This window comes from Flavobacterium sp. FG139 (assembly GCF_057809695.1).
In genome coordinates this window covers 57,672-115,342 of sequence record NZ_JBMDKL010000004.1, presented here as the reverse complement: position 1 = coordinate 115,342, position 57,671 = coordinate 57,672, and the positions used below count along the sequence as shown (strand labels likewise).

Sequence of the window (57,671 nt, the reverse complement as noted above, 5' to 3'; positions counted from 1 at the left end):
AGTAGAGCTGTTTGCCGAAGTAGGAATGGAAAAATTAATTGCCAAAAGAAACCAAATTACCGCTTATTTGGAATTTATTTTACACCAAATTGATAAAGAAGTTAACAGTACTTTCGAAGTAATTACACCTTCTAATCAAGAAGAAAGAGCGTGTCAATTGTCTGTTTTTCTTCATGGTGAAGGCAGAAGTTTATTTGATTATTTGATGAAAAACGGTGTAATCACTGACTGGCGCGAGCCTAATGTAATTCGTTTGGCTCCGGTACCATTATATACTTCATATGAAGACATGTTTGATTTTGGTCAAATATTAAAACAAGGAATTTTAGCACATCGTTAATAAATAAATTTTTGAGATTTCATAAAATTGGTTTTATTTGTAACCTATTGAAATCTAAAAAACTAACCAATACACCTTATGAAGTTAAAATCTAGCCTTGTTTTACTGCTTTTAGTTGCAACGGTCTTTACATCTCATGGGCAAGTTTCTGATAAAGAAAACGATGCGAGAGCATGGATAACGTCGCACGCTAAAGATTTAAACATTAAATCTTTTCATACCTTTAAATTAAATTTTGTTCGAAAAAGTCTGTCTGGAGAAACCTTGCGTTTTCAACAAATGGTGAATAATGTTCCTGTTTTTGATTCGGAAATAGTGATTCATTTTTCTCCAAATAATGAAATTACATACACCTCAAATACCTATGATGCTACGGTGCTAAACATAGCAACGGTTCCTGCAATTACCAAAGAAGCAGCTATTCAGGCATCTAACACAGCTTTAAAAGTAACTGCCGCTATTTCATACCAAGACTGTAAATTGTATGTGTATAATAAATCGGGTGAAACAAATTTAGTGTACCGAGTATTAACTGATACCGAAAATATCAACGGTAGTTGGGAAGCTATTGTAGATGCTCAGTCGGGTGAAGTGCTGAGCTTGAACGATATTGCACGATATCATATCGAAAAGCCAAAAAAGAAATCGAAAGAGAAAGAAGCACCAAAGCCAACTCAAAAAGAAACGGCTGTGGCTTCACCTAATTTTGTTTCTGGAACCGGAATGATTTTTAATCCAGATCCTCTTTCAGTAGCGCAAGTTGCTTATGGTGGAACGTATGTTGATAATAGTGATGCTTCCAATGCACAACTTACAGCGGCTAGAAGTTCGGTTGTAATTCCTGAGTTAGAATTGGCAGCAGGCGTTTATAAACTTAAAGGAACCTATGCTGAAATTAAAAATTTAGCCAATCCAAACAAAGGACTTTTTACACAAGCTACAACAGATTTTAGTTTTACTCGTGATAATGATGCTTTTGAAGCTGTTAATGCTTACTATCATATTGATAAAAGCATTCGTTATGTAAATGAGACATTAGGGATTGTATGTCGTCCATCGACTAATAATGGTGTGCTTTGGTTCGATCCTAGCGCAGAAAGTGGTGCCGACAATTCACATTATTCTAACGGGCAATTGCATTTTGGTGAAGGTGGAGTAGATGATGCCGAAGATGCCGACGTAATTTTACACGAATTAGGACACGGTTTACACGATTGGATTACCAACGGTTCGCTTTCTCAAGTTAACGGTTTGAGTGAAGGTTGCGGTGATTATTGGGCACTGTCATACAGCAGAAGCTTGAATCAATGGCCATCAACCAGTGCAGCTTATAATTATGTGTTTAGTTGGGATGGACATAATCCATTTTGGGCTGGAAGAATTACCAATTATACGGCTAATTATCAAACAGGTTTAACAGGAACCATTCATACCGATGGTCAAATTTGGGCAACAGCATTAATGAAAATCTATGATGTTATCGGAAGAACCAAAACCGATAAAGCATTTTTAGAAGGATTATCAAATACCAATAGTTCTACTAATCAACAAGATGCAGCAATCGCGGTACGTCAAGCCGGTATTGATATGAATTTTCCGTGTGCCGACATTCAAACGATGACCGATAAATTTACAGAAGCGGGTTATGTGATGCCAGCTGTAGCATTGCGCATTAATTGTCCTGCCGATCAAACGGTGGCTGCCGACGGTACCAATTCCTATACTGTGCCTAGTTATGCGAGTTTATCAAATCCCATCAGTCAAAATTGTAATGCTGTAGTGACACAATCGCCAGCTGTAGGTTCAGTGGTAGCTCCAGGAACCTATACCGTTACCATGACTGCCACTAGCGGAACTACAGCTACATGTAATTTTACCCTAACGGTAACTCCAAATTTAGCCGTAGCTCAGAATGCGAAAGAAAACATTGTAATTTTTCCTAATCCAGCCAAAAATCAAATCACTATTAAAGGCGAGTTTGATACCAAAGAAAGTATCACAATTTACAACTTGTTAGGGCAAAAAGTGATTGAAAAAACAATTACCTCTAACGAAGAAAAAATAGATGTGTCTAAACTGGAAAGTGGTGTATATACTATTTATTTTAATACTTCAAAAGCTTCCTATAAGTTTGTAAAAGAATAAATTTCACACTTAATTTTTAAACCACAACTAATGCATATTTGTTGTGGTTTTTTTATTTCAAAAGCTTCTAAACATCTTTTGCAAAAACCTCATATCCTTAGTACCTTTGCACCTTATTACTTATAAAATGACAAAAGAACAAATTATACAAAATTTTGATCCAAGCCAACCCGGACTTGCAGATGCGACCGTTTTTGGATTACCATTTTCAGCTGAACAATCCGAAATTATTATCATTCCTGTGCCTTGGGAAGTAACGGTAAGTTATGGTGCCGGAGCATCGGAAGGTCCAGAAGCCATATTGGATGCCTCTTTTCAAGTCGATTTGAATCATCAAGATTTTCCTGAATTATGGAAACTCGGAATGTATTTAGCCGAAATTCCAGAATCATGGAAAACCAATTCAGATAAGTATAAAGCATTGGCACAACCCATTATTGAAGCTTTGGAAGAAGGGAAAAATGTAGATGAAATTCCGAATTTGAAAGCCGATTTAGATAGAATTAATGCTGTGTGTCGCGATTTGCATACTGAGGTCAAAGAGACCGTATTGCATTGGATGAATCAAGGTAAAAAAGTAGTGTTACTGGGCGGCGACCATTCTACGCCACTTGGGTATTATGAGGCTTTAGCAACCCAACACGATAACTTTGGAATTCTGCATTTGGATGCTCATATGGATTTGAGAATTGCTTACGAAGGTTTCACGTATTCACACGCGTCTATTATGTATAATGCGCTACAAATCCCACAAATTTCTAAAATTGTGCAAGTCGGAATTCGTGATTTTTGCGAACAAGAAGTTGAAGTAGTACAATCGCAAAATGGAAGAGTTGTAGTGCATACCGATTCTGACTTGAAAAAGGAAACTTTTGAAGGTAAAACTTGGCAGCAACAATGTGATGCAATTATTAGCTCGTTGCCACAAAAAGTGTGCATTTCATTCGATATCGACGGAATGTATCCATGGTACTGCCCAAATACTGGCACACCTGTTCCTGGTGGATTTTCATTTGAACAAGCTACCTATTTATTCAATAAATTAGCCGAAAGAGGTAAAGAAATTGTAGGCTTTGATTTGGTAGAGGTAGCTCCTGGTGAAAACGACGATTGGGACGGAAATGTTGGGGCCCGAATGTTGTTTCATATGTGTGGCGTTTTGGCGAAAAATAATGGGTTGAACACAGGAGTAAAAATCGAGTTCCCAAGAAAATAAAACGCATTTTTAGGTATTCAGAATCTTAGCTTCAATAATTCTATAAACAATTTTAAAAATTGTGTAATACGTTATTGGGTAGACCGCTATAAATTTGTCTCATAATTTAAAACTAAAACTATTATGAAAGCAATTTATTTAATCGCGGTGTCAATGTTAATAGCATCTTGTAAGAACATGAATGATGAAGCACGTACGACAAAAGATACGAAGCAGGAAGTTATCGATTCAATGAATCAAGTAGCGGAGAAACAACGTATCATTGACTCTATGAAAACAGAGGAAGCCAATCGCAATTCCAAAAAAGAAGTAGTTGTAGTGAATCAATCTTCAGGTGCTCAAACTACAGCTGCTCCAGCTAGAAAAAAATGGAGTGGTGCTGCTAAAGGAGCTGTAATTGGCGCTGGAGTAGGTGCTATTACAGGAGCTGTAATCAGTAAGAAAAAAGGTGAAGGAGCCATTATTGGTGGTTTGGCGGGTGCTGGCGTAGGCGCTGGAACCGGTGCTATTATTGATGGAAAGAAAAAATAATTCCAACACAGACATAAAATAACAAACGGTTTATTATCGCAATGGTAATAAACCGTTTTTTATTGATTAAAATTATTGTAGTTTTGATAAGTTAAAACATTTATATGAAAAATTTCAAAAGAGTTTTAGGGGGTTTACTACTGATAATTGTATTGATTGTAGTTTCACTTGTTATCTATCTTCAAACGACAAAACCTAAATATGAAGGTGAAATTTCTATAAAAAACATCAGCAAAGAAACTACAGTTTATTTTGACGATTACGGCGTACCTCACATATATGCCAATTCTCAAAAGGATGCCTTGACAGTTTTAGGGTATGTTCATGCGCAAGATCGTTTGTGGCAAATGGAACTCATGAAACGCATTGCACCAGGTAGATTGTCAGAACTTTTTGGTACTAGAGCGCTGGCAAATGACAAATTCTTTGCTGGAATTGGGATTGAAGAAAACTCCGAAAAAGCGATTGCCCAATTGGATAAAAACTCGGAAACCTATAAACTCGCAATGGCGTATGTAGACGGAATCAATCAATACATTGAAAATGGGAAAACACCTATCGAATTTCAATTGGTGGGTGTGAAGAAAGAGAAATACACGCTCAAAGATGTGTATAATATCTTCGGATTCATGTCGTTTAGTTTTGCAATGGCTCAAAAAACAGATCCATTACTGACGGATATTCGAGACCAATACGGAATGGATTATTTGAAAGATTTCGGAATTGATGGTTCGCTTGGAACAGTCCAATTGAAAAGTTATAAAGGAAGTTCTAATGATTACGCCGAAATATCCAAATCGGTGGCAAGTTTGTTAAACAATTCACCCATTCCACCTTTTATAGGAAGCAACAGTTGGGTAATTGGTGCGCCAAAAACCAAAAACGGCAAAGTGATTTTTGCGAACGATCCACACATTGGTTTTTCGCAACCGTGTACGTGGTATGAAGCCCACATTGTGACACCCGATTATGAAATGTATGGCTATTATCTTGCCGGAACTCCATTTCCATTATTGGGACACAATCGAAATTATGCCTACGGGTTAACGATGTTTGAAAACGATGATTTAGATCTGTTTCAAGAAGAAGAAAATCCGAATAATCCCAGCGAATATAAAACTGGTGATGGGTATAAAAAGTATACCATCCGCCAAAAAATAATTAGAGTAAAAGACAGTGCTTCGGTAACGTTACATGTTAAAGAAACGATCCATGGTCCAATTATGAATGGTTTGCTTACGACTTTAACTTCTAAAAAATCAATAGCAATGTCGTGGATTTATACCCAACAAAAAAATCAAATTTTAGAAGCGGTACACGCACTTTCACATTCCAAAAGTGTTAGCGATTTTTACAATGGAGTTTCGCTAATTGCGGCACCAGGATTGAATGTAATGTATGGTGATGCTCAAAATAATATTGCTTGGATTACTTCAGGTAAACTATATAAACTAGACCAATCGGTCAATGGAAATTTCATCAGAAATGGAGCTAATGGCATCGATGATAAAAAAGAATTCCTCGATTTTTCTAAAAACCCATCGGCTATAAATCCACCGTGGAATTACGTTTATTCCTCCAATAACCAGCCCGAAGCCATTGACGGCTATCTATATCCAGGGTATTATTTGCCAAAAGATCGAGCCCAAAGAATAAATGGCTTACTGCAATCCAAAAGCAAATGGACAAGTAACGATGTTCAAACAATGATTAACGATAATACATCTGCCACAGCTAGTGATTTGATGGGAAGTTGGACGACAGTTTTGAATAAAAATGGCTCTGCAACCGAACAAAAAGCGTTACAAATACTTCAAAATTGGAAAGGAACCAATAACTTAACCGATGTAGCGCCAACCATTTTTAATAAGTGGCTGTATTTTTATTTGCAAGATACTTTTAAAGACGAATTGGGTGAAGATAATTTTAATGCCTTTCTAGGAACGCACATCATGAAGCAAACCATTGGAGCACAAAGTCAGAATGCTACTTCACCCTGGTGGGATGATGTTACAACCAAAAACCGAAAAGAAACACGAACAGAAATCTTAAATAAATCGTTTCAACAAGCGGTTGCTTCGCTTCAAAAACAACTTGGAACTAATGTACACGATTGGACGTGGAATAAAGTGCATACACTAGAACACCAACATCCCATTGGAAAAATAAAAGCACTATGCGGCTTTTTTAATGTAGGTCCGTTTGAAGTGCCTGGCTCCAATGAAGTAATCAATAATTTGTTGTTTACGTACAGTGATAATTCCAAAAATGAGGTTAAAGGCGGTCCGTCAACCCGACGAATCATTGATTTTTCTGATGTTGAAAATAGTGTCAGCATTTTGCCAACCGGCCAATCGGGTAATCCCATGAGCAAACACTACAGCGATCAAGCCGAGATGTATGCCCAAGGCAAGTTCAGAAAGATGAAAATGAATAAAACTGAGATTGAAAAAACATCCACTAAGTTGGTGTTTAAACCCGCATCATAGAAATAAACCTGCAAATTTTGAATTCGGACTTTAAAAATCAATAAATTTGCCAAACCGCTTATAAGATTTAAATGCAAACCCCACAAAAAATAGCCGTTGTAGGTTCTGGATTAGTCGGAACTTTATTGGCAATATACCTCAAACGATTAGGGCATGCCGTTCATGTTTATGACAGAAGTCCGGATATTAGAACTGTAGAATTTTCGGGACGATCTATCAATTTAGTAATGTCAAATAGAGGTTGGAAAGCCATGCAAGATGTTGGGTTGGATGACGAAATCCGAAAAATTGGAATTCCGGTCGACAAACGTGGCATTCACATGCAAGATGGAAGTTTTACTACACAATTTTACGGAAAAGAAGGCGAAGCTATTTTTTCATTGTCACGCGGAGTCTTAAACAGAAGAATGATCGACCTAGCAGAAGATGCTGGAGTGGAATTCTTTTTCAATCGCAAAATTTGGGATGTGTCGTTGGCAACCGCAACCTTGTTTGAAGGCGAATCGGAACAAGGTCAATGGGACGAATTGAACTATGATATTGTTTTTGGTGCCGATGGTGCTTTTTCTAGAATTCGCCACAGAATGCAACGCCAAAGTATGTTCGATTACTCGCAAGAGTTTATGAAAATTGGGTATAAAGAATTACATATTCCGGCTAATGCTGACGGAACACACAAAATCGATAAAAATTCGTTACACATTTGGCCCAGAGGTAATTTTATGTTGATGGGATTGTCCAATTTAGATGGGTCGTTTACTTGTACGCTGTTTATGCCGTTTGAGGGCGAAAATTCCTTTGAACAATTAAAAGACGAGAAAACACTAGTCGATTTTTTTGCAAAATACTTTCCAGATACTAAAGATGTAATTCCCGATTTAGTGAAAGATTTCTTCAAAAATCCCACCAGTTATTTGGCGATTATGAAATGTTATCCATGGACTTATGAAGATAAAGTGGCGTTAATTGGCGATTCGGCTCATGCTATCGTGCCTTTTTATGGTCACGGAATGAATGCCGGCTTTGAAGATATTACCATTTTAAACGAATTGATTGTACAATATGGCGACGATTGGAAAACGATTTTTTCTGAATATGAAAAGTCACGCAAACCCAACGCTGATGCTATTGCCGAACTTTCTAGAAGAAATTTTATCGAAATGAGTACCAAAACTGCCGATGAAAATTTCTTGTTGCAAAAGAAAATTGAAAAATGGTTTTCCGACAAACATCCCGATAAATGGATGCCGTTGTACAGTCGAGTAACCTTCAGTTTACAGCCCTATTCGGAAGCATTAGCCATTGGCGATTTCCAAAATAAAATTATGGAAGAAGTCATGCAAATGAAAGACATCGCCGCCAAATGGAATTCCGAAGAGGTCGAGCAAAAAATTATATCGCTTTTGCAATAATGTAAGAAGCTATTCCAGCTATTCGCTCCAAGCTTTTTCATTCCAAACCCATTTTGTAAGCTTTTAAAAGAGCTTCCTTTGGTCGCTTTTTACAAGCAACAAAAATGTGCTTTTCCATAAAAAAAGGCTTTCCGCTACTATCTGGGCTAGGGTTATTCGTCTTCTCGATGTACTTTGTTAAAATCAAAAGCCGGTTTGCAAATGGCAATATACTCACAAGGTTCGTCAAACGGATTGGAATATTGTACTCGTGTATTGGCTTCAATTTTAATCGATTGTCCTGCTTCTAAAACGATGGTTTCGCCTTCAATAATAAATTGCTTTTTACCCGAAAAAATATAAGTGTACTCCTCAAATTCGGGTGTTTGAAACGGCTCGCTCCATTTGGGTGGTGCAATCATGTGTGCAATAGAAATGTCGTGATTTCCTGTAGTCGGAATGCCGTGGTGTTCTTCAATTAATTTTCCGTCTGTTGTTGGAACTACAAAAGGAGCTTTTTGGATGAAATATTTTTTCATAAATCTATTTTTTATTCATTTAGTTATTTCTTAAAAATAAAATACACCGCCAACACCAAAAACCCCATGCCTATTAAGTGATTCCATTTTAAAGTTTCGTTTTTAAAAAATAATAAGGAGAAAATCACAAAAATGATTAAGGTAATCACTTCTTGAATTACTTTGAGTTGCATTAGTGTAAAAGGACCACCATTGCCTTCATAACCTATTTTGTTGGCTGGTACTTGAAAAAAATATTCAAACAAGGCCAATCCCCAACTAATTAAAACAATGGTAATCAATCCAGCGTTTTCAAACCATTTTAACTCTTTAAATTTTAAGTGTCCATACCATGCTAATGTCATAAAAATATTAGACAGAATCAGCAAACCAATAGTAATGTAACCTTTCATTATTTTTTAAATAATTTCATTAATACCCCAAAAGCACCACGAATAAAGCTCGCACTGGTCACCACTTTTAAAACCGATTTTCCTACAACACTGGCAGTGCTTGGTTCGTTGCTTTCTTGTTTTTCTTCTTCTTGAACGGTTGTTTGTTCTTGAGACTGTGTGTTGGCGTCTTCAATTTTTTTATTCAAAATTTCATAGGCGCTTTCACGGTCAATAGCTTCAGTATATTTTCTAACCAATTTCGATTTTGTATTAATTTCGGCTATTTCATCTTCTGCCAAAATATCCATTCTGCTTTGAGGCGCACGAAGCATTGTGGCTGCTAACGGTGTTGGAATTCCTTTTTCATTTAGAGCGGTTACCAAAGCTTCTCCAATTCCTAAAGCCGTAATTAATTCGTCCGTTTGATAATATTCAGAAGTAGGGTAGTTGTCGGCAGTTTCCTTGATTGATTGCCTGTCGTTGGCTGTAAAAGCACGTAAAGCATGTTGAATTTTCAATCCCAACTGCGCTAAAACGCCTTTCGGAATATCCATTGGGTTTTGCGTGACAAAGTACACCCCAATTCCTTTGGAACGAATCAATTTAATGATGGTTTCAATTTGATCTAAAAGTGCTTTACTGGCTTCATCAAACAGTAAATGTGCTTCGTCAATAAAAATAACCAATTCGGGTTGTTCTACATCGCCTTTTTCGGGCATTTGATGGTAAATCTCGGCTAATAGACTCAACATAAAAGTCGAAAAAAGCATGGGTTTATCTTGAATGTCTGTCAAACGAAGGATGTTTACATATCCTTTTCCGTTTTCGTCGATTCGCATTAAATCGTCTATCTCGAATGATTTTTCGCCAAAAAAGAAGTCGCCACCTTGTTGTTCAATTTCAATAATCTTACGTAAGATGATACCCGTAGTAGCGGTTGAAATCTTTCCGTAGCTTTCGGAAATTTCGTCTTTACCTTCCTCAGTAATGTAATTTAGCACTTTTTTAATGTCTTTTAAATCGAGTAACGGCATTTTTTTATCATCACAATATTTAAAGATGACAGCCATAACACCTGCTTGTGTTTCATTTAGGTTGAGTATTCGTGAGAATAAAACGGGACCAAATTCAGATACAGTCGCTCGCATTCGAACACCGTCTTGAGCAGAAAGCGTCATTAGTTCAACAGGAAAATCTGAAGGTGTGTATGGGATGTTTATTTTGGCATGACGTTCGGTAATAAAAGGTTTTTCCTCACCTGATTTTGCTATACCCGAAAAATCACCTTTGATATCCATCATTAAAACTGGAATTCCAAAAGATGATAATTGTTCTGATAGCACTTGAATGGTCTTGGTTTTTCCAGTTCCTGTGGCGCCAGCAATTAAACCGTGTCGGGTTACTGTTTTTAAAGGGATTTTTACTTGGGTTTCTCCCAAAGCTTCACCGTCTAACATAGCAGCACCTAAAAGAATGTGTTCGCCTTTAGTTGAATAATTTTCGTTTATGTAGGAAATGAAAGTTTCTTTTTTGCTCATCAGGTAAGGTTTGATTTGTTCTGTAATAATTAGATTAGAAGTGCAAGTTACTATTTTTTGATATCGAAATTAAAAAAAAAGGAGGGGTAAAAAAATGAATTTAGCAAATTATTCCTACTATTTTATGGAATTTAACATACTAAAATAAATATATTGGCGTTTTAGAATAATAAGTCAAATTGTTAATCGTTTAATTTATTGGGGTTTATTTTTTTGAATTTTTCACTAAATCGTTTTCGTTGAAACTAAAAATATTAATATTGAAAAAAGTTTTTTTATATCAACTAAAAAATTAAATTTGCTCCTATTCAAGTTTATTTACAACTAAAACTTATAAATTATTAAAAAACTTTTAAATTTTTAAAAAATGGCAAACGCAAAAAAAGAAAATGGGTCTAACGGAGGAGGAATGTTCTCTGGTATTGTAATTTTAGCATGTATTGCAGTAGGAATTGTAGTATGGAAATTCTTAATGGGAGCAGGTTCTAACTTTAAAGATGGTATTTCAGGAGGAGAACCATTACCAGGAAATTATCTTGCAATGGTGTATAAAGGAGGTCCAATCGTACCTGTTTTATTAGGATGTTTATTGATGGTTATTGTGTTTTCTGTTGAGCGTTTTATGGTTATTTCAAAAGCAGCTGGTAAAAATAATTTAGATGCTTTCATGAAAAAAGTACAATCAAACATTGCAGCTGGAAATATTGAAGATGCTATTGATGCTTGTGACAAACAACAAGGTTCAGTGGCTAATGCAATTAGAGCGGCACTTGTTAAATATCAAGATGTGAAAAAAGAAGGATTCAATAGCGAAGAAGCTGCTGAAACTATTCACAAAGAGATTGAAGAGGCAACTTCATTAGAAATGCCGATGTTAGAAAAACACATGACTATTCTTTCTACATTAGTATCTTTAGGAACTCTTGCAGGATTATTAGGAACAGTAACAGGTATGATTAAAGCGTTTGGTGCGTTAGCATCTGCTGGTACACCGGATCAAGCTTTGTTGGCAAATGGTATTTCTGAAGCACTTATTAATACTGCAACGGGTATTTCTACATCAGCTTTATCAATCATTATGTACAACTTCTTTACTTCTAAAATTGATACTTTGACTTACTCTATTGACGAGGCAGGTACTGCAATTGTAAATTCTTACAGAAGATTTAAAGGAAGTTTAAAATAATTTATAGTTCAACTATAATAAGTAAAAGATATAAATATGGCTCAAATAAAAATGTCCAAAAAAGCAACGTCTATTGATATGACGGCTATGTGTGACGTGGCTTTCCTTTTGCTTACTTTCTTTATTTTAACAGCTACTGCTAAGGTTCCTGAGCCAGTAAGTGTTGATACACCAAGTTCAACTGTAAAAACTAAATTGCCAGATGAAGGTTTGGTTACTATTACGGTTGGAAAAGGAAAAGAAAATGTTTTTTTTGATATCAAAGGAAGAGATACTCGTGAGAAAACTCTTGAATTGATGGGGAATAAATATAAAGTAAGTTTTACAGACCAAGAAAAAAGAGAGTTCGCCCTGATGGAAAGCTTTGGTGTTCCAATAGAAAATTTATCTGCCATCATCAAAATGAAAGGTTCAGATAGAAATAAGCCAGGTACACAAACGGGTATTCCTTTTGATTCGATAAATAACCAATTGAAAGATTGGATTTACACAGCACGTCAGGCTAACATTGAATTAGGGAAAGACAAAGACCTAAGTTTTGCAATCAAAGGTGATGCAAAACTTGAATATCCAAAAATTAAAAAAATCATGGATATTTTACAAGACCAAGACATCAATACATTTGATTTAGTAACTGGTTTAAGAGGTAAAGACTATTAATATTAAAATATAAAAAATGGCTGAATTAAATACCGGCGATAGTGGCGGAGGCAAAGGCGGCAAGGTAAGAAGTAAAAAGCAAAACTCTAAAGTAGATTTGACTGCGATGGTAGATTTGGCTTTCCTTTTGATTACTTTCTTCATGTTGACGACATCACTATCTAAGCCACAGTCTATGAACTTAGGGTTGCCAGATAAGAAAAAGGATAGTACACCCGAGAAAAACATTAAAGTAGATCAAAAGCGTACGATGACCATCATCTTGGGTGCCAACAATAAAATCAAGTGGTTCCACGGATTGTTAGAAAATCCAGAACCAAATGGTAAACCAACGGATGCTATCTATGGAAAAGATGGAATTCGTAAGGAAATCCTTAAAAGAGTAAAATCAGTAGCAGAATATTGTGCTAGTATCAATAAACCAAAAGATGGTTTAATTGTGATTATTAAACCAACTAAAAAATCTACCTACAGAAATGTAGTGGATATTTTAGATGAAATGGCCATATGTGGTGTTCCAACGTATGCTATCGTAAATGATATTACTCCAGAAGAGGCTAAACTAGTTGATGTTCCTAAACCTTAATACTGTTAAATTATGAAATTAGACTTATTAAATAGACAATGGTTAGACATTGTTTTTGAGGGACGTAACAAGAGTTATGGCGCTTACGATTTAAGAAAAAAAAATCAAGGTACATCATTAAGAGCTTTTTTTGTTGGTGCTTTTGTTTTTGCATTAGCAATTGCAACACCAATTATTGCCGATTTAATTAGCAGTGCCTCTACTGAAGATGATGCTTCTTTGAATACTAAGATTACCACGGTGAAAATGCCACCTAAGGAAAAACCAAAAGAAAATCTTCCGCCACCACCGCCACCGCCACCTAAAGTAGATCAGGTGAAATTTGTGAAGCCAGTGGTTGCAAAAACTGAAGAGATTACTGAAGACCCTCCTAAAATCAAGGAAATCGAGGACAAAAAACTAGGGGATCAAACTATTAAAGGAGATCCTGATGCAGATTTGAGAATCGAACCACCTGGTGACGGTCCAAAACAATCTGAAGTAGTTGAAGATACTAATGAAATTTACAACTCAGCTGGTGTTGAGGTTAAACCTGAATTCCCTGGTGGTATTGATAAGTTTTACAAGTATGTTTCCAATAACTTTGAACAACCAACAGATGAAGATTTTCCTGGTGGAAAGATATTAGTTTCATTTGTTGTTGAAAAAGATGGACAACTAACGGATATTAAAATTTTGAGAGATCCAGGCTATGGTGCTGGTAAAGCTGCTGAAAAAGTATTGAGAAAATCTCCAAGATGGGTTCCTGCTGAGCAAAATGGTAAAAAAGTAAGATGTTCTTACCAAATTCCAATCACAGTTACTGGAGCTGAATAATATGTTTAAACAGTTAATAGCTAACTATAAGAAGAAATCGCTTAAAGAGCGATTTCTTCTATTTATAGGAATTTTGTTTTTTTTGATTTATTTAACACTTGGAGCAATTATTATCTTTTGGCAAGATTTACCCTTGCGAATGGAGTTAAAATATAGAATTGCTTTTGGCGTTCTTTTAATAGTATATGCTTTTTTACGATTTTTACGTTTCTTCAATTCAAACAAAGATTAGATGAAAAAAATTAAATTATTTCTTATTCCAACATTAGTGGTTTTAACTTTTCTCTCTTGCAACAAGAGTACAGAAAATAAAAAAGAAAGAGATACTATTGTGGAAGGTAAAGCCAAAGTTCTGGTTGATGAAACTTTATTTCCTATAATTGAAGACCAAGTAATGGTTTTTGAAAGTATTTATAAAGCAAAAATTACATTAATTCCACAATCTGAGAAAGAAAGTATTGTCTCATTATTCGATAAGAAAGCTCAAATTATTGTGTTATCAAGAAAGTTGAATGAGCAAGAAACAAAAGTTTTAGAGCAAAAAAGAATATATCCAAAAACAACCCAAATCGCTACTGATGCAGTTGCTTTTATAAAGAGTAAATCGGTAAAAGATACTTTAATAGCTTTAAGCGATGTTGTTGATTTTATAAAAGGGAAACAAAACGGTATTAAAGGTTTGGTTTTTGACAATCCAAATTCAAGTTCAGTTCGATATTTAAGTGAGCTTGCCGGGGTCAATGCACTTCCAGAAAATGGAATATATTCTTTTAAAACTAATGATGAAGTGATCAAATATGTTTCTAAGAATGAAGGTATGATTGGGGTCATCGGGATAAATTGGGTGTCTCAGCCTAAAATAGAGATGCAACAATATATCGATAAAATAAATGTGCTAAGTGTTAAAGGCTCTGGAAATCAATATTTTTATCCAAGTCAAGATAACATAGCAACAGGAAAGTATCCTTTGGCACGTGAATTGTATATCATCAATTGTCAAGGATATGAAGGACTCGGAATTGGATTTTCGTCATTCATTGCAGGTGAGAAAGGACAAAGAATAATATTAAAATCAGGGCTTGTTCCTGTTAGAGTCCCAGGACGAAAAATAATAACAAGAAATCAAATAGAAAACGATAGTAAATAAAATTCTAAGAAAATGAAACGATTTAAAATTTTCAGTATGGCTTTTTTAGCGGCTTCTGCCGTTGCTCAAGCGCAAGATATTGACCAAGCTAAAAAGGCATTAGATGCTGAACAGTATGAAAAGGCAAAATCAATGTTAAAAGGAATTGTTCAATCTAAACCAGAAAGCGGAAAAGCTACTTTCTTGTTGGGTAATATATATTTGAAACAAAATATAGAAGACTCTGCAAAAATCTACTTCCAAAAAGGATTGACAGCTCCAGATGGCGGAAAATTCAATAATATTGGATTAGGCCAAATTGACTTAGAAAACGGCAACACTGCTGCGGCACAAGCTAAATTTGATTTGGTTATGAAAGATATGAAGAAGAAAGATGTTGAAGAATATCTTTACATCGCTCAAGCTTTTATGAATACTTCTAAACCAGATTATAAGTCTGCCATTAACTTATTAAACAAAGCTAAATTAGTAAATCCAAATGATGCTAATGTCAAGTTGTCTTTAGGAGATGCTTATTATGGTGACAAAAATCAAAACGATGCCTATGCTTCCTACAGAGATGCCTATGCTATTGATAATACCTTAATTAGAGCCAAAATGCAACAAGGTGTTCTTTTAAAAGGAGCAAAAGCTTATACAGAAGCCATTAAGGCATATGATGAAGTGGTTGCCTTAAATGCAAATTATGGTCCGGTTTACCGTGAATTAGCAGAAACGTATTATTTATGGGCGAATAATAAACCTTCTACTTATAATGAAAATATTGCAAAAGCACTTACTAGTTATGAGAAATACATGAGTCTTACTGACTATTCATTGCCTTCACGTATGCGTCATGCCGATTTCTTAATCTTAGCAAAAGATTATAAAGCATTAGAATTGGAAGCTAATGAAATGAAAAAATTAGATAAAGTTAACCCTAGAATTTTACGTTATTTAGGATATGCTGCTTACGAAAATGGAAATGCTGATGCAGCAATTACTGCTTTAAATGAATACATTTCTAAAGGAACTAAAGTTATTGCTGGTGATTATTTTTATCTAGGTCTTGCAAAAATTAAGAAGTCTATTGCTGAAGATGGAAAAACGGTGGATGCAACACTTCTTGCAGAAGGTACTACAGATTTAAAAAAATCAATTGAAATGGAAGCATCATTAGCGAATGCTCTAAATGAGATTGGTAAAAAATATTTCGGATTGAAATTATACGGTGTTGCAGGTAATATTTTTGAAGCTGCTATTATGAATCCAGCTTCTAAAAATTTCACAGAAGACAACATTTATTATGGTTTGTGTGTTTACACTGTTAATCGTGGTAAAGATGATAAAACGATGGATAAAGTGGCCATGCAAAATGCGGATAAGGCGATGGATACCGTTATTGTTGCCACGCCAACTTATCAAGATGCCTACTTATACAAAGCGCGTATTAATAATAGTTTGGGTAACGATCAAGTTATGGCTGCCACATATCAACTTTATTTAGATGTACTGAATGCCAAAGGTGCTGATGAAGTAACTAAGGCCAAAGCTAAAGTAACAGAAGCCTATAATACAATGGCCGCTTATTTTGCCAATACGGATAAAGCTAAAGCAAAAGAATTGTTGAATAAAACGTTAGCAATCGATCCAACAAATACTTACGCTATTGAGTCTTTGAAAATTTTAAAATGAACTACAGAAACAACAGTCTCTGAACCAAAGCCAGCCGCTGTTGTTACCAAAACTAAAGTTGTCAAAAAGACTAAAAAGAAAAAATAATAGCTTTCCAAAGCACCCTAATTAGGGTGCTTTTTTTTAATAAATGTTAAAGTTTGTAAGAAATTTTTACGATAAATAATATTTTAGGTAATTCGCTGTTATTATTAGAATCAAAACAAAAACTACATCAATGCCTAAATTTTATTACACTTTCCTAGTTCTTTTTATTTGCTCCTATTCGTTTGCTCAAAAAAATATTTCTTTGAAAGGAATAGTTGTCGACGAGAATACCAAATCACCCATCGAATCGGCAACAGTATATCTTTCTAATGCTAAAGATTCAACGGTAGTCGATTATACCATCACTGATAAATTTGGAAAGTTTGATCTTAAAGTTAAGAAAATCGCTTTTCCAGTTTTTTTAAAAATCTCCTACATTACTTATGACGATTACAAATTTGAACTAAAAACTATTGAGTCGGATAGAGATTTTGGTAAAATTGTTTTAAAAGAAGCAGTGAAAACCTTAAATGAAGTGGTTATTAAAAATCAGGCGCCACCAATTCGGATAAAGAAAGACACGCTTGAATTTAATGTGTCGTCGTTTAAGGTGAGACCCGATGCCAATGTCGAAACCTTACTCAAGCAATTGCCAGGAGTAGAAATTGATGCTGATGGTAAAATAACCGTTAACGGAAAAGAAGTCAATCAAATTCTGGTAAACGGAAAACCTTTTTTTGATAAAGATGGGAAAGTAGCATTGCAAAATTTACCCTCAGATATCATTAATAAGGTTCAAGTAACCGATACCAAAACCAAGAAAGAAGAGAAAACAGGTGCGGCTGCAAGTTCCAATTCGGCTAGTATTAATCTAACCATAGACGAAGATAAGAATAAAGGATTCTTCGGTAAATTTATGGCTGGGAAAGGCTCTGATAAACGCTACGAGAGCAGTACTTTGGTCAACTATTTTAAAAACAAACGAAAGATTAGTGTTTTGGCATCTTCCAACAATATTAATTCGATTGGTTTTTCAATGGATGAAGTATTTGATAATATGGGTGGCGGCCGCAATAGAAGTGTCTGGTTTAACGATAATGGCTCATTCGGAATAAACGGACGAAGGTATGGAAGCGGTAATGGAATAACACGTTCCAATATGGTAGGTATAAATTATTCTGACGAGTGGACTAAAAATACAGAAACTTCATTGAGTTACTTCTATTCGGGTGCGAATACTAAAAATACTAACAGAACCAATCAGATTAACTTTTTGCCTTCTGGAAATTTTACAACCAATTCCAATGCCACTTCTAATGAAGATCGCTATACTCATAATGTATCTTCGGTTTTTGAATATAAATTAGATTCGTTAACGTCAATAGTTATTGAACCAAATTTTACAAAATCCAATACTAAAAATGCTAATTTATCAACCCAAACATCATTTGATGCTGCCAATGCAATGTTGAACTCTAGCAGTTCTGAAACTTCAAATGAAAACGACGCTAATACTTTTAGTAATACGTTATCCTTCACTAGATCTTTTAAGAAAAAAGGAAAGTATTTGAGTTTGGTTTTTGAAAATGAAAACGGAACAACAACAGACAATAATTACACTAAATCGAATACGGTTTTTTATCAAGGTTCATTACCCGACGATACTCGAAATCAATTCAATAAATCTAAAAATACCATAGGAAATTATAGGACAGAGTTTGAATATACGCATCCAATTACCGATTCGCTTCAGGTTAAGATAGGATTAGAACATAAGCTCAATAAAAATAACGATTACAGAGATTCTTTCGATTTTGATGGTACAAACCAGTCGTATTCATTGGCAAATAGTTTGTTAACGAACGCTTTTAATTCTAAAGAAAACACAATTACTCCAAATACGGGCATCAATTTCAATAACAAAAAATTCAATTTTAATTTTAATTTTGGAACAAGTGTCATCAACTTTAGTAACGATGCCACTTATTTAAGTTTAAATACTTCTTTAGATAAAAATTACGTGGCACCTTATATTAATGCTTACGGAAATTTCAGATTCACTAAGACTAAAAACATATGGGTAAATTACAATTATGGTTATGATTTGCCTTCTGCTAGACAAATTCTTCCAGTTGAAGATCTCGCAAATCCATTGAATACTTACATTGGAAACCCCAATTTAAATCTAACAAAAACGCAAAATTTCTATTTCTCTTACAGGGATTTTGATTATGCTACTCGCTCAGGATACGGAACGTATTTTGGGGGTAATTTTTACAATAATCAAGTTATTTCATCGGTTTCTTATGATGCCAATCGAAAGAGAACTACAACTTATGACAATGTATCAGGTACATACAACTCATGGATTGGGGTGTATTGGAATAAATCGTTTAAAAAAGAGGCCAATAAATACAGATTTGAATTGCGATTGAATAATAACTTCGGACTTTCAAAAGGCTTTACAGATGGACAATTGTACCAAGCTCAATCCTATAGTTTTATGCCAAGAGTAAGTTTTACGTATGATTATGGCGAACTCCTAACTATCAATCCATCGTATAATTATTCATACAATAGAACTGGTTATACCAATTATGTCGTGGACGCGGCATCCAATTTTACCCATAAATTCAATTTGCAAGTAACCAGTTATTGGCCTAAAAATTGGACGTTTGGTAATGATTTTGGCTATAATTACAACTCCAACATTGCTGACGGTTTTAAAAAAGATTTCTACTTATGGAACACAAGTTTGTCTTATAGTTTTTTTCAAAAGAAATTAATGGCTAAAGTAAAAGTGTATGATATGCTAAACCAAAATCAAAGTGCAACTCGAACTATTAGTGCCACTTCGATTCGAGATGAAGAAAACATCGTTTTAAAACGCTATGTCATGTTTTCACTAACCTATAAACTTGAAAAATTTGCAGGTAAAGAAAAGAAATCAGGTGGAATGATGTGGTTCTAATACAATAAAAAAATGCCTTCAGATTATGAAGGCATTTTTTATGAAATCAATTAAAGATTGGTTTTACCAACCTCCGCTAGCGCCACCACCAGAAAATCCGCCACCACCGAAACCGCCGCCAAAGCCACCGCCTCCAGAAGAGCCTCCAAATCCGCCACCGCCTCCAAAACCACTGCCGCCACTTCTTCCCAAACTGCTCAATACAATGATGTCAAGTAAACTCGGACCTCCTATACCATTTCCACCACGTCCATTGCCTTTGTTTCTTGAAATAAGTATGATAATTATTATGAAAATAATAACGAAAACACCGATAGGAATGTTTTTGTCAATGCTATTATGTTTTCTAGTTCCTTTGTATTTGCCTTTTACAACTTGAATGATAGCATCGGCACCTTTGTTTAATCCATTGTAATAGCTCCCTGCTTTGAATTCAGGAACAATTACATCTCTGATTATCTCTCCACAAACTCCAGCAATCAATCGGTCTTCAAGGCCATAGCCCGGGCGAATGCTTATTTTTCGATCATTTTTAGCAACCAAAATCATAACGCCATTATCTTCTTTAGCTTGTCCAATTCCCCATTTCTGAGCCCAATTAGTAGATAATACATCGATACTTTCATTTTTAAGATCATCTATAGTTACCACCACAATTTGAGTAGATGTTGAATCAGAATAACGAATTAACTTTTCTTCTAATTGTTGCTTTTCAGCATCACTTAGCAAATTAGCGTAATCATACACAGAAGTTTGAAAGCTCGGTTTATCAGGAATTGTATATTGTGAAAATCCAAACTGAGAGTTGAACATGCAAATCAATAGCAGTAGGATAGGAGTACATTTTTTAAATTTATTTCTCATTATCCTTTTGATATTTCGTTTGATAGTTCGTTAACGTCATCATCTTGATGAGGAAAATGGTGTTTTAGTTGTTGACCAACACTCAAAATACCTTCTACCAAAGCTTGTTTGTTATCACCATTTTTAAAATGATGGAGCATAATGTCTTTAGTGGTATTCCAAAAATCATCGGCTACTTTTTCGTTGATGCCTTGGTCTCCATAAATAGCAAATTGCTTGCTTTTTACTGCCACATAAATAATGACACCATTACGGTCTTTAGTATTTTCCATTTTCAGCATACTAAAAACTTCCACTGCTCGGTCTATAGGAGCAATGGAGGTTTCTTTTTCTATGTGTACGCGAATTTCGCCCGAAGTGTTTTCTTCAGCCATTTGAATGGCTTCAACAACTTCTTTCTCTTTAGATTGGGATAAAAAAGCTTCTACTTTTGACATCTTAAAATTTTACTTGTACTGGTTTATCAGCACCTTCAACAGATTTGAAATAAACTTTTTCTTTGTAATTGCTTAAGAAGAAATTTTGAGGCATTCCCAATACATAGTTGTTGTAATCTTGAACCGATTCGTTGAAACGAGTTCTAGCAGTTAAAATTTGATTTTCGGTGCTAGATAATTCATCTTGTAATTTTAAGAAATTCTGATCTGCTTTTAAATCAGGATATTGTTCTACAGAAACTAATAATCTTGATAATGAACTACTCACGCCACTTTGAGCTTGGTTGAATTGAGCTAATTGTTCTGGAGTGATGTTTTTAGGGTCAATAGTAACTGATGACGCTTTTGCTCTAGCTTCTGTAACAGCTACTAAAGTTGAGTTTTCATGTTTAGCATATCCCTTTACTGTTTCTACTAAGTTGCCAATTAAATCATTTCTTCGTTGGTAGGTAGTTTGTACATTTCCCCATTCCTTTTCAGTAGCTTGGTTTTTTTGCAAGCCAGTGTTTTTAACACCCATCACCCAAAAAGCAATAATTACTACTAATCCGATTCCAATTATCCAAGGCAAAAATTTTCTCATGTTTTCTAATTTTTAAAGTTTGTTTTATATTAAGTTTTATTTTTAAACGATTCTTTTTCTGGCAGAAGTTAAATAAATTAATCCTGCGAAGCTTCCTAAAAATAGTAGCGCAATTGTCCACATGAACTTTTCACTACCACTTATTTTAGTTGACGCTCTCAATTCTGATATAGCTACAATCCAAAAAACGAGTAACGAAATAAGCCCGAGTCCCAATAAAATTTCTGAATATGGGTAATGCAAAATTTTAAATAAAGCCCCAATCACACAAATGATTATTGAAAGGGCGAAACTTAGGTTTAGAATTTGTTTGTTCTTCATTTTATAAATTGTTTTTAATATTAGTTAATTCGGCTTTAATTCCCTCCAATTTGGATATAATATCAAACTTGTCCAAAGTTTTCTTCTGACCTTCTTTCAAATGGGTTTTGGCACCTTCTAAAGTAAAACCACGTTCTTTCACCAAATGGTAAATCAATTGCAAGTTTTTGATGTCTTCTTGCGTAAACATTCGGTTTCCTTTGGCATTTTTCTTGGGTTTTAGAATGTCAAATTCTTTATCCCAAAAACGTATTAAAGAAGCATTTACCCCAAACGCATCGGCCACTTCGCCAATACTAAAATATAATTTGTCTTTTGATAATTCTATGTGCATTTTTATATTTTTTATTTGTTCAAAATCAAAATTCCTCAATCGTAAATCCTTAATCCAGTGATTGATTTTCTTGATTTGCTATTTTTGAGATGACAACATATTCGGCTGCCGAAATATTTCCGTAATAAAAATTAATTGGATTCACGACTTTTCCATCTTTATGCACTTCATAATGCAAATGGGGCGCTTCACTTCGTCCAGTACTGCCTACATACCCAATAATGTCTCCACGTTTCACACGTTGACCCGCTCTAACTTTATACATACTTAAATGCCCGTATAACGTTAAATAACCATAGCCATGCGTAATCTCTATGTGATTTCCAAAACCTGATAATGAATTATCGGCACTTTTAACTACCCCATCGCCAGTAGCATAAATAGGTGTTCCCGTTTTTGCTGTAAAATCCATTCCTTCATGCATTTTTCTTGCTTTGGTAAACGGGTCACTTCGGTAACCAAAACCCGATGCCATATGTTTCAAATCCTCATTTTTAACCGGTTGTATCGCCGGAATAGCACCTAATAACTTGTCTTTTGCTTTAGCTAATCGTAAAATTTCATCCAACGATTTCGATTGTACTGCCAATGCTTTGGAAATTCCGTCAACTTTCTCAGAAGTTTTAACGACTAATTCAGAGTTGTTATAGCCTTCCAATTCTTTGTAACGATTTCGATCGATAATGCCTCTTCGTTTTTCGTTGGAAATCGGTGCCGAATTAAAATACACTCGGTATAAATTGTTATCTCGATCTTCCAAATCAGACGCTACTTGATCAATATCTTCTAATTTTTTATTTAAAAGGGCATAATTCAATTTCAAATTCTCAATTTCTCGTGCCTGAATTTTGTCTTTTGGCGTTTCAAAATAGGGTGTATTCATCAAAATTACAAAACATAAAAACCCAAATAATCCCGAAGCCACCAAGAACAATAAAGCATAACCAAATTTTTTCCTCTTTTTCGGACTAATAATTCGATACGCCAAACTTTCTGGGTCGTAATAATACTTAACTTTCTTCGACATTTCTTAAATTATACTATTTTTGTACTCGTTTTAAGAATAACAATGGTTATACGAACAAATTTAAGAAATGTTTCATTCTAAACTATTTTTTATTTTTAAATCAAATTTTAAATCCCGATTTATGAGTACAGTTAAGGTATCGTCAATTATTGAAACTTCTAAACAGAAAGTTTGGGAAGCTATCACAAATCCTGAAATAATGAAAGTTTGGTATTTTGACATGTCAAATTTTAAATTAGAAATTGGGAATGTGTTTTCATTTTACGAACCGGATGGAAGAACTTTTTTTCATGAATGCAAAATTTTGAATTTTGAAGAAAATAAAATGCTGCAACACACTTGGACGCATCCTCAACAGTCAAAAGGAAGTTCAATCGTAACATGGACTATTGAAGAATTAGAATCTGGAAAAGTTGAAGTTACATTAACACATGAAGGTGTAGATTCTTTTGCAGATGGTGGTGAAAAATTTGCGCCAGCCAATTATGAAATGGGGTGGAATGCGTTAGTGAAAACCAGTTTAAGAAATTACCTTTACAACATTCAAAAACTAGTTTTTAGTGTTGAGATCAATGCTAAATCTGATGCTGTTTGGAATAAAATGTGGAATAAAGAAACCTACACACAATGGGTAACTCCATTTTGTGAAGGCACTTATTTTACCGGCGAAATGGAATTAGGTAGTAGAATTCATTTTATTGCTCCAAGTTTCGACGGAATGTATAGCGATGTTTTTTATTTGATTCCAAACGAATTAGTTATTTTTAAACATATTGGAAATTTAAAAAATTTGGAAGAGCAACCCATTGATGAAGAATCTGAAAAATGGACGGGTTGTTTTGAAGTGTATAAACTAAAAGAGAAAGAAGGAAAAACTACTGTTAGCGCCGAAATTGATTGTATGCCAGAATATATTAATTATATGAATGAAAAATTTCCGTTGGCATTACAAGAATTAAAAAAAATATCAGAATAATAAATTAGTACAATGAAATCACAAGACATTCGTAAAGCTTACCTCAATTTCTTTGAAAGCAAAGGGCATTTAATCGTTCCTTCTGCACCCATCGTTCTCAAAGACGATCCAACCTTGATGTTCAACAATTCAGGAATGGCGCAGTTCAAAGAATACTTTTTAGGAAACGGAACTCCAAAAAGCAAACGTATTGCCGATACACAAAAATGCCTTCGTGTTTCAGGAAAGCACAACGATTTAGAAGACGTAGGTTTTGATACGTATCACCACACCATGTTCGAAATGCTCGGAAACTGGTCGTTTGGTGATTATTTCAAAAAAGAAGCTTTGGCTTGGGCTTGGGAATTCTTAACCGAAGTGTTGAAGTTAGACAAAGATCGTTTGTATGTATCGGTTTTTGAAGGAAATCCAGACGAAAATGTGCCGTTTGATCAAGAAGCTTGGGACATTTGGAAACAATACGTTCCAGAAGATCGCATTATTCTTGGAAATAAAAAAGACAACTTTTGGGAGATGGGCGATCAAGGTCCGTGTGGTCCGTGTTCCGAAATCCATATTGATTTGAGAACCGATGCTGAAAGAGCCACTGTTTCAGGACGCAGTTTAGTCAATGCCGATCATCCGCAAGTAGTTGAAATTTGGAACAATGTGTTCATGGAATTCAATCGTAAAGCGGATGGAAGTTTAGAAAAATTACCAGCACAACACGTAGATACTGGAATGGGATTTGAGCGTTTGTGTATGGCCATGCAAAACGTGACTTCCAATTATGATACCGATGTTTTCACGCCGCTAATCGAAAAAGTTACACAGATTACTGGCTTAAAATATACTTCGAATGAAGTAAAAAACATTTCTGAAGAACAAAACAAAACTAACATCGCCATTCGTGTTATTGTAGATCACGTACGTGCTGTTGCTTTTGCTATTGCCGACGGACAGTTGCCTTCCAATACGGGTGCAGGTTATGTAATTCGCAGAATTCTACGTCGTGCCATTCGTTACGGATTTACATTTTTGAATACTAAAGAACCTTTTATCAATAAATTGGTGGAAGTTTTAGCAAGTCAAATGGGTGAATTTTTCCCAGAAATTAAATCGCAACAACAATTAGTGACTAACGTAATTCGTGAAGAAGAAGCGTCGTTTTTGAGAACTTTAGAGCAAGGATTGCAATTGTTGGATAAAGTGGTTGCTGAAACAACTGCAAATGAAGTTTCTGGAGCAAAAGTGTTTGAATTGTACGATACCTTTGGTTTTCCGAAAGATTTAACGGCTTTAATTTTAAAAGAAAAAGGCTATACCTATAACGAAAATGACTTCGAAGTAGAATTGCAAAAACAAAAAGCGCGTTCGCGTGCTGCTTCAGAAGTCTCAACGGAAGATTGGTCGGTTTTGATTCCAGGAAATGTAGAAACATTCGTGGGGTATGACCAAACTGAAAACGAAGTAAAAATCACACGTATTCGTAAAGTAGATTCTAAAAAAGACGGCATTTTATATCAAATTGTTTTAGATGCTACGCCATTTTATCCAGAAGGCGGTGGGCAAGTAGGCGATAAAGGAACGTTGGTTTCGGCTAATGAAACGATTGATATCATTGATACGAAGAAGGAAAACAACCTAATTCTGCATTTTGCCAAACAGTTACCAGAAAATATAGAAGCTGAATTTGTAGCCAAAGTCAACACCGATTTAAGAACGGCAACGTCTAAAAATCACTCGGCTACACACCTGATGCATTTGGCACTGCGCAACCTATTAGGTACTCACGTAGAACAAAAAGGAAGTTTGGTAAATCCGAATTACCTGCGTTTTGACTTCTCGCATTTTTCTAAAGTTTCTGACGACGAATTACGTCAAGTTGAAGCAAGTGTTAATGCACAAATTGAAGCCCAATTGCAGTTGAATGAGTACAGAAATATTCCAATCAAAGAAGCACTGGATAAAGGCGCTATGGCGTTGTTCGGAGAAAAATATGGAGATTCTGTTCGTATGATTGAATTTGGAGAAAGCAAAGAATTATGTGGTGGAATTCACGTGAAAAACACCGCTGATATTTGGCATTTCAAAATCATTTCTGAAGGTGCCGTGGCAGCAGGAATTCGTCGTATTGAAGCCATCACTGGTGATGCGGTGAAAAATTTCTATCAAAATCAAGAAACTACTTTAGCTGAAATCAAAGAAACCTTGAAAAATCCACAAGATATTTTAAAATCAGTTGCTACTTTACAAGATGATAATGCCAAATTGAAAAAACAGATTGAGCAATTATTAAAAGAAAAAATTGATGGATTGAAAAATGTCATAGCATCAGAATTTCAAGAGATAAACGGCGTTAACTTTTTAGCAAAACAAGTTGATTTATCCATGAGTTCGACTAAAGATTTAACGCAGCTCATTGGAAGTTCTAAACCCAATGCTTTTGTGTTTTTAGCTTCAATTGAAGAAGGTTTACCCAATATTCACTGTTATATTTCTAAAGAATTGATTGCCGAAAAAGGATTAAATGCTGGAACGGTCATTAGAGAATTAGGAAAATACATTGATGGAAATGGCGGTGGACAACCGTTTTTCGCTTCAGGTAAAGGTAAAAATGGGAATGGCATTACAGAAGCCTTAGAAAAAGCAAAAGATTTTATACAATAGTACCACTAAAAAACCCTTTCAATTGTGAAAGGGTTTTTTGTTAATTTTGACCAACACTATTAATCTCAATCCAATAACCGTTGGGGTCTTTAATGTAAATTTGCTTGATGCCGTCGGCTCGAGTAGTAATTTTGTTTGAAGTACCTTCCCAATCATTATAATCCAATTTTAGTGCTTGTAAATGTGCTATTAAAGCGTCAAAATCAGTAGTTGTAAAGGCAATATGAATGGCTTTGTTTAATACAATGGGTTCTTTTACCGTCGAAACCAAATGCAATTCTTTGCCGTCTCCTAATGAAAACCAACGAATTCCTTCTTTTTTAGTTTTGTTAGTTATTTCTGTAAGCCCAAGCACCGTTTTGTAAAATAAAGCCGACTCGTCTACATTTTTTACCGATAATGCTATGTGGTTGAGGGTTAAATGTAACGGATTGTTTTCTTGAGCCTTCATCGTAAACGCATAAAAAGCAATCATACAATAAACACCAATTTTAGCAATTTGTTTCATTTTGTCTGGTTTTAAAAGTTAAATGTAGACTATTTTTTTCGTTCTCCAATTTGCTGACGCCACATGGCATAATACAATCCTTTGTCTAACAACAAATCGTCGTGTTTGCCTTGTTCGATGATTTTGCCTTGTTCCAGTACAAAAATCTTGTCGGCATGCATTACGGTTGATAATCGGTGGGCAATTAAAACGGTAATTCGGTTGCTGTCGGAAATATTTCTAATCGTCGCATTTATTTCTTCTTCGGTAATCGAGTCTAACGCCGATGTCGCTTCGTCAAAAATCAGTAAATTCGGATTTCTCAAAATGGCTCTTGCAATTGATAAACGTTGTTTTTCACCGCCAGAAACTTTTATGCCACCTTCACCAATAGTCGAATTTAAACCGTCTTCCGCACGTTTTAAAAGTTTTTCACAACTGGCTCTTTTTAATACATCATACAATTCTTCATCCGTTGCAGATGGTTTTACAAACAATAAATTCTCACGAATGGTTCCCGAAAACAACTGCGCATCTTGCGTTACAAATCCCAATTGTTTTCTCAATTCTAGCAAATCAATTTTGGTAGAATCAATGTTGTTGTACAATACTTTTCCTTCTTCGGGTGGATACAATCCAACCAATAATTTTACCAACGTAGTTTTTCCTGAGCCCGATGGTCCGACAAAAGCTACGGTTTGTCCTTGTTTGATTTCAAAGTTGATGTTTTCAACCGCTTTATAATTGGCAGTTTTGTGTTGGAAACTCACATTTGAAAATAACAGCGAGTTGATGGGCCCAATATGTTCTGGTTTTTTAGGACGAAATTCTTTTGGAGCATTCAACAAGGTTTTAAAATTTTCCATCGAAACTTTGGTTTCATTTAGTGCGATAATAAAATTTCCTAATTCTTGCAACGGACCAAAAATAAAGAAGGTAAAGAACACCATGGTCAATAAATCTCCGACAATAATTTTGCCTCCAAACAAGAAATAATATAACGTGAAAACCACACAAGTTCTTAGAAAATGAACTGTAGTTCCTTGAATAAAACTCAAACTTCTAATGAAGCGAATTTTTTCCAACTCTAATTGTAAGATTTTAAACGTATTGAGGTTCAAACGCTTTTCTTCTTGGTAGGTTAATCCCAAACTTTTAACCAATTCAATATTGCGTAAACTTTCGGTCGTTGAACCAGCTAAAGCATTGGTTTGATTGACAATTTTACGGGATACAATTTTGATTTTCTTCCCCAAATACGAACTTACTAACGCAATAATTGGAGCTGTGATTAAGAAGATAATTGAAATTCGATAATCGATTCGGGATACATATACAATTACAAAAATGAATCCGATAACCGTTTGAAATACTAATGAAATCGAAAGTGTAATTAATTTTTCTGAATCAGAACGTACTTTTTGGAGTTTGCTGAGCGTTTCACCACTGCGTTGGTCTTCAAATTCTTCAAAAGGTAAATCCAATGATTTTTTAATACCATCAGTATACATTTGGGCACCGGTGCGCTGAATCACCACATTGGTGAAATAATCTTGAAAGTTTTTGGTAATTCTTGAAATCATAGCAGCACCTAACGACAGTCCGAGCCAAAACGCCACCGACTTAATAAATCCTATTTCGTTGCCTTTGTAACGGTGCAAACCTACACCGCAATCTTGCATTAATTTACCAGTAATTACCGAATCGGATAAACTAAAGCAAATGTTAATAGCAGCCATAATTAAGGCTAAAAACAACAACATTTTGTGTTTGATTATATAAGAATAGAGTAGTTTCATGTAAAATAAAAATTAGGTTGCAAAAGTAGTTAATTAATAGTTTCAGAAATAGTATTAAAATAGTAATAGTTTATGATTCAATAGAGGATATGTTTGTAAAATAATATATTTTTGAACTATCAATTTTATAAAAATGAACTTCACCACCAAAATACCCATTTCAAAATCCAATTTTCCAATTAACTATACCTCTAAAATAGTATCGTTGGGTTCGTGTTTTGCAGAAAATATGGCGGAGAAGTTTGCATTTTACAAATTTCAAAATACCACCAATCCGTTTGGGATCATTTTCAATCCAGTTTCAATAGAGAGAATTGTTCAAAGGATAGTTGATAAAGAGCTTTTTACCGAAGAGGATATTTTTTTTCACAACGAACAATGGCACTGTTTTGAAGTGCATTCTGAGGTAAGTCATCAAGACAAAGAACAGTTTCTAAAAAACCTTAATGCCATTTTAGAGGCAACTCTTCAGCAAATTATCCAAGCGACTCATGTTATAATTACCTACGGAACTTCATGGGTATACCGATTAAAATCATCGAATGAAATTGTTGCTAATTGTCATAAAGTGCCTCAGAATCATTTTGATAAAGAAATTATATCCGTTGAAATTATTGAAAAGTCCATTCGAAATACAATGGATTTAATTAGTAAAGTGAGTCCAAATTGTCATTTTATTTTTACAGTTTCGCCTGTGCGTCACATCAAAGATGGTTTTGTTGAAAACCAAAGAAGCAAAGCCCATTTAATAACGGCGTTACAATCTATAATGAATAGGGAATCAGAAATGACGAGTTACTTTCCATCCTATGAAATTTTAATGGACGAATTGCGCGATTATCGATTTTATGAAAAAGACATGTTGCATCCCAATGCAATTGCCCTAGATTACATCTGGGAACGATTTTGCGAAAGCACTATTTCTGAAGAAAGTTTCATTATAATGAATGATGTGGCTACAATTCAGAAAGGACTGGCACACCGACCGTTCAACCCAAATTCGGAGAGTCATCAGCAGTTTTTGCGCAACCTGCAACAGAAAATAGCGCAACTTCAACACCAACTTCCTTTTTTGACATTTAGTTAAAATACGCATTTCTTCGTATTTCCTTTCTTTAGTTTAAGCTATAAGTTTGCCTTGTAACTTAAACTAAATCAACCATGCGTATAGTCAGAATTATTTTCGGATTGACTTTTTTACTTCTTATCACTCCGGCATTGCAAGCTCAAAAACTGGTGCTTACCGATGAAGATGCTGTAACCGAAATGGTAACCAAAGAAGTAAATGAAGTATTCCAATCGCAAGAATTTACTAAAAAGAAAAACAAAAAATTTGCCGATGTCAAAGGAACTATGGTGATTGATATTGGCGTGGTTCAAAACGGAAAAGTGTCTTCCTTTTTTAAAGTAGATAGCGATATCAAGAACATCGACTTCATCAATTTCATGTCGGATTACATATTGGATCACAAATTTCAATTCAAACTAGAAAAACAACAGCGATACAAAATTCGCTACACTATTACCTTTTAACTCGTAACAATCAACCTCAAAATTATTGAACAATGAAAAAAATAACTATTGTAATGTTTACCCTTTGCATGATGGGAACATTACCAACTCAAGCTCAGTTTGGAAAACTTTTAGATAAAGTAAAAGGCAAATCGAGTGCAGGAAAAAAATCAGGAAGTTTCGCTACTACGTGGGAATCTGAATTTGACAATAAAGCGACACGCTTGGCATTAGCCAATGCAGATGGAACCTATATTATCGGTACCGACGACAATTCGGCAACAGTTTTAGACGGTTCTGGAAAAATGATTTGGAGTGGTGATTATAAAAAAATCACAACTAACAATACAAACAATTCGGAATACCAATATGTCGTTTGGAAAGAAAAAGGCGGCTATTTATTTCTTTTCGACGCCCGAAAATTAGGAACCGATAGGGTAGCTGTAATTGATATTGCTACAGGAAAAGAGTTGTGGAATTCTGAATTGTATCAAAATCTTATTCCAAAAGGGACCAAAGCCGAAGAAGGTACCGATCAAGGTGAATTGGAAACGGTAAAATATATTGATGAATTGGATGCTTTTTTAATTTCTCAAAAAGCTTCGGTTATTTTGGTAAAAGCCAATACGGGTGAAAAAATTTGGGAAACCAATCGATTTAAAGGTGGTGTAGGAAAATATATTTATGACCCAAAAAGAAATGAAATTGTAATGCTTAATTTCAAGCCAACTGCACTTGGAGCTTTATTTGCAGGATTTAAAAATCAGTTGGTTAAAATTAACGCCGTGAATGGTGATGTGCTTTGGGATGCCACTTTTGCTGGTTTAATTGAAAAAGAGTTAGTAACCCGTAGAGCAATCGTTGATTTATGGATTAAAGATGATAAAATTTTCATGTACTTAAACGGATTGCAAGTCTATAACATCAACAACGGGCAAAAACTGTGGGAAGCAATATATGAAAACGATATGGATGGTGGAAGTGGCGGATTGTTTAGCAATAGTGCGCGCAAGAAATACTACCGCACATTGGCCGATCCTTTATTTACAGATAACGCGGTGTATATTGTTATGTTGGGAACTAGAGATCGAACTAAATATGTAGAGAAACACGATTTAGAATCGGGTAAATTGTTGTGGGCTTCCGAGAAAATTACGGGCGCATTCAGTATGCCCAATATTTATAAAACAGGCGATAAGATAATGTTGCAAGTAGGAGGTAAAGTGCAAGTTCAAGAAATTAGAATGGAAACTAGTGGTTATGGCGCTGGTGCTACCAAACAAGCCGTTCCTTATATTTATTGGGATTACAAAGCACAAAAAAATAGTGTATTGGCTCTAGATGATGCTAACGGAACTACCGCTTGGCGTTCAGAGAAATTTGATAAACGAATTACCGATTTAGTTATCGACAATGACAAGACTGTTTTTGTGGGTGATGGCGATGAGTTTTATGGTTACGATATCGCTTCTGGAAAACAATTATTTGATGTAAAACACAACGATGCTGGAGTAGGAAAAGCCTCGGATGTTATTGATTTTGGCGAAAAAGTAGTAGTGCTTTCTGAAAAAGGATTGGCGGCGTACAACAAAAAAGATGGTTCGCGTGCATACGCAACAGATAAAATTAGAGGAGTTGATTATTTCTATGAAATTGAAGGAAATTATTTCTTGAGAGATCAACGAAACAGTAAAAATATCATCTACGGAATTGACATGACCAATGGCGAAACCAAAGGGTCGGTGCAATCTAAAGGAAAAGGTGGAAGCCCTAAATATGGTGACGGTATTGATATTTCAACTGATGGGGAATACATCTATGCTTTCAAAGGTAGAAAAGTAGAAAAAATCAAAGTAAATAATTAGAGGTTATGACACTTTGTTGTTTGGGCTGTGACGTTGTTGCAGCCCATTTTTTTAAGTAAAAAGGATGATTATGAAAAAATACATTTATCTAGTTATTATTTTTTGTTCGCTATATTCTTTAGAAGCACAGCAAGTGCAATGGGCTTCTAAAGTGATTAAATTTTCGTCTGATTTGGGTGGAAAGCAATTCGGAATTAAAAGAATTTTGGGCAAGCCCGATGTATTTCCACAAGGCGGATACAGTGGCAATGCATGGACTCCCAAAAAAGCCTTGGACGGAAGAGAAATCATAGAAGTCGGATTTGAAAAACCGCAATCCGTAAAACAAGTGGCTGTTTTTGAAAATCTAAATGCAGGTTGTGTGGTGAAAATTTCGGTTTCAACCGATGCCGAGCATTATGAAACGGTTTGGACACGAAAATCGGATTATAAAACGCCTTCTTACAAAGCTACATTGCAAGGTGATCGAGCCTATTATTTTGGTAGAAAACGAAGAAAAGTGAGCGAAGTTCCTGATGTATTCAATCCCGGAATTGAATATGCAATTTTAGATAATGCTGTAGCCAATGTAAAATCGGTAAAAGTGGAGTTTAATTTTGCGTTACTTCCGGGTCAAAAACAAATAGATGCTATTGGAATATCCGATTCTAGTGAACCTATCGAAGCCAAAATAAATTCAAGAACAGCACTAGAACAACTTGCTAATGCTTCTAAATTAGATTTAGGCGAAACCAATTACGCAACTCCTTGTATTGATCAAAGTGGTACAAAATTGTTTGCGTCGCATTTTGAAAATAATAAAGAATACGTCGTTTCATTTACTAAAGAAAATGGAAAATGGACCAATAAAAAAGTAGAATCCGAACTTTCAGCCACAGGCGAAAATTACAATTATGTAGAATATGCCAATGCACAATTTGTGTTAAAAGGCGGCACTATGTATACTCGAGGCACTAATGATTGTGGATTCGAATTATTTGAAAATAATGCTGGAACATTCCATTCGTTGGGGCAACTCAAAATCGCTGCGTTCAATAATTATGAGGATTTTAGCGATGTGACTGTTACAGAAGATAGAAAAGTACTCATTATGGCGGTTGAAACCGATTTTACGCAAGGTGGAATTGATTTGTATTTTACGACTAAAAAAGAAGATGGAACGTATGGCTTTCTTCAAAATATGGGCAAAATAATCAATTCGGCCGCCGATGATTCGACACCACAATTGCTTTCGGATCAAAAGACATTATTGTTTGCATCAGACGGATTTAGTGGATTTGGGAATTATGATATTTTTGTGTCCTACCGACTGGATGATACTTGGAAAAATTGGAGTGAACCCATTAATTTAGGAAGTAAAATCAATACTGCTGGCTTTGATGCACAGCCTTTTTATGATGAAAAAAACGAAATATTATATTATACATCTTCTGTTGATGGCGAAACACAACTACTGTCAGTAGCACTTCCAAAAGCCGTTTTGTTGCAGTTGAAATAAGCATTTAAATACGCATTTTTACGTATTGTAAGATCAAAGTCATTAGTTCAATTTTGTAGTTGATTTAATGACTTTTTTATGCTTTATTTCTTAGTATTAATTATCGTGTGTTTATTGATTGGAATGGTGTATTTGTTGATTCAAAACGCACAAATCAAACAAGTGCATGATGAAAACATGAACAAACTTCAAGATGTAATTGACTTGCTTCATGAAAAACAGTTGTTGCTCAATGACAAAGTCTCCATTGCAACAGCCTATAGTACAACGCACAAGAATGATATGAAAACACTAGGTGAAACCATCGTTGAACTGCAAAAAGTGTTTGTTGAAATCATTTCCAATAAAAATATTAAGTAACTTTAGAGCAATTAATCGTTGACAATATGTTGAAAAAACTACTTTTTTATACTTTATTTTTGCTTTCACTTTCAACACAAGCTCAAAATGCGCAACAATTAATTGACAACCTCAAGTCAGAATTAGCAACCAATCCAGATGCTAAAAAAACCGCTTCCATCTATTCCGATTTAACCTGGTATTATTCAAAAGTATCCGTTGATTCGGCTTTGGTGTATGGTAAAAAAGCACTAGAAAGTTCCAAAAAATTGGGTGATTCCACTCTGTTAGCTCAAGTTTATAGCGATGTTGGAGCAGTATATTTTACCAAAGGTGATTTTCAAAATTCAAAATTGAATTACACAACGGCCTACAAAATTCGAAAAGCCAGAAACGACATTAAAGGGTTGGCCAAAATCAACAATAATTTAGCTAATATTTACGAAAGAACTTTTCAATACAAATTGGCCATGCAGTCGTTTTTGGATGCCTTAACCTATTTTGAAAGCATCAACGATCAAAAAAACATCAATACGATAAAAGGAAATATTGGTTTGGTGTTGTTCAAATTAAAGAATTATCCCAAAGCGATAGGGTATTTAAACGACGAAATTAACTACGAAGAAGCGAATAAAAACCCAGAAGGATTGTGCGTTTCGTGTACTAATATTGGTAATGTTTATCTTAAAATGAAAGATACAGTGAATGCTTTAAAGTACTACAACAAAGCGTTGAAATCGTGTCAAGAAAGTGGGAATAACAAAGGAATTTCGGTGGCTTTTGGAAATATTGGCGCTATTAAATCAGAGCAAAATAAATCGAAAGAAGCCCTGGCTTTGTATGCTAGATCATCCAAGGTTGAAGAGGAATTGAATTCAGATATTGATAAGTCAAGTATCCAATTAAAAGTCGCCAAAGAACTCATTGATGCTCGTCAATTTTCCAAAGCCCACGATACTTTAGTAAACCTAAAACGGGTTTTTGAAAAACAAAATTCTAAAGAATATTTACTCTTAAATTACAAATTACTCATCACCTGTAATGCTTTTTTAAACAGCCCAGATAGTGTTTCGTTTTACACAGATAAGTACATTTATTTAAAAGACAATTTGCTAGATGCTGGTGCGGTTAAGCAAAGTCAAGAGTTGGAAGCCAAATACCAAACCGAGAAGAAAGAAAAACAATTGCTTCAGAGAGAAATTGAGGCGAAAAAGAAAAACACAACTATATTAATTCTATCGATTTTAGCCGTTTTTGTGGCCTTAGTAGGGTTTTTAATTTACCGACAACAACGTCTGAAAAACCGACAACAAGAACAAGAATTTGAATTAAAATCGGCCATATCCAAAATAGAAACTCAAAATAAATTGCACGAGCAGCGCTTGTCCATTTCGAGAGATTTACACGATAATATTGGAGCACAATTAACCTTTGTGATTTCGTCTATTGATAATTTAAAATACGGTAATAAAATTACCGATAGCAAAATCAACAATCAATTGACCAAAATTAGCGATTTTACCAAATCGACTATCATTGAGTTGCGCGATACCATTTGGGCAATGAACAATTCCGAGTTTAAGATTGAAGATTTGTATGCTCGAATTTTGAATTTTATCGAAAAAGCCAAATCAGCCAAAGACGATATTAATTTCAAATTCGGGATTGATGACCAATTGAAATCGCTTACGTTTTCATCAGTAATCGGAATTAATTTGTACCGAACCATTCAAGAAGCGGTTAATAATGCCATCAAATATTCTGAAGCCAAAGACATTGAAGTGGTGGTAAAAAAAGATAAAAATCAAATACAAATTACCATTCACGATAATGGGAAAGGGTTTGATGTAGAAAACACCGATTTCGGAAATGGACTCTACAATATGAAAAAGCGAATCGAAGAAGTGAATGGGAGCTGTAAAATCGAATCAGAATTACAAAAAGGCACTACCATAACCATTCTATTAACCCAAAATCAATCGGTATGATTAAGCTAGCCATTGTTGATGATAATCCGTTTTTGCAAAAAACAGTGCAAGACAAGCTTTCTTTTTTTGAAGAAATTGAATTAAAATTCAAAGCCAATGACGGTGTAGATTTATTGCAGAAATTAGAAAAGAATCACAATCTCGATCTCATTTTAATGGATATTGAAATGCCTAAAATGAATGGAATCGAAGCGACAGAAGCCGTCAAGAACCGATATCCTCAAATCAAAATCATCATGCTCACGGTTTTTGATAATGATGAAAACATTTTCAAATCGATTAAAGCCGGTGCTGATGGCTATTTGCTGAAAGAAATTAACCCCGACGAATTGCACAATGCTATCGTCGAAACCTTAAACGGTGGTGCTGCCATGACGCCATCCATAGCTTTAAAAACCCTAAAACTGCTACGGGAACCAGTAATTTTTGACGATGCCATTCCGTGTGAAGATATTGTTTTAACCACACGAGAAATTGAAGTTTTAGAGCAACTCAGCAAAGGATTGAAGTACAATGCCATTGCCGATAATTTATTTCTATCGGCAGGAACCATTCGAAAGCATGTAGAAAATATTTATACCAAACTTCAGGTGCATAATAAATTGGAAGCTATTCAAAAAGCAAAAACCAACAAGTTGATTTAATTACAACTTAGCCGCCAAACTACTCCAACCACCGCCATTCATAGCTTCAATGCCATTGCTTTTTAAAATGGATGTTGCTTGTGCGCTTCGCATACCACTGGCACAACAAGCAATTACAGGTTTGTTTAATTTCACAATCTCATTTATTTTTGATGAAAGGGTATTTAGAGGAATGTTTTTAGAACCTTTAATGTGACCATTTTGGTATTCTGCAGGAGTTCTCACATCAATAATAACGGCACCTTTATCGATAAAATCTTTTACACTTTCCGATTTTCCACCTAATCCTAACATACTTAATAATCCCATATTTATAGCTTTAAAATTTCTATCATTTATTAAATCGGTGTGCTGAAGCACAATTACAAAGCAAATGTAAAACTATCCATTACACAAATTTGTAACAAAAGTTACCCAACTAAAAATATTCTATATATTTGGCAACGATGAAGATTATAGACAGAAAAACCGAAATTGTAAATGTATCTGCCAAACTTTTTAAAGAAAAGGGATACAGTGCTGTGACCATGCGGGATATTGCCCAAGCTATGGACATCAAGGCAGCAAGTTTGTACAATCACATCAAATCCAAACAAGAGATTCTCGTTTTAATTATTATAGAAATTGCCGAAGAATTTACTTCTGTGATAGAAGAAATCTTAGCTTCTAACGATACGACTATTCAAAAGATTGAACGCGTTATTCAACTTCATATTGATATAACACTTAGAAATTCTGATGCGCTAGCTTGCCTAAATAACGATTGGATGCATCTCACCGACAATGATTTGACGTATTTTATAAAAATGCGAAACGATTATGAAGAAAGTTTTCGAGAAATAATTAAATACGGAATTGCCAACGGCGATATAAAAAACTTGAACATCGAAGTGATTATCTTTTCAACACTTTCAACACTAAGGACACTTTATATTTGGTACGGAAAGAAGAAAAATATCAAACCAGAAGTGCTCAAAGCAAACATGATTCAAGTATTACTTAGTGGCATTGTTTGATATTTATGAGAACCCTGTCCGAGTTCAAAACTCCGACAGGGTTCTTTTTTTCAATCGTTTTCGTAACATATTAAAAAAATCACTAAATTTGCATGACAAACTAACAAGTGTTAGTTAAAAATTATTTAGTGGTTATGTCAAAATTTCACAGCATAAAAATTGCCGATATTTATAAAGAAACCAAAGATTGTTCGGTAATCACGTTCGATATTCCAGAGGTTTTAAAACCAGATTTTCAATACAAACCCGGACAACATCTTACCTTAAAAGCGTCAATTGATGGTCAGGAAATTCGCCGTTCCTACTCGTTGTGTTCTTCGCCAATTGAAAATAAATGGCAAGTTGCTGTAAAAAAAATTAATGGCGGATTGTTCTCTACATTCATAAACGAAACCGCCAAAAAAGGCGATACCATTGAACTCATGGAACCTAGTGGAAAGTTCAATGTGGAAGAGAACCCAACAACAGCCAAAAATTATATTGCATTTGCTGCTGGAAGTGGCATCACACCCATTCTTTCTATCATTAAAACCCATTTGGCAAAAGAGCCTAAAAGCACATTTAAGCTGTTTTATTTAAATAGAAGCGTAAAATCAATTATCTTTAAAGAAGAAATTGAACAATTAAAAAATACCTACTTCGACCGTTTTGAAATCTTCCATTTCTTAACCAAAGAACATAGAAGTATCGAGCTGTTGAATGGACGATTTACACAAGAAAAATTACAAATCTTGACCCAAAATATCATCGATATTCCGTCAACCGACGAATGTTTTATTTGCGGCCCAGAACAAATGATATTCTTAATCCGCGATGAATTAGTTGCCGCTGGTTTAGATAAAAACAACATCCATTACGAGTTGTTTACTTCGGGAATTACAGACGAAGACAAAGCCCGAATGGCTAAAATAGCCGAGAAAAAAGTAGAAGGAACCGAAGTAACCATCATCGACGGCGGAAAAGAATTCCATTTCATTATGGACGACGATTTTGACAACATTCTCGATGGCGCATTAGCTGCTGGTGCCGATTTGCCATTCGCTTGCAAAGGTGGGGTTTGTAGTACCTGCAAGTGCAAAGTGGTTTCAGGAACCGTCGAAATGAAAATCAATTATGCACTCGATGAAAACGAGGTGGAAAAAGGATTGGTGTTAAGCTGTCAAGCCGTGCCAACCTCAGAAAAAGTAGTAGTCGATTTTGGTGTTTAATTTCAGACTTAGCTTGTCGAAGTCAGGAGCAAATGGCTCGGGATATATCAGTAATCCATATTCCTGCTTTCCTTCCAAAGCTCGCTAAAGAAGCGAGGCTTTTCCCTCCAATCAGGGCTAGAAAGCAACCGAATTGAATAAAATTAGAAATATAATAAGCGACCCGAGACCAAAGGTCGAACAGACAAAGTAATTTGCGGTAAAAAAATCAGTTAAAATCTGATTAATCTGTCAAATCTGTGGCAAAAAAATAAAACAATAATCGTTCAAAGTTACTGCAAAGTAAAGTATTACGGCGACTGAACACTGAACACTAATTCAAAAAAATTATGTCAGAACACGAAGTAAAAAACCTAGAAGCAATTTTCGACGCACGAATCGCTCGTGACGAAAAAATTGAACCCAAAGATTGGATGCCTGAAAAGTACCGTCAAACGCACATCCGTCAAATTTCCCAACATGCACATTCCGAAATTGTTGGTATGTTGCCAGAAGGAAATTGGATTACTCGTGCGCCTTCGCTGAAAAGAAAGGTAGCCTTGTTGGCTAAAATTCAAGACGAAGCAGGACATGGTTTGTACTTATATTCTGCTTGTGAAACTCTCGGAGTTTCTCGTGAAGAATTGTACGACCAATTGCATTCTGGTAAAGCAAAATATTCCAGTATTTTCAATTATCCAACACTTACTTGGGCTGATATGGGAGCAATCGGTTGGTTAGTTGATGGTGCTGCTATCATCAATCAAGTGCCTTTAACTACTACGTCATTCGGACCTTATGCTCGTGCTATGGTTCGTGTTTGTAAAGAAGAAAGTTTTCACCAGCGACAAGGGTTTCAAATCATGATGACACTTGCCGAAGGAACTCCAGAACAAAAAGAAATGGCCCAAGACGCTTTAAATCGTTGGTGGTTTCCAGCCTTAATGATGTTAGGTCCAACTGATGATGCATCAGTACATACGGAACAATCTATGAAATGGAAACTGAAACGTAAAACCAACGACGAATTGCGTCAACAGTTTGTAGATCAAACCGTTCCACAAGCTCACATGATTGGACTTACTATTCCAGATCCAACATTAAAATTTAATGAAGAAACCAAACATTACGAATTTGGAGAATTAGATTGGGATGAATTTTGGCAAGTAGTAAAAGGCCACGGACCATGCAATAAAGAACGAATCGCTGCTCGTAAAAATGCCTGGGATAATGGCAAATGGGTGCGTGATGCTGCTATGGCTTATGCTGAAAAACAAGCAAATAAAGAAGTAAAACAAGCAATATAATCAATTACGAATTATCAATTACGAATTTTTTCTAATTCATAATTCATAATTTAAAATTCATAATTATGAAGAATTGGCCACTTTGGGAAGTATTTATAAGAAGTAAAAATGGATTGGAACACCGCCACTGCGGAAGTTTACACGCAAGCGATGCCACTATGGCATTAGAAAACGCACGCGATGTTTACACACGACGTATGGAAGGCGTCAGCATTTGGGTGGTGCCATCAGCACAAATCACAGCATCAAATCCAGACGACAGCGCCGAACTTTTCGAACCCGCAAAAGACAAAGCTTACCGTCATCCAACATTCTATGAATTGCCTGACGAATTAAAACACATGTAAGATGAACAACAATTTAGTACAATACATCTTCGGAATTGCGGATAATTCTTTAATTTTAGGACAACGTCTTGGTGAACTTTGCGGTCACGGTCCAAGTTTAGAAACCGATATTGCCATGACGAATATTTCTCTAGATTTATTCGGACAAGTACGAAGTTATTATCAATATGCAGCCAAATTAATCGGAGGCGAAGCTACAGAAGATACTATTGCATTTCTAAGAAAAGAAAGAGACTATAAAAACGTTTTGTTGGTCGAACAACCCAATCAAGATTTTGGATATTCTATTGCTAGACAATTTTTATTTGATGTGTATCATTTATTAATGTTAGAAGAATTGCAAAATAGCAAAGACGAAACGGTATCAGCTATTGCCAAAAAAAGTATCAAAGAGGTTTCGTATCATACTCGTTTTTCTTCCGATTGGATCAAAAGATTAGGAGATGGAACCGAAGAAAGCCATAATAAAATCCAAGCTGCAATCAACGATTTATGGATTTTTACCGAGGAACTTTTCCACCAAACCGATGCCGATAAAGCTATGGTAGCGGGAGGAATAGGAGTAGATGTGACACTTTTGAAAGCTAATTATTACAAAAAAGTAAGCAGTGTTTTAGAAGAAGCTACATTGCAAACACCTACTATTGAATATTTCCAAAAAGGAGGAAAACTAGGTATACACAGCGAACACATGGGCTTCATTCTAACTGAATTACAGTACATGCAACGCACGTATCCAAATATGACTTGGTAAAAAAGTAAAATCTAGCCCTTAAGAATCTTTACTAATAAATTATCATTGCGAACTTAGCGTAGAAACCTTGCGCTCTTTGCGGTAAAATAAATGACAGAACAATTAACACATATTGACCCAAAACTATTCGAAATTTTAGATTCGGTTTCCGATCCTGAAATTCCAGTATTGTCAATAATGGAAATGGGTGTCGTGCGTTCTGCTAAACTAATAAACGGAATTGTAGAAGTTCAAATCACTCCAACCTACAGCGGTTGCCCAGCAATGGATGTAATTGGTGATGATATCAAATTAGCATTCCAACAAAAAGGCTTTGAAGCCAAAGTAGAATTAATCCTCTCGCCAGCATGGACAACCGATTGGATTACACCAAAAGGCAGAGTAGCATTAGAAAAATACGGAATTGCTTCACCTTTATCAGAATCAGCTGATAAAGAAGTGCTTCTTGGAAATAAAAAGTTAGTAAAATGTCCACAATGTGGTTCATTGAACACAAAGTTAGTAAGTCAATTTGGTTCCACAGCTTGCAAAGCATTATTTCAATGCGATGATTGCTTAGAACCATTCGACTATTTTAAATGTTTAAAATAATTTGCAATTAACGGTAAAATAGTCCTTGTGGCACCGAGACTTTGCGAGAAATAAAATATAGGTATGAGCAATTCAATTGAATTAAAAATTGAAAACAATGTGGCGTGGATTTTACTCAACAGACCCGAAGTTTTCAATAGTTTCAACAGAGAAATGGCGTTGTCATTGCAAGACAAGTTAGACGAATGCAATAACAATCAAGCCATCCGTGCCATCGTGCTAACTGGAAGTGGAAAAGCATTTTGTGCTGGGCAAGACCTAAAAGAAGTAACCGACCCAGAATTGAATCCGGGTTTCAGAAAAATATTGGAAGAACACTACAATCCAATAATCCAAAAAATTAGAACGATTGAAAAACCAGTCATTGCAGCCGTAAATGGAGTAGCCGCAGGAGCAGGAGCCAACATCGCTTTAGCATGTGATATCGTTATTGCCTCAGAACACGCTAGTTTTATACAAGCGTTTAGTAAAATTGGATTGGTTCCTGATAGTGCTGGGACTTTCTTTTTACCACGATTAATCGGTTTTCAAAAAGCATCGGCATTAATGATGTTGGGCGATAAAGTCTCTGCACCAGAAGCTTTGAGTATTGGAATGATTTATAAATTATACCCAGTAGCTACATTTGAGGAAGAAGTAAAAACAATCGCCGAAAATTTAGCACAAATGCCAACCAAAGCGTTAGGTTTAACCAAAAGATTATTAAACCAATCCATGACTAATAATCTGGAACAACAATTAGCATTGGAAAGCGATTTACAAATCGAAGCGAGTTCCTCCAACGATTACAAAGAAGGTGTAACCGCTTTTGTTGAAAAAAGAAGACCAGAGTTCAAAGGAAATTAAATAATCAACTTAGCGAACTAAGCGTAAATCCTTGCGCTCTTTGCGGTTAAAAGTAGTAGTAATGAATGTAGCCATAATAGGTTCAGGAACCATGGGAAGCGGCATCGCGCAGGTAGCCGCAACTTCGGGTTGTGTCGTAAAACTTTTCGATTTGAATCAAGATGCGTTAACCAAAAGTAAAAATGCTCTTGAAATCACGTTATCAAAATTAGTCGAAAAAGAAAAAATTGATGCCACCGAAAAATCCCGAATCCAAAATAATATTTCTTATGTCAACACTTTAAAAGATTTGTCCGATTCCGATTTAGTCATCGAAGCCATCGTAGAAAATCTCGAAGTCAAGCGAAAGGTATTTTCAGAACTCGAAACTCTAGTTTCAGAAAACACAATACTCGCATCCAACACATCATCACTATCAATAGCTTCCATTGCAGCTTCTTGTCAAAAACCAGAACGCGTCATTGGAATTCACTTTTTTAATCCAGCGCCATTAATGCAGCTGGTTGAGGTGATTCCAGCAGTGCAAACTAGCGAAGAAGTGTTGCAAAAATCAGTACAAATTATCTCCGATTGGAAGAAAGTAGTAGCTGTTGCCAAAGACACTCCAGGGTTTATAGTAAACCGTGTTGCACGACCTTTTTACAGCGAAAGTTTACGAATTTACGATGAAGGAGTAGCCGATTTTGCCACCATCGATTGGGCTTTAAAAACCATTGGTGGTTTCCGAATGGGACCTTTCGAATTAATGGATATGATCGGTCACGATGTCAATTATGTGGTAACCGAAACCGTATTCACAGCCTTCTATTTTGACCCAAAATTCAAACCATCATTCACACAAAAACGCCTTTTGGAAGCAGGATTTCTCGGAAGAAAATCAGGACGAGGTTTTTACAATTACAATCAAGAATTACCATTACCAACAGAAGATACTGTTTTAGCAAAAACCATTTTCGAAAGAGTAATTGTAATGCTAATCAACGAAGCAGCTGACACGTTATTTTTAAATATCGCATCAGCCAAAGACATCGACAACGCCATGACCAAAGGAGTCAATTACCCAAAAGGATTACTCGCTTGGGCAGACGAACTCGGAATCAATTGGTGCATAGAAAAACTAGACGAATTATACAACGAATACCACGAAGATAGATACCGATGCAGCCCAATTTTGCGTAGAATGTCTAAAGAGAATAAAAATTTTTACTAAATAAACTTAGCGAACCTAGCGTTGTCACCCTGAGCTTGTCGAAGGGCTCTGCGCTCTTTGCGGTTAAAAAAAACAAATGAAAGGAACCAAAATACCATATAAAATGTTGTCTCAAGACGCCTACAGCCAATGGTTAGGCATCGAGATTCTCGAGTGCGAAATCGGTCGTTGCAAAGTAGCGATGACGGTTCGCAAAGAAATGCTCAACAGTATGTTCAAAGCCCACGGAGGAATCACCTATTCGTTAGCCGACACCGCTTTCGGATTCGCAGCCAACACGCACGGTAAATTTTCAGTTTCCATCGAGACCTCAATAAATCACATTGAAGCAGTCAATGAAGGTGATTATCTAACCGCCGAATCAGTAATAGAAAAAGTAAATAACAAACTAGGATTCAATATTATAGAAGTAAAACGAGGCGACGAATTGGTAGCACTTTTCAAAGGCGTTGTCTATCGCACCCAAAAAGATTGGGAGGAGTGAAATTTGTCAGGCTGAGTTTGTCGAAGTCAGAAGCGAATGGCTCGGGCATTTTAGCAATCCATGTTCCCGCTTTCCGCTCTACAAGGTGCCGCTCCAATCGGGGCTATAAAGGAAGTGAATTGATTAGAAAATAAAATAAATAAGAAATATAAATAGATGTCATTTTCAAGAATTTTAAATCTGAAATCTGAAATCTGAAATCTAAAATCTGAAATCTAAAATCTGCAATCTGAAAATGGAAGCATACATCATAGACGGAGTACGAACTCCAATCGGAAGTTACCAAGGTACACTAGCATCGGTTCGCCCAGATGATTTAGGAGCTTTGGTCATCAAATCCGTAGTAGAAAAAAATCCAAACATCCCAACTGATGCCTACGACGACGTCATCATGGGTTGTGCCAATCAAGCTGGTGAAGACAATCGTAATGTAGCAAGAATGTCACTTTTATTGGCAGGATTACCATATACAGTTCCCGGCGAAACGGTCAACCGTCTTTGTAGTTCAGGATTATCAGCTATTATTGGTGCTAATCGCGCTATAAAAGCTGGTGACGGACACGTTTTTATAGCAGGCGGAATCGAAAACATGACCCGCGGACCATTAGTAGTTTCCAAACCATCATCAGCGTATGGAACCGATTCTAAAATGTATGATTCGAGCTTTGGCTGGCGTTTCATAAATCCAAAACTACATGCCATGTACGGCACAGATGCGATGGGTGAAACTGCAGAAAATCTTGTAGAAAAATACAATATTACTCGTGAAGATCAGGATTCGTTTTCTTTACATAGCCAACAAAAAGCAACTGCAGCACAAACTTCTGGAAGATTAGCCAAAGAAATAGTTACGGTTGAAATTCCACAACGAAAAGGCGATGCGATTCAATTTTCAAAAGATGAATTCATCAAACCAAGCACATCAATGGAAGGTTTGTCAAAATTACGTCCAGCTTTCAAAAAAGACGGAAGTGTAACAGCAGGAAACGCCTCAGGTTTAAATGACGGCGCTTGCGCAACAATAATTGCATCAGAAGAAGCTGTTAAAAAATACAATTTAAAACCATTAGCTCGAATTGTAAGTTCATCGGTGGTAGGAGTAGAACCCAGAATTATGGGAATTGGTCCGGTAGAAGCAACCAAAAAAGCATTAGCAAAAGCAGGTTTAACCTTAGACCAAATCGACATAATCGAATTAAACGAGGCTTTTGCAGCACAAAGTATTGCTTGTATCCGCGAATTAGGATTACAAGATAACGATCCAAGAATAAATCCGAATGGTGGCGCCATCGCAATTGGTCATCCATTAGGAGTAACCGGTGCAAGAATCGCGTATTCAGCAGCATTAGAATTACAATTAACAGGAAAACGATATGCATTAATCACAATGTGCATCGGTGTTGGACAAGGCTATGCCGCAATCATAGAAAGAGTATAAAACTTAGCGAACCTAGCGTAAACCTTAGCGTTCTTCGCGGTTAAAAAATATAACATGAACAAAACACAACATTACGTACAAGGAAAATGGACGTCTGCAACTGGAGATGGGAAACCCTCTTACGATGCGGTTACGGGCGAATTCATCGCAGAAACCTCTGTTGAAGGATTAGATATTCCTGCCATTTTGCATTATGGAAGAACAAAAGGCGGTGAAAAATTGCGCAAAATGACTTTCCAAGAACGCGGTAATATGATTAAAAGTTTGGCGATGTATTTGACCAAACGCAAAGAAGCTTTTTACGAAATCAGTTACCGAACTGGTGCTACTCGTATCGATTCGTGGATTGATATCGAAGGTGGTTTCGGAAACTTATATGCTAATGCGTCGTTGCGAAAATTATTCCCAAACCAAGCGTATCATGTGGAAGGCGACCCCATCGATTTGTCGAAAGGCGGTCGATTTATGGCGCATCATATTTTAGTTCCGAAAAAAGGAGTGGCGATTCACATCAACGCTTTTAATTTTCCAATTTGGGGAATGTTAGAAAAATGTGCTTGTAATTGGATGGCGGGAATGCCAGCGGTAGTTTTGCCAGCTCCAGTTACGGCTTATTTAACGGAAGCCGTGGTTCGAGAAATCATCGCCTCTAATATATTGCCGGAAGGCGCATTGCAATTGATTTCAGGAACAGCCAAAAACATTTTCGATACAGTGGAAAGCCAAGATGTAATCACATTTACAGGTTCGGCTGCTACTGGTCGATTGTTGAAATCACATCCAAGGTTAATTCAAGAATCGGTTCCGTTTACCATGGAAGCAGATAGTTTGAATGCCTCAATTTTAGGAGAAGACGCCGTTCCAGGAACTTCTGAATTTGATTTGTTCATCAATCAGGCGCGTAGTGAAATCACGGTAAAAGCGGGACAAAAATGTACAGCAATCCGTCGTATGATTGTTCCTGAAAAACTGATGGATGATGTTCAATCGGCTCTTTCAAAATCATTAGACAAAGTGGCTATCGGTGATCCAAGATTAAAAGAAGTCCGAATGGGCGCTTTGGTAAGTAAAGACCAAGTAGACGTTTTAAAAGGAAGAGTTCAAGAATTATCCAAATCAGCCAAAATAGTGTATGGAAATTTAGAAAAAACCAACATCATCGGAGCCGACGAAAAAGGGGCTTTTGTAAGTCCTATTGTACTTCGCGAAGACAATCCGTTTGCAAATATAGCCGTTCACGAAACCGAGGCTTTTGGTCCGGTTTCAACGATTATGCCGTATAAAAACCTTGATGAAGCTATTGAGTTAGCTCAAATGGGTAAAGGTTCGTTAGTATCGTCAATCGTTACCAATTCTGATGAAATTGCTAAAGAATATGTAGTTAATGCCGCATCACATCACGGAAGAATTTTAGTTCTAAATCGTGAAAATGCCAAACAAAGTACGGGTCACGGTTCACCATTACCATTATTAGTTCATGGTGGTCCAGGCCGCGCTGGTGGCGGAGAAGAAATGGGTGGCGTTCGCGGAATCAAACATTACATGCAACGTTGCGCGATTCAAGGTTCGCCAACAACTTTAACCGAAATCACAGGAATTTATCAAGCGAATTCGGCGTATAAAGAAATCACGCAGCATCCGTTCCAATACCATTGGGAAGACATCCAACCCGGTATGTCATTACGCACTCATAACAGAACAGTTACCGATACTGATATCATCAATTTTGCCAATATCACTTGGGATCATTTCTATGCACACACCGACATTACTTCGCTTGACGGAAGTATTTTCAAAAAAAGAACCGCTCACGGCTACTTCATTTTAGCAGCAGCAGCAGGTTTGTTTGTGTACCCAAATAAAGGTCCAGTTGCGGCAAATTACGGATTGGAAGAATGTCGTTTCTTACGCCCAATTTATCACAACGATACCGTTTATGTACGTTTAACGTGTAAACAAAAAGTCGATAGAGATGTAGCTTCAGCGGAACATCCAAGTGGCATCGTAAAATGGTTTGTTGAGGTTTTTGATACCGAAAATGAATTAGTAGCAGTAGCAACAATTCTAACAATGGTTCAGAAAAAGCAAGAAGTTTTCGTAGAGATGACCGATGAAAAAGTTGCTGAATGTGTGAACAAACTAACAGAAAATACCAAGCCAAATTGGGGAATTCTAACGCCTCAACATTTGTTAGAACATTTGGAGCTAGGGTATAAAATCATGTCAGGTGAAATTCAAGATTTTGAAATTGCAACACCCGAAAAGATTTTGGATAAAGTGCATAATTCGTTATACAATTATGACAAATTCCCAAAAGGGACGAAGTTTCCAACGATGAAAAAAGACGAATTAGAAGATTTAATTCATCCCGATTTCGAAACAGCCAAAGCCAAATTTTTTGAAGCAAGAGAACAATATAAAACCTTTTTCAAGGAAAATCCTGAAGCCGTTCTAAAGAACATGGTTTTCGGAGAAATGAATAAATATGCTTCTTATCTATTAGAACGAAAGCATTTGAACCATCATTTTGAACAATTTAATATTTTGTAAATAATAATTTGAAGCTAATCCTGCTATCCGTTGCAATCTTTTCTTTTTTTAAAGAAAAAAAAGAAAAGGATTTCCACTACTATCAGGGCTAGGAATAGAGAATAAAAAGAAAATCAGCGGAAATCAGCTAAAATCAGTGTCATCCGTGTCCAAAAAAATAATTATGTCAAAAGCATACGTAAAATATTTGAAATTAAAAGGAGGACAGCCAGTGGCTGTCAGGTAAAAAGTATATAATTATGAATGAAGCATATGTAAATTATACAATTAGTGACAACATCGCCACTATCGAGTTTTTTCATCCCGAACAAAATTCCTTACCAGGCAACATCCTAGCACAATTAGCCAACACCATAACAGAAGTTGGAAAAAATAACGAAGTAAAAGTCATCATCCTTAAAAGTGGTGGAGACCGAACCTTTTGTGCAGGAGCGAGTTTTCAAGAACTAATTTCCATCAACGATGCTGAAACTGGAAAAGTATTTTTCTCAGGATTTGCCAACGTAATCAACGCAATGAGAAAATGTCCAAAATTCATCATCGGACGCATTCAAGGAAAAACCGTTGGTGGTGGAGTAGGAATAGCAGCGTCAACCGATTATTGTATGGCAACTAAATTCGCTGCTATAAAATTATCAGAATTAAACGTTGGAATCGGACCATTCGTAGTCTCACCAGCCATCGAGAGAAAAATGGGAGTTTCAGCCATGTCACAAATTGCTATTGATGCTAATTCTTTCTATGAAGCTAGTTGGGCCAAAGAAAAAGGACTGTTTGCCAATGTGTATGAATCCATTGAAGAAATGGACGAAGCCGTTCAGAAATTCGCCGAACATTTATGCACCTACAATCCAGAAGCCATGCTCGAAATGAAAAAGGTTTTTTGGAGAGGAACAGAAGACTGGGATAATTTATTAGCCGAAAGAGCCGCTATTAGCGGAAGATTAGTGCTGTCTGATTTTACAAAAGAAACGTTGAAGAAATTTAAATAAAGACAAAAGATAATAGACGAAGAGATGATAGACAGAAAATCTATTATCTATCTGTCTATCATCTATTATCTAAAAAGATATGATATACGAATTCAAAGGGTTCATCCCAGTCATACACGAAAGTAGTTTCATCCATCCGCAAGCCGCGGTTACGGGTAATGTCATTATTGGAAAAAATGTATATGTTGGTCCAGGTGCAGCGATTCGTGGCGATTGGGGAGAAATCATTATTGAAGATGGCTGTAACGTTCAAGAGAATTGTACGATTCATATGTTCCCAGGAAAGACCATGGTTTTGAAGGCCGGAGCGCACATCGGTCATGGAGCGATTATTCACGGAGCCAATATTGGAGCCAATTGTTTGGTCGGAATGAACGCTGTAATTATGGATGACGTAAACGTTGGAGATGAATGTATTATCGGAGCATTAAGTTTCGTAAAAGCCGGAATGCAAATACCCAACCGTAAAATGGTAGTTGGAAATCCAGCCACAATTATAAAAGACGTTTCTGATGAAATGATGGATTGGAAAACTAAAGGAACCGCATTATACCAACAATTACCAAAAGAATGTTACGAAACCTTAAAAGCCGTTGAACCATTGCGTGAAATTCCAGCCAATCGACCAACGCAAGAAGCGTTTTATAAAACATTAGAAGAATTTAGAAAAAGCAATTAGCTATAAGCAATAAGCGTTTAGCTAAATAGAATTAATTAATTTAAATGCTGCAAGCCTATGCCCCAGTGCTAATGGCTAACAGCTAATGGCTAACAGCTATGATAACAGAATTCAAAATGCCCAAAATGGGCGAAAGCATCACCGAAGCCACCATCATCAATTGGTTAAAATCCGTTGGTGATTATGTGGAAGCGGAAGAAATGATAGTGGAAGTTGCTACCGATAAAGTAGACAACGATGTGCCTTCTCCAATTTCTGGCGTGATTACTGAAATTCGTTTTCAGAAAGACGACGTGGTTGAAGTCGGTGAAGTTTTAGCGTTGATTGATTCTGAAGGAGTTCAAGAAGCAAGAAGCAAGAAGCAAGAAGATTTCGATAATAAAGTTGAAATACCATCAATGGCTCAGACCCAACAACCTGAAATTCGAAACCTGAAACTTGAAACTAAAAATGCTGACACTTTCATTTCGCCATTAATCATTTCAATTGCCCAAAAAGAAAACCTTTCTATTGAAGAATTACAAACCATTCCGGGTTCAGGAACGGATGGGCGTTTGCAAAAAAGCGATGTGTTTAATTATTTAAGAAATAGAAAATATCCTATACAGTCAAAACCGATAACGGATAACCGACAACCGACAACGTCTTCTTATCCAAAACCAAAAATCAATTTTGTAGAAGGAAAAGACCGCATTGTAGAAATGGATAGAATGCGCAAGATGATTGCCGATCACATGGTCTATTCGAAGCAAACATCACCACACGTGACTTCTTACATTGAAGTCGATGTGACGAATTTGGTACATTGGAGAAACGAGAACAAAGACAAATTTCAGGAAAAACACAATGAAAAATTGACGTTTACACCTGTATTCGTTCAAGCTGTAGCAAAAGCTGTAGCCGATTTTCCAATGATAAATGTTTCTGTGGATGAGAAAAATATTATCGTTCACAAGGATATCAATATCGGAATGGCAACTGCATTACCATCAGGAAATTTAATCGTTCCTGTAGTGAAAAATGCCAATGAAAAAGATTTAGTCGCTTTAGCAAAAGATGTAAATACTTTGGCGGAAGCTTCAAGAAATAACCAATTAAGACCAGAGCAAATTCAAGGAAGTACCTTCACCATTTCCAATGTTGGAACGTTTGGAAGTTTGATGGGAACCCCAATCATCAACCAACCCGAAGTTGCGATTTTAGCATTAGGGATTATCAAAAAACGTCCCGAAGTGATTACCACTTCAACAGGTGACGAAATCGCCATCAGAAGCATGATGTATCTTTCTTTATCGTTCGATCATAGAGTAGTGGACGGATTTTTAGGAGGTTCTTTCTTACGAAAAGTAGGCGATTATTTAGAACAATTTGACACAAACACAACAATATAACATTATGGAAGATATAATGACACATTCAATAAAAGTAACTCAAGTTGCCCAATCAAAAGTTTCAGAAGTGAATCTTGAAAACATCACAATGGGAACCCATTTTACCGATCACATGTTCATTTGTGATTATGAAAATGGCGAATGGCATAATCCAAGAATTGAGCCATTAGCCTTGATTCCAACGCATCCTGCTGCGATGGCTTTACATTACGGACAAGCCATTTTTGAAGGGATGAAAGCCACTTTAGGAAAAGATGGAACACCATTATTATTTCGTCCAGATGAAAACGCAAAACGAATGAATTTTAGTGCTGACCGAATGGGAATGCCTTCGTTTCCATCAGTTTTATTTGTAGAAGCCTTGAAACAATTTACTGCTTTAGAGAAAAATTGGATTCCAACATCCACTGGAAGCGCCTTGTATTTACGTCCGTTTATGTATGCCGATGAGGCATTTATTGGAATGCGTGCGGCTACAAGTTTCAAATTCATCGTAATGGCATCGCCTGCCGGACCATTTTTCAGTAGAAAAATTAAATTATATGCTGAGAAAAAATATGTTAGAGCCGTAAACGGAGGAACTGGAGAAGCTAAAGCAGCCGGAAATTATGCCGCAGCCATTCGTCCCACAGAATATGCCAAAGCCAAAGGTTACGACCAAGTGTTGTGGTTAGACGCACATGATTTTGAATACATTCAAGAAGTGGGAACGATGAATATTTTCTTCAAGATTGATGGCAAATTCATCACGCCAAGTTTAACAGGTTCTATTTTATCAGGAATTACTAGAATGAGCGTAATTGATTTGTTAAGAAGCAAAGGTTTTGAAGTAACCGAAAGACCAATCAAAATGTCTGAAATTATAGAAGCATCCAAAAATGGCACTTTAGAAGAAGCTTTCGGAACTGGAACAGCAGTAGGAATTGCTATGGTTGAAGAAATTGGGAATAACGATTTGTCGATTAAATTTCCAGCCGAAAATCCAGTTTCAGTAATGGTAAATGACACGTTGAATGCGATTAAAAGTCAAGATATCAAAGACGAATTTGGTTGGATTGTAGAAGCAAAATAAACTATTAAATATTTAACCCTTTCTGAGTTTAAAACTCAGAAAGGGTTTACTATACTAAATATGTTAGATAAAAAAATACTAGAAAAAGCGTTTTCAACAATGGCCACTGCCAAAGCCATGGCGACTTTGTATGAAGATAATTTCAAAATAGTTTCTAAATACGTACACGCTACTTCGCGTGGTCACGAAGCGATTCAAATTGCTATGGCAATGCAATTGTTGCCACAAGATTATGCGTTTCCTTATTACCGTGATGATGCTATGATGTTGGGAATCGGAATGCAACCTTATGATTTGATGTTGCAATTGATGGCAAAGGCAGCCGACCCGTTTTCGGGCGGGCGAACGTATTATTGTCATCCGAGTTTGAAAGATGCTGATAAACCTAAAATCCCACATCAATCATCAGCAACCGGTATGCAAGCCATTCCAGCAACTGGTGCAGCAATGGGGTTTTGGTATAAAGAAAATACCGGAATTCAAGATGCTAATTTAGAAAAACCAATTGTAGTTTGTTCGCTTGGAGATGCATCCGTAACTGAAGGTGAAATCGCAGAAGCACTACAAATGGCAGCCTTGAAACAACTACCAATTTTGTATTTAGTGCAAGATAACGGTTGGGATATTTCGGCCAATGCGGCGGAAACTCGTGCTCAAAATGCTTTTGAATATGCCAAAGGTTTCCACGGAATTGAAGCCATTTCGATTGACGGAGCCAATTTTACAGAAAGTTATTTAGCGGTTCAAAAAGTAGTACGAACCATTCGTGAAGAACGCCGTCCGTTTTTGGTTCATGCCAAAGTGCCGTTGTTGAATCACCATACTTCTGGTGTTCGAATGGAATGGTACCGTGACGATTTGGAAGAAGCACAATCGCGAGATCCATTTCCAGTTTTGATACAACAATTATTGGAAGCCGGATTTACCAAAGAAGAAATTCAAGCAATAGAAAATACCGCTGTTGCCAAAGTGCAAGCGGATTTTGATAAAGCGCAATTAGCAGCAGATCCAACTCCAGAAGATTTATTTACACACGATTTTGCTCCAACGCCAATTACAGAAGAAGTAGGTGAACGAAATCCGGAGCGTGAAGATAAAGTAGTAATGGTCGATTGTGCCTTATTTGCTGTAGAAGAATTAATGAAAAAACACCAAGAATGTTTGTTGTATGGACAAGACGTTGGTGGAAGATTGGGAGGTGTTTTTAGGGAAGCAGCGACTTTAGCACAGAAATTTGGAGACGAACGCGTTTTTAATACACCCATTCAAGAAGCTTTTATTGTGGGTTCTACTGTTGGGATGAGCGCAGTGGGTTTAAAACCCATTGTTGAGGTGCAGTTTGCTGATTACATTTGGCCAGGCTTGAACCAATTGTTTACCGAAGTCAGTCGTTCGTGTTATTTATCCAATGGAAAATGGCCTGTAAGTATGATTCTTCGTGTGCCGATTGGTGCTTATGGAAGTGGTGGACCTTATCATTCGTCGTCTGTAGAAAGTGCTTTGACTAATATTCGTGGTATCAAAATTGCGTATCCAAGTAATGGTGCCGACTTAAAAGGATTGTTGAAAGCGGCTTATTACGACCCCAATCCGGTAGTGATTTTGGAACATAAAGGGTTGTATTGGAGTAAAGTAAAAGGTACCGATGCTGCAAGAGTCAACGAACCGAGCGAAGACTATATCTTACCTTTCGGAAAAGCCAATATCGTTCAAGAAATTTGGGAACAAGAAACCGATGAAACCATCACGGTGATTACCTACGGAATGGGCGTTCATTGGGCGTTGAATGCTTCGGCAACGATGAAAAAGCAAGTGGAAATTATCGATTTACGAACGCTATATCCACTTGATGAAGAAACCATCTTTAAATCGGTTAAAAAGGCTAAAAAATGTTTGGTAGTGACCGAAGAACCAACCAACAATTCGTTTGCAAGAAGTTTGGCTGGATTGATTCAAGAAAAATGTTTCAAATATTTGGATGCGCCAGTAATGGTAATCGGTTCGGAAAATATGCCGGCTATTCCGCTGAACAGTACTTTGGAGTTTACCATGATTCCAAATGTGGATAAAGTGCGATTGAAAATAGAGGAACTTTTGAGGTATTAATTGTCATTACGAGGCGCAAAGCAATCTGGAGCTATTTCCAGCTTTCCGTTGCAATCTTTTTATACCTGACAGGTATAAAAAGGATTTTCTCTTCAATCTGGGCTAGGGCAGTTGGGTTGGAAAGAAATTAGGTAAGTTTTCAAAATTCAGTATCCGTTGTTGAATATTGAACAAGGAACTTTCTTAGAAATGCTAACTCTATTCCATACCCTTACCCATTAGCCCTGATGGGAACAAGCTACCGTGTAGCGTGAACAGCAGGAATAGGGAAACCAAAAGGAACCAAGCCATTCGCTTCTAATAATAAAAAACCACAGTTAGTAAAATACTACACTGTGGTTTTTAGTTTCTCAATATTCAAAATTCGGTATTGAATGTTGAATATTCAATTTGGAATAACGAATAATGAAGTTTTAAATTATTTTTTTACACCTGGAGGATATTGCGCCAATATTTTATCTACAAATTCTTTGATTCGGGCGTCTTTTTCTTCGGCATTTTTGGTTAAGTAGCCGCTTCCTTCACCTTGCCAAACCAATTCTTTGGTTTTAGCGTCAATTAAATCGATGTACAAAGTACCTTCAGGAGTAGTGTAGACATTGCTATAGCCCATACCCCAATGAGGTCCCCAACCCCAACCCCAGCCAAAACCGCTGTTGTTGTATACGTCAACGCGTTGGCTTTCTTTAGTAAAAATGCTCACTAATAAATCGGGTGATTCACTTTTGGTAAGCCCTTTGGCTGTCATGGCATCGTCTATAGAATAGAGAATTCTCTTTTTATCTAAATCGGAGATCTCTACTTTATCGACGGCACTTTTTAAGTAGGCATAGGTTTTATACCCAGCAAAATTGGCTTTTTTGTCGTAATCGGAATTTACTCTAACCGAACTGCAAGAGGCAAGCACGAAGAGTAGGAGTAATGGTAAAAATTTTGTTGTTTTCATATCTATTTTTTTGTTTAATAAGTTTAATATTGTTTAAATAGTTTAAATATGTTGGAATGTTTTTTTTAAATTAAACCCTTAAACAATTTTAAACTAAAATAAACCTTCGTCCACTATATTAGGGATGGTAACTTTCAACAAAGGTTGCGTCTCCATAGCTCTTTTTATAGCAAAAATAGCACCTTCGTTTCGGGCCCAACTTCTTCTGGATATTCCATTGTTGACATCCCAGAAAAGCATTGATTCTAAGCGTTTTGATGCTTCTTTTGTTCCATCAAGAACCATACCAAAACCGCCGTTAATTACCTCGCCCCAGCCCACGCCACCACCGTTGTGAATGGATACCCAAGTAGCACCTCGGAAACTGTCTCCAATCACATTTTGGATTGCCATATCGGCAGTAAAACGCGAACCGTCGTAGATGTTAGAAGTTTCACGATAAGGTGAATCGGTTCCTGAAACATCGTGGTGATCACGACCTAAAATCACGTAGCCAATTTCGCCACGAGCAATAGCTTGATTGAACGCTTCTGCTATTTTGATGCGGCCTTCGGCATCGGCGTAAAGTATTCTTGCTTGAGAACCAACGACTAATTTATTTTCTTGTGCGCCTTTAATCCATTGGATGTTATCGGCCATTTGTTGTTGGATTTCGGAAGGAGAATTTTTCATCATTTCTTCCAAAACATCGCAAGCAATTTTGTCAGTTTTGGCTAAATCTTCAGGGTTTCCAGAGGCACAAACCCAACGGAAAGGACCAAATCCGTAATCGAAACACATCGGTCCCATAATATCTTGAACGTAGCTGTTGTATTTAAAATCAATGTGGTTTTCAGCAAAAACGTCGGCTCCAGCACGAGATGCTTCTAATAAAAAGGCATTTCCATAGTCGAAGAAATAGGTTCCTTTTGCCGTATGTTTGTTAATTGCATCGGCATGACGGCGCAATGTTTTTTGAACTTCTTCTTTGAATTTGGTTGGATTGTTTGCCATCAAATCGTTGGATTCCTCAAAAGTATATCCAATAGGATAGTATCCACCAGCCCATGGATTGTGGAGTGAAGTTTGATCGGAACCTAAATCGATACGTAAATCTTCTTGGTCGAAGCGTTCCCAAACATCTACTACATTTCCGAGATAGGCAATAGAAACTACTTCGTTATTTTCTAAAGCGCTTTTAACTCTTGGTACTAATTGGTCGATGTTGTCAATCACTTCATTAATCCAACCTTGCGAATGACGAATGTGTGTGATTTTCGGATTTACTTCGGCACAAACAGTAACACAACCTGCAATATTTCCTGCTTTTGGTTGAGCACCCGACATTCCGCCTAATCCAGAAGTTACGAATAATCCGCCTTTTGGAGCTTTTTTTATTTTTCTAAATCCGTTTAAAACTGTGATGGTAGTGCCGTGAACAATACCTTGCGGACCGATATACATATAACTTCCAGCGGTCATTTGTCCGTATTGCGAAACCCCTAAAGCATTCATTTTTTCCCAATCGTCTGGTTTGGAGTAATTAGGAATTACCATTCCATTGGTAACGACTACTCTTGGAGCTTCTTTGTGCGATGGGAATAATCCCATGGGATGACCCGAGTACATGGCTAAGGTTTGTTCGTCGGTCATTTCTGCCAAGTATTTCATGGTCAGAAGATATTGTGCCCAATTGGAAAAAACAGCACCATTTCCACCATAAGTAATCAACTCATGTGGATGTTGAGCCACGGCATAATCCAAATTATTTTGAATCATGAGCATGATGGCTTTGGCTTGTTCGCATTTTCCGGGATATTCTG

Annotated in this window: 52 protein-coding genes (2 of these 52 cut by a window edge); 38 read left to right on the top strand and 14 right to left on the bottom strand. The window is 36.2% G+C overall.

Annotated features, from left to right (window positions below):
* From kynU to ACODSI_RS04800, 6 genes are all read left to right on the top strand, one after another.
* On the top strand, nt 1-340 hold the final stretch of the coding sequence (gene kynU, locus ACODSI_RS04825) for a kynureninase (protein ID WP_488915716.1). The gene continues 938 nt to the left of window position 1, outside the view; 340 of the gene's 1,278 nt are visible here — the last part of the coding sequence; its start codon lies off the left edge, out of view; its stop codon occupies nt 338-340.
* Between the two features lie 78 nt (nt 341-418).
* The gene (locus ACODSI_RS04820) at nt 419-2,485 is read left to right on the top strand and encodes a T9SS type A sorting domain-containing protein (RefSeq protein ID WP_488915715.1); all 2,067 of its coding nucleotides are present in this window, start codon (nt 419-421) and stop codon (nt 2,483-2,485) included.
* A 127-nt stretch (nt 2,486-2,612) separates the two neighbouring features.
* On the top strand, nt 2,613-3,701 hold the full coding sequence (locus tag ACODSI_RS04815; RefSeq protein WP_488915714.1) for an agmatinase family protein: 1,089 nt from the start codon (nt 2,613-2,615) through the stop codon (nt 3,699-3,701).
* 123 nt (nt 3,702-3,824) lie between these two features.
* Nucleotides 3,825-4,232 carry a YMGG-like glycine zipper-containing protein gene (locus tag ACODSI_RS04810; RefSeq protein ID WP_488915713.1) on the top strand — a complete coding sequence of 136 codons (408 nt, stop codon included), beginning with the start codon at nt 3,825-3,827 and terminating at the stop codon, nt 4,230-4,232.
* 104 nt (nt 4,233-4,336) lie between these two features.
* A complete protein-coding gene (locus tag ACODSI_RS04805) occupies nt 4,337-6,721 on the top strand; it encodes a penicillin acylase family protein (RefSeq protein WP_488915712.1) in 2,385 nt (794 codons plus the stop codon).
* A 71-nt stretch (nt 6,722-6,792) separates the two neighbouring features.
* Complete coding sequence (locus tag ACODSI_RS04800) at nt 6,793-8,133, top strand: FAD-dependent oxidoreductase (protein ID WP_488915711.1); 1,341 nt, start codon at nt 6,793-6,795, stop codon at nt 8,131-8,133.
* A 152-nt stretch (nt 8,134-8,285) separates the two neighbouring features.
* Here ACODSI_RS04800 and ACODSI_RS04795 read toward each other — a convergent pair whose 3' ends face one another.
* The 3 genes from ACODSI_RS04795 to ACODSI_RS04785 are packed head-to-tail and all read right to left on the bottom strand — an operon-like array spanning nt 8,286 to nt 10,563.
* Nucleotides 8,286-8,651 carry a cupin domain-containing protein gene (locus tag ACODSI_RS04795; protein WP_488915710.1) on the bottom strand — a complete coding sequence of 122 codons (366 nt, stop codon included), beginning with the start codon at nt 8,649-8,651 and terminating at the stop codon, nt 8,286-8,288.
* Between the two features lie 23 nt (nt 8,652-8,674).
* Nucleotides 8,675-9,043, bottom strand: coding sequence for a DMT family protein (locus tag ACODSI_RS04790; RefSeq protein WP_488915709.1), 369 nt, complete (start codon nt 9,041-9,043; stop codon nt 8,675-8,677).
* On the bottom strand, nt 9,043-10,563 hold the full coding sequence (locus ACODSI_RS04785; RefSeq protein WP_488915708.1) for a helicase HerA-like domain-containing protein: 1,521 nt from the start codon (nt 10,561-10,563) through the stop codon (nt 9,043-9,045). The genes ACODSI_RS04790 and ACODSI_RS04785 overlap by 1 nt, the downstream gene beginning before the upstream one ends.
* Nucleotides 10,564-10,930: 367 nt before the next feature.
* Here ACODSI_RS04785 and ACODSI_RS04780 point away from each other — a divergent pair, with 367 nt between their 5' ends.
* The 7 genes from ACODSI_RS04780 to ACODSI_RS04750 all read left to right on the top strand — a co-directional run bounded on the left by ACODSI_RS04780 (nt 10,931) and on the right by ACODSI_RS04750 (nt 19,630).
* Entirely contained in the window at nt 10,931-11,749 is an 819-nt protein-coding gene (locus tag ACODSI_RS04780) for a MotA/TolQ/ExbB proton channel family protein (protein WP_488915707.1), read from the top strand.
* A 36-nt stretch (nt 11,750-11,785) separates the two neighbouring features.
* A complete protein-coding gene (locus ACODSI_RS04775) occupies nt 11,786-12,409 on the top strand; it encodes an ExbD/TolR family protein (protein ID WP_488915706.1) in 624 nt (207 codons plus the stop codon).
* Nucleotides 12,410-12,425: 16 nt separating this feature from the next.
* A complete protein-coding gene (locus tag ACODSI_RS04770) occupies nt 12,426-12,995 on the top strand; it encodes an ExbD/TolR family protein (RefSeq protein WP_488915705.1) in 570 nt (189 codons plus the stop codon).
* 12 nt (nt 12,996-13,007) lie between these two features.
* Nucleotides 13,008-13,811: an energy transducer TonB gene (locus ACODSI_RS04765; protein WP_488915704.1), complete on the top strand. Its 804-nt coding sequence runs from the start codon at nt 13,008-13,010 to the stop codon at nt 13,809-13,811.
* Nucleotides 13,812-14,043: 232 nt separating this feature from the next.
* Nucleotides 14,044-14,958 carry a PstS family phosphate ABC transporter substrate-binding protein gene (locus ACODSI_RS04760; RefSeq protein WP_488915703.1) on the top strand — a complete coding sequence of 305 codons (915 nt, stop codon included), beginning with the start codon at nt 14,044-14,046 and terminating at the stop codon, nt 14,956-14,958.
* Nucleotides 14,959-14,970: 12 nt separating this feature from the next.
* Nucleotides 14,971-16,632 carry a tetratricopeptide repeat protein gene (locus ACODSI_RS04755; RefSeq protein ID WP_488915702.1) on the top strand — a complete coding sequence of 554 codons (1,662 nt, stop codon included), beginning with the start codon at nt 14,971-14,973 and terminating at the stop codon, nt 16,630-16,632.
* A gap of 289 nt (nt 16,633-16,921) precedes the next feature.
* Nucleotides 16,922-19,630 (top strand): outer membrane beta-barrel protein, encoded by a 2,709-nt coding sequence (locus ACODSI_RS04750; protein WP_488915701.1) that lies wholly within the window; start codon nt 16,922-16,924, stop codon nt 19,628-19,630.
* Between the two features lie 63 nt (nt 19,631-19,693).
* On the opposite strand, the gene ACODSI_RS04745 is transcribed toward ACODSI_RS04750, so the two are convergent.
* The 6 genes from ACODSI_RS04745 to ACODSI_RS04720 are packed head-to-tail and all read right to left on the bottom strand — an operon-like array spanning nt 19,694 to nt 23,196.
* Nucleotides 19,694-20,494 carry a TPM domain-containing protein gene (locus tag ACODSI_RS04745; protein WP_488915700.1) on the bottom strand — a complete coding sequence of 267 codons (801 nt, stop codon included), beginning with the start codon at nt 20,492-20,494 and terminating at the stop codon, nt 19,694-19,696.
* Nucleotides 20,494-20,931 (bottom strand): TPM domain-containing protein, encoded by a 438-nt coding sequence (locus ACODSI_RS04740; protein ID WP_488915699.1) that lies wholly within the window; start codon nt 20,929-20,931, stop codon nt 20,494-20,496. Before ACODSI_RS04740 ends, ACODSI_RS04745 begins: the two co-directional genes overlap by 1 nt.
* A 1-nt stretch (nt 20,932) precedes the next feature.
* Nucleotides 20,933-21,514: a LemA family protein gene (locus tag ACODSI_RS04735; protein WP_488915698.1), complete on the bottom strand. Its 582-nt coding sequence runs from the start codon at nt 21,512-21,514 to the stop codon at nt 20,933-20,935.
* Between the two features lie 42 nt (nt 21,515-21,556).
* On the bottom strand, nt 21,557-21,835 hold the full coding sequence (locus ACODSI_RS04730; protein ID WP_488915697.1) for a GldL-related protein: 279 nt from the start codon (nt 21,833-21,835) through the stop codon (nt 21,557-21,559).
* A gap of 1 nt (nt 21,836) precedes the next feature.
* Nucleotides 21,837-22,169 carry a MerR family transcriptional regulator gene (locus ACODSI_RS04725; protein WP_488915696.1) on the bottom strand — a complete coding sequence of 111 codons (333 nt, stop codon included), beginning with the start codon at nt 22,167-22,169 and terminating at the stop codon, nt 21,837-21,839.
* Nucleotides 22,170-22,218: 49 nt separating this feature from the next.
* A complete protein-coding gene (locus ACODSI_RS04720) occupies nt 22,219-23,196 on the bottom strand; it encodes a M23 family metallopeptidase (RefSeq protein WP_488915695.1) in 978 nt (325 codons plus the stop codon).
* Nucleotides 23,197-23,317: 121 nt separating this feature from the next.
* Here ACODSI_RS04720 and ACODSI_RS04715 point away from each other — a divergent pair, with 121 nt between their 5' ends.
* Both ACODSI_RS04715 and alaS read left to right on the top strand, forming a co-directional pair.
* Nucleotides 23,318-24,172: an SRPBCC family protein gene (locus tag ACODSI_RS04715; protein WP_488915694.1), complete on the top strand. Its 855-nt coding sequence runs from the start codon at nt 23,318-23,320 to the stop codon at nt 24,170-24,172.
* Nucleotides 24,173-24,184: 12 nt separating this feature from the next.
* Complete coding sequence (alaS, locus tag ACODSI_RS04710; RefSeq protein ID WP_488915693.1) at nt 24,185-26,821, top strand: alanine--tRNA ligase; 2,637 nt, start codon at nt 24,185-24,187, stop codon at nt 26,819-26,821.
* A gap of 40 nt (nt 26,822-26,861) precedes the next feature.
* On the opposite strand, the gene ACODSI_RS04705 is transcribed toward alaS, so the two are convergent.
* Together ACODSI_RS04705 and ACODSI_RS04700 are read right to left on the bottom strand one after the other, a co-directional pair.
* Complete coding sequence (locus ACODSI_RS04705) at nt 26,862-27,329, bottom strand: VOC family protein (RefSeq protein WP_488915692.1); 468 nt, start codon at nt 27,327-27,329, stop codon at nt 26,862-26,864.
* Between the two features lie 29 nt (nt 27,330-27,358).
* Nucleotides 27,359-29,107 (bottom strand): ABC transporter ATP-binding protein, encoded by a 1,749-nt coding sequence (locus ACODSI_RS04700; protein ID WP_488915691.1) that lies wholly within the window; start codon nt 29,105-29,107, stop codon nt 27,359-27,361.
* Nucleotides 29,108-29,240: 133 nt separating this feature from the next.
* Between ACODSI_RS04700 and ACODSI_RS04695 the strand changes: the two genes are divergently transcribed.
* From ACODSI_RS04695 to ACODSI_RS04665, 7 genes are all read left to right on the top strand, one after another.
* Nucleotides 29,241-30,194, top strand: a complete 954-nt coding sequence (locus ACODSI_RS04695; RefSeq protein WP_488915690.1) for a GSCFA domain-containing protein — start codon at nt 29,241-29,243, stop codon at nt 30,192-30,194.
* Nucleotides 30,195-30,268: 74 nt separating this feature from the next.
* Nucleotides 30,269-30,640, top strand: coding sequence for a hypothetical protein (locus ACODSI_RS04690; protein ID WP_488915689.1), 372 nt, complete (start codon nt 30,269-30,271; stop codon nt 30,638-30,640).
* Between the two features lie 32 nt (nt 30,641-30,672).
* Nucleotides 30,673-32,484 carry an outer membrane protein assembly factor BamB family protein gene (locus tag ACODSI_RS04685; RefSeq protein ID WP_488915688.1) on the top strand — a complete coding sequence of 604 codons (1,812 nt, stop codon included), beginning with the start codon at nt 30,673-30,675 and terminating at the stop codon, nt 32,482-32,484.
* A gap of 70 nt (nt 32,485-32,554) precedes the next feature.
* Entirely contained in the window at nt 32,555-33,982 is a 1,428-nt protein-coding gene (locus ACODSI_RS04680) for a hypothetical protein (RefSeq protein WP_488915687.1), read from the top strand.
* Nucleotides 33,983-34,060: 78 nt separating this feature from the next.
* A complete protein-coding gene (locus ACODSI_RS04675; RefSeq protein WP_488915686.1) occupies nt 34,061-34,342 on the top strand; it encodes a hypothetical protein in 282 nt (93 codons plus the stop codon).
* A gap of 26 nt (nt 34,343-34,368) precedes the next feature.
* Entirely contained in the window at nt 34,369-36,309 is a 1,941-nt protein-coding gene (locus ACODSI_RS04670) for a tetratricopeptide repeat-containing sensor histidine kinase (RefSeq protein WP_488915685.1), read from the top strand.
* Nucleotides 36,306-36,953, top strand: a complete 648-nt coding sequence (locus tag ACODSI_RS04665) for a response regulator transcription factor (protein ID WP_488915684.1) — start codon at nt 36,306-36,308, stop codon at nt 36,951-36,953. The genes ACODSI_RS04670 and ACODSI_RS04665 overlap by 4 nt, the downstream gene beginning before the upstream one ends.
* On the opposite strand, the gene ACODSI_RS04660 is transcribed toward ACODSI_RS04665, so the two are convergent.
* Nucleotides 36,954-37,262: a rhodanese-like domain-containing protein gene (locus tag ACODSI_RS04660; protein WP_488915683.1), complete on the bottom strand. Its 309-nt coding sequence runs from the start codon at nt 37,260-37,262 to the stop codon at nt 36,954-36,956.
* A 137-nt stretch (nt 37,263-37,399) separates the two neighbouring features.
* Here ACODSI_RS04660 and ACODSI_RS04655 point away from each other — a divergent pair, with 137 nt between their 5' ends.
* The 16 genes from ACODSI_RS04655 to ACODSI_RS04580 all read left to right on the top strand — a co-directional run bounded on the left by ACODSI_RS04655 (nt 37,400) and on the right by ACODSI_RS04580 (nt 54,923).
* Nucleotides 37,400-37,969 (top strand): TetR/AcrR family transcriptional regulator, encoded by a 570-nt coding sequence (locus tag ACODSI_RS04655; protein WP_488915682.1) that lies wholly within the window; start codon nt 37,400-37,402, stop codon nt 37,967-37,969.
* Between the two features lie 134 nt (nt 37,970-38,103).
* Nucleotides 38,104-39,177 carry a 1,2-phenylacetyl-CoA epoxidase subunit PaaE gene (gene paaE / locus ACODSI_RS04650; protein ID WP_488915681.1) on the top strand — a complete coding sequence of 358 codons (1,074 nt, stop codon included), beginning with the start codon at nt 38,104-38,106 and terminating at the stop codon, nt 39,175-39,177.
* A gap of 329 nt (nt 39,178-39,506) precedes the next feature.
* Nucleotides 39,507-40,463 (top strand): 1,2-phenylacetyl-CoA epoxidase subunit PaaA, encoded by a 957-nt coding sequence (gene paaA, locus ACODSI_RS04645; RefSeq protein ID WP_488915680.1) that lies wholly within the window; start codon nt 39,507-39,509, stop codon nt 40,461-40,463.
* Between the two features lie 62 nt (nt 40,464-40,525).
* Nucleotides 40,526-40,810, top strand: coding sequence for a 1,2-phenylacetyl-CoA epoxidase subunit PaaB (paaB, locus tag ACODSI_RS04640; RefSeq protein WP_313325806.1), 285 nt, complete (start codon nt 40,526-40,528; stop codon nt 40,808-40,810).
* 1 nt (nt 40,811) lies between these two features.
* A complete protein-coding gene (gene paaC / locus ACODSI_RS04635) occupies nt 40,812-41,564 on the top strand; it encodes a 1,2-phenylacetyl-CoA epoxidase subunit PaaC (RefSeq protein ID WP_488915679.1) in 753 nt (250 codons plus the stop codon).
* Between the two features lie 90 nt (nt 41,565-41,654).
* Nucleotides 41,655-42,155 carry a 1,2-phenylacetyl-CoA epoxidase subunit PaaD gene (gene paaD / locus ACODSI_RS04630; protein ID WP_488915678.1) on the top strand — a complete coding sequence of 167 codons (501 nt, stop codon included), beginning with the start codon at nt 41,655-41,657 and terminating at the stop codon, nt 42,153-42,155.
* Between the two features lie 63 nt (nt 42,156-42,218).
* Nucleotides 42,219-43,001 carry an enoyl-CoA hydratase-related protein gene (locus ACODSI_RS04625; RefSeq protein WP_488915677.1) on the top strand — a complete coding sequence of 261 codons (783 nt, stop codon included), beginning with the start codon at nt 42,219-42,221 and terminating at the stop codon, nt 42,999-43,001.
* Between the two features lie 61 nt (nt 43,002-43,062).
* A complete protein-coding gene (locus tag ACODSI_RS04620) occupies nt 43,063-44,211 on the top strand; it encodes a 3-hydroxyacyl-CoA dehydrogenase NAD-binding domain-containing protein (protein WP_488915676.1) in 1,149 nt (382 codons plus the stop codon).
* 76 nt (nt 44,212-44,287) lie between these two features.
* The gene (locus ACODSI_RS04615) at nt 44,288-44,695 is read left to right on the top strand and encodes a PaaI family thioesterase (protein ID WP_488915675.1); all 408 of its coding nucleotides are present in this window, start codon (nt 44,288-44,290) and stop codon (nt 44,693-44,695) included.
* A gap of 235 nt (nt 44,696-44,930) precedes the next feature.
* Nucleotides 44,931-46,133 carry a 3-oxoadipyl-CoA thiolase gene (pcaF, locus tag ACODSI_RS04610; protein ID WP_488915674.1) on the top strand — a complete coding sequence of 401 codons (1,203 nt, stop codon included), beginning with the start codon at nt 44,931-44,933 and terminating at the stop codon, nt 46,131-46,133.
* Nucleotides 46,134-46,187: 54 nt separating this feature from the next.
* Nucleotides 46,188-48,683, top strand: coding sequence for a phenylacetic acid degradation bifunctional protein PaaZ (gene paaZ / locus ACODSI_RS04605; RefSeq protein ID WP_488915673.1), 2,496 nt, complete (start codon nt 46,188-46,190; stop codon nt 48,681-48,683).
* Between the two features lie 239 nt (nt 48,684-48,922).
* The gene (locus ACODSI_RS04600; protein WP_488915672.1) at nt 48,923-49,675 is read left to right on the top strand and encodes an enoyl-CoA hydratase/isomerase family protein; all 753 of its coding nucleotides are present in this window, start codon (nt 48,923-48,925) and stop codon (nt 49,673-49,675) included.
* 79 nt (nt 49,676-49,754) lie between these two features.
* Nucleotides 49,755-50,354 carry an acyltransferase gene (locus tag ACODSI_RS04595; protein ID WP_488915671.1) on the top strand — a complete coding sequence of 200 codons (600 nt, stop codon included), beginning with the start codon at nt 49,755-49,757 and terminating at the stop codon, nt 50,352-50,354.
* 98 nt (nt 50,355-50,452) lie between these two features.
* The gene (locus tag ACODSI_RS04590; protein ID WP_488915670.1) at nt 50,453-51,745 is read left to right on the top strand and encodes a dihydrolipoamide acetyltransferase family protein; all 1,293 of its coding nucleotides are present in this window, start codon (nt 50,453-50,455) and stop codon (nt 51,743-51,745) included.
* 4 nt (nt 51,746-51,749) lie between these two features.
* Nucleotides 51,750-52,817 carry a branched-chain amino acid aminotransferase gene (locus tag ACODSI_RS04585; protein WP_488915669.1) on the top strand — a complete coding sequence of 356 codons (1,068 nt, stop codon included), beginning with the start codon at nt 51,750-51,752 and terminating at the stop codon, nt 52,815-52,817.
* Between the two features lie 60 nt (nt 52,818-52,877).
* On the top strand, nt 52,878-54,923 hold the full coding sequence (locus ACODSI_RS04580) for an alpha-ketoacid dehydrogenase subunit alpha/beta (RefSeq protein WP_488915668.1): 2,046 nt from the start codon (nt 52,878-52,880) through the stop codon (nt 54,921-54,923).
* Between the two features lie 418 nt (nt 54,924-55,341).
* Here ACODSI_RS04580 and ACODSI_RS04575 read toward each other — a convergent pair whose 3' ends face one another.
* Nucleotides 55,342-55,869: a DUF4136 domain-containing protein gene (locus ACODSI_RS04575; protein WP_488915667.1), complete on the bottom strand. Its 528-nt coding sequence runs from the start codon at nt 55,867-55,869 to the stop codon at nt 55,342-55,344.
* 93 nt (nt 55,870-55,962) lie between these two features.
* Nucleotides 55,963-57,671 carry the 3' portion of a urocanate hydratase gene (gene hutU / locus ACODSI_RS04570; RefSeq protein WP_488915666.1) on the bottom strand. Its footprint extends 268 nt past the window's final position, so only the last 1,709 of its 1,977 coding nucleotides appear in the window; the start codon falls outside the window, past its right edge; the stop codon is at nt 55,963-55,965.

Coding starts and splice junctions, on each gene's coding strand:
- ACODSI_RS04775 (WP_488915706.1), top strand. CDS start 11,786: ATGGCTCAAATAAAAATGTCCAAAAAAGCAACGTCTATTGATATGACG.
- ACODSI_RS04785 (WP_488915708.1), bottom strand. CDS start 10,563: ATGAGCAAAAAAGAAACTTTCATTTCCTACATAAACGAAAATTATTCA.
- ACODSI_RS04690 (WP_488915689.1), top strand. CDS start 30,269: ATGCGTATAGTCAGAATTATTTTCGGATTGACTTTTTTACTTCTTATC.
- ACODSI_RS04815 (WP_488915714.1), top strand. CDS start 2,613: ATGACAAAAGAACAAATTATACAAAATTTTGATCCAAGCCAACCCGGA.
- ACODSI_RS04660 (WP_488915683.1), bottom strand. CDS start 37,262: ATGGGATTATTAAGTATGTTAGGATTAGGTGGAAAATCGGAAAGTGTA.
- ACODSI_RS04600 (WP_488915672.1), top strand. CDS start 48,923: ATGAATGAAGCATATGTAAATTATACAATTAGTGACAACATCGCCACT.
- ACODSI_RS04590 (WP_488915670.1), top strand. CDS start 50,453: ATGATAACAGAATTCAAAATGCCCAAAATGGGCGAAAGCATCACCGAA.
- alaS (WP_488915693.1), top strand. CDS start 24,185: ATGAAATCACAAGACATTCGTAAAGCTTACCTCAATTTCTTTGAAAGC.
- ACODSI_RS04765 (WP_488915704.1), top strand. CDS start 13,008: ATGAAATTAGACTTATTAAATAGACAATGGTTAGACATTGTTTTTGAG.
- paaE (WP_488915681.1), top strand. CDS start 38,104: ATGTCAAAATTTCACAGCATAAAAATTGCCGATATTTATAAAGAAACC.
- ACODSI_RS04585 (WP_488915669.1), top strand. CDS start 51,750: ATGGAAGATATAATGACACATTCAATAAAAGTAACTCAAGTTGCCCAA.
- ACODSI_RS04680 (WP_488915687.1), top strand. CDS start 32,555: ATGAAAAAATACATTTATCTAGTTATTATTTTTTGTTCGCTATATTCT.
- ACODSI_RS04790 (WP_488915709.1), bottom strand. CDS start 9,043: ATGAAAGGTTACATTACTATTGGTTTGCTGATTCTGTCTAATATTTTT.
- ACODSI_RS04730 (WP_488915697.1), bottom strand. CDS start 21,835: ATGAAGAACAAACAAATTCTAAACCTAAGTTTCGCCCTTTCAATAATC.
- ACODSI_RS04655 (WP_488915682.1), top strand. CDS start 37,400: ATGAAGATTATAGACAGAAAAACCGAAATTGTAAATGTATCTGCCAAA.
- ACODSI_RS04810 (WP_488915713.1), top strand. CDS start 3,825: ATGAAAGCAATTTATTTAATCGCGGTGTCAATGTTAATAGCATCTTGT.
- ACODSI_RS04740 (WP_488915699.1), bottom strand. CDS start 20,931: ATGTCAAAAGTAGAAGCTTTTTTATCCCAATCTAAAGAGAAAGAAGTT.
- paaZ (WP_488915673.1), top strand. CDS start 46,188: ATGAACAAAACACAACATTACGTACAAGGAAAATGGACGTCTGCAACT.
- ACODSI_RS04760 (WP_488915703.1), top strand. CDS start 14,044: ATGAAAAAAATTAAATTATTTCTTATTCCAACATTAGTGGTTTTAACT.
- paaD (WP_488915678.1), top strand. CDS start 41,655: ATGACAGAACAATTAACACATATTGACCCAAAACTATTCGAAATTTTA.
- ACODSI_RS04615 (WP_488915675.1), top strand. CDS start 44,288: ATGAAAGGAACCAAAATACCATATAAAATGTTGTCTCAAGACGCCTAC.
- ACODSI_RS04595 (WP_488915671.1), top strand. CDS start 49,755: ATGATATACGAATTCAAAGGGTTCATCCCAGTCATACACGAAAGTAGT.
- ACODSI_RS04795 (WP_488915710.1), bottom strand. CDS start 8,651: ATGAAAAAATATTTCATCCAAAAAGCTCCTTTTGTAGTTCCAACAACA.
- ACODSI_RS04715 (WP_488915694.1), top strand. CDS start 23,318: ATGAGTACAGTTAAGGTATCGTCAATTATTGAAACTTCTAAACAGAAA.
- ACODSI_RS04575 (WP_488915667.1), bottom strand. CDS start 55,869: ATGAAAACAACAAAATTTTTACCATTACTCCTACTCTTCGTGCTTGCC.
- ACODSI_RS04770 (WP_488915705.1), top strand. CDS start 12,426: ATGGCTGAATTAAATACCGGCGATAGTGGCGGAGGCAAAGGCGGCAAG.
- ACODSI_RS04625 (WP_488915677.1), top strand. CDS start 42,219: ATGAGCAATTCAATTGAATTAAAAATTGAAAACAATGTGGCGTGGATT.
- ACODSI_RS04620 (WP_488915676.1), top strand. CDS start 43,063: ATGAATGTAGCCATAATAGGTTCAGGAACCATGGGAAGCGGCATCGCG.
- paaA (WP_488915680.1), top strand. CDS start 39,507: ATGTCAGAACACGAAGTAAAAAACCTAGAAGCAATTTTCGACGCACGA.
- ACODSI_RS04675 (WP_488915686.1), top strand. CDS start 34,061: ATGCTTTATTTCTTAGTATTAATTATCGTGTGTTTATTGATTGGAATG.
- paaC (WP_488915679.1), top strand. CDS start 40,812: ATGAACAACAATTTAGTACAATACATCTTCGGAATTGCGGATAATTCT.
- ACODSI_RS04805 (WP_488915712.1), top strand. CDS start 4,337: ATGAAAAATTTCAAAAGAGTTTTAGGGGGTTTACTACTGATAATTGTA.
- ACODSI_RS04580 (WP_488915668.1), top strand. CDS start 52,878: ATGTTAGATAAAAAAATACTAGAAAAAGCGTTTTCAACAATGGCCACT.
- ACODSI_RS04695 (WP_488915690.1), top strand. CDS start 29,241: ATGAACTTCACCACCAAAATACCCATTTCAAAATCCAATTTTCCAATT.
- ACODSI_RS04745 (WP_488915700.1), bottom strand. CDS start 20,494: ATGAGAAATAAATTTAAAAAATGTACTCCTATCCTACTGCTATTGATT.
- ACODSI_RS04705 (WP_488915692.1), bottom strand. CDS start 27,329: ATGAAACAAATTGCTAAAATTGGTGTTTATTGTATGATTGCTTTTTAT.
- ACODSI_RS04735 (WP_488915698.1), bottom strand. CDS start 21,514: ATGAGAAAATTTTTGCCTTGGATAATTGGAATCGGATTAGTAGTAATT.
- ACODSI_RS04685 (WP_488915688.1), top strand. CDS start 30,673: ATGAAAAAAATAACTATTGTAATGTTTACCCTTTGCATGATGGGAACA.
- pcaF (WP_488915674.1), top strand. CDS start 44,931: ATGGAAGCATACATCATAGACGGAGTACGAACTCCAATCGGAAGTTAC.
- ACODSI_RS04700 (WP_488915691.1), bottom strand. CDS start 29,107: ATGAAACTACTCTATTCTTATATAATCAAACACAAAATGTTGTTGTTT.
- ACODSI_RS04665 (WP_488915684.1), top strand. CDS start 36,306: ATGATTAAGCTAGCCATTGTTGATGATAATCCGTTTTTGCAAAAAACA.
- ACODSI_RS04780 (WP_488915707.1), top strand. CDS start 10,931: ATGGCAAACGCAAAAAAAGAAAATGGGTCTAACGGAGGAGGAATGTTC.
- ACODSI_RS04720 (WP_488915695.1), bottom strand. CDS start 23,196: ATGTCGAAGAAAGTTAAGTATTATTACGACCCAGAAAGTTTGGCGTAT.
- ACODSI_RS04800 (WP_488915711.1), top strand. CDS start 6,793: ATGCAAACCCCACAAAAAATAGCCGTTGTAGGTTCTGGATTAGTCGGA.
- ACODSI_RS04755 (WP_488915702.1), top strand. CDS start 14,971: ATGAAACGATTTAAAATTTTCAGTATGGCTTTTTTAGCGGCTTCTGCC.
- ACODSI_RS04670 (WP_488915685.1), top strand. CDS start 34,369: ATGTTGAAAAAACTACTTTTTTATACTTTATTTTTGCTTTCACTTTCA.
- ACODSI_RS04820 (WP_488915715.1), top strand. CDS start 419: ATGAAGTTAAAATCTAGCCTTGTTTTACTGCTTTTAGTTGCAACGGTC.
- ACODSI_RS04725 (WP_488915696.1), bottom strand. CDS start 22,169: ATGCACATAGAATTATCAAAAGACAAATTATATTTTAGTATTGGCGAA.